Genomic DNA, 55,440 nt, shown 5'->3' with positions numbered 1-55,440 from the left:
TGTGGGGGCTGACGGTCTCGTACTGAGGCCTACCGCTCGGCCGAGGGCTGGTGGCTCACCACGCGCTCGGCATGCCGGCCCACGAGTTCCGAGTAGTGATCGTGCTGGGCCACGTAGTACCCGAGGCCCGCCGAGGCCGAGCGCAGCTCCACGATGATCCCTCGAAGCTCCGCTTGGGGCATGTAGGCTGTGAGCACGTCCCAGCCTGGCAGCTCCACGTTGGGCTCGAAGCTGAGGATCTGTCCGCGCCTGCCGGTGACGAGCCGCTGGGCGCGTGGCATGGCGTCGCGCGGCACGTAGATCTCCACCCGGAGGATCGGTTCCAGCAAGACCGGCTCCAGCTTGGGCAGCGCCTCCGCCATGGCCAGGCGCGCGGCGGTGCGGAAGGCCTGATCCGAGCTGTCCACCGAGTGGTAGGTGCCTCCCGTGAGGGTGACGGCCACGTCCACCACTGGGAAGCCCAGCGGGCCTCGCCGCAGCCCCTCCAGGACTCCCTCCTCGACGGCGGGGATGTACTGTCGCGGCACGGCTCCGCCCACCACGGCCGAGGTGAAGGTGAAGCCCTGGCCTCGCGGCAGTGGACGCACCTCCACCACCACGTCGCCAAACTGCCCGTGTCCACCCGACTGGCGCTTGTGGCGCGCGTGGTGGCTCCCCCGGTGGCGGATCGTCTCCCGGTAGGGCACCGGCGTTGGGCGCACCACCACGGGCACTCTCAGGCGGCTGTTCAGGTGCTCCACGGCGATGCGCAAGTGCAGCTCGCCCTGGCCTCCGAGCAGCAGCCGCTGCGTGTCCGGATCCTGATCCACCGAGAGAGCAGGGTCCTCCTCCACGAGCCGGGCCAGCGCGCCGGGCAGCTTCACGTCATCGGTGCGCTTCTCCGCGGTGATCGCTACCTGGTGTACCGGGGGCGGTGCCACCGGCCAGTCCTGGGGATGCCGCACGCCGTCGGCCTCCACGAGATCTCCCGTGCGAACCGACTCCAGGCGGCCCAGGAGCACCACCTCGCCCTCGGTTGCCGTGCCGACCGGCTGCTGCCGTAAGCCGTGGACCCGAAGCACCCCGCCCACGCGGCCGCCTCCCATCGGGTGGCCATCCACCACCGAGCCTCTCCAGATGCGCACCAGGGAGTGCTTGCCCACGTGCGGCGGATGGAACGTCTTGAAGGCCTGTGCCAGCGGCGGTCCTTCGGCGGTGATGCCCAGGCGGATGCGCGTCTCCTCGACGCCCGGTACCTCGTGGCGCAGTCCCTTCAGGAGCCTCAGCAGCCCCAGCCCTCGTTCGGCCGAGCCGATGAAGACGGGTACCAGCCGATCATCGCGCAGGGCCCGCGCCAGCTGCTCGTAGAGCGTCGCCGCGGGAGGGACGATGTCTTCCAGGAGTTGCTCCAGCAGCGTGTCGTCCTGGTCCGCCAGCCGTTCGAGCATCTGCCTCCGGGCGGCCTCCTCCAGCGGGCGGTGGGAGTCCGGCAGCGGAATGAGCGCCGCCTCCCGTTCGCCGCTCATGCCCCACGCGCGCTCGCTCACGAGATCCACGACCCCCACCATCCGCTCCCCCTCGCGCAGCGGGATCTCCCGCAGCACCAGGGGCCGGGCGGAGACGACCTGCAGGGATTCGAGCTGGGCCCGCACCGACGCGCCGCTCTTGTCGAGCGCGTTGAGGAAGAGCAGGTGGGGGATGCGGCGCCGATCGAGGAAGTGGAACAGCGGCGACAGGGACGCAGCACGCTCCGGTCCGGTGTCACACACCACCAGGGCCGCGTCGCAGACCATCAACGCGTGCCGCGCTTCCTGCGAGAACTCGAGCGTCCCCGGGCAGTCGATGAACGTCCAGCGCTCCCCCAGGAACTCCGCCGTGGCGGTCGCCAGCTCCATCGTCATGGCGTGCTCCGCCCCGGAGCCGTTGCCCCCCGAGGCGTGCAAGGGGCCTCCTCCCGTGACGCGCAGCAGGGACTCGAGCAGCGTCGTCTTGCCCACGCCCTGGGGGCCCACGACGGCGACGACTCGAGGCGAGGCAGGGTGTTTCATCACCTTTCCACTCCGGCTGGTGGGCAGAGGTGCCCTCGGTGAAAGGTGGAGCGCACCCAGGGCACTGGGAAGCAGGCAGGCACAGCCTGTCGAGGGCCCTCTCCCACGCTCCCTCCCCGGCGAGGGCTCTCGAAGCGGCGGCGCACGCTAGGGGGCCACGGTGCTGCCCTGGTTCTCCGCCATCTTGAGCAGTTCCTGCTGGGACAGCTCCTCCATCGTGCGCTGCATCTCCATTCCCACCGACATCAAGTCCTCCGTGGAGGCCACGCTCGAGACGCGCGGGAAGAGCGTGTTCTCCTCCTCCTTCACGTGCTCCTGCACCGAGCTCTGGAGCTTCTGGACGTTCTGCTCGATGCGCGGATCGTGGCGCTTGAGCTGGAGGATCTCCGCGATGAGCTGCTTGACCTGGGCATGCTCCTGCAGCGAGTGGTCCACCATGTCCTGGATGCCCATGCGGCGGGCGAAGGGATAGAAGTGCCGCTCCTCGATCTGCGCGTGGATGGTCAGCTTCTCCGAGATTTTACCCAGGAGCAGGATCTTCTCCTCCTCGCCACACTGGCGAATGCGTTCGAACAGCACATCCACTTCCTGGTGCTGCTGCTTCAGCAAGGCGAGCGCGTCCATGAGACCCGGCTCCTTTCCAACGTGAGGGTTCGCTCCAACGGTCGGCACGGGTGGGAGACGGCACAAGCGGCACACCCATACGATGGGTCGCGCGCCATCCGACCAGCCGAGGCGGGATGGCTCGGGGGCTTGATGACCAAGGGGAGGAGCGTGCGAGACTCGCCGCAATGGCCAGGAACTTGGGAATGGGCGTCCTCCGGGTAATCGCCGTCGTTGGCGGGGTGTGCATCCTCCTCATCGTCGTGCTGACGGCGGGCTCGACGTTGATGCCGGGCACGAAGGTCCGGAAGCTGTTCGGGGCGTCTCCGGATGCGCTCGCGGGCATTGAGGACTCGAAGAAGACGAGGACGCTGGCGCAGTTCCAGGCCCGGGAAGCGCTCGCCGCGGATGCGGGGACCGACGCGGGAACCCCCGCGCCCGTGGAGGCGAAGGCGTCCCCCGAGGAACAGGGGCGATGACGTTCCAGCAGCTCCTCACCGACGCGGCGCTCGCCTTCGTGGTGCTGGGCGTCGCGTTCTGGCCCTTGGAGCGAGCGTTCGCCGCGCGTGTCGGCCAGCGCCTGCTGCGCCCGGAGTGGGGCGTGGACTTCTCCTTCTTCCTCGGCCAGTACTTCGTGTGGGGGCCGCTCTCGGTCATCGCCATCATGGCCGCTCGGCCCTTCCTGCACCCGGAGGCCCTGGCGGGCTTGCGAGCGGTGGTGGCCCAGCAGCCCACGTGGCTGCAAGTCATCGAGGCGACGGTGCTGTGCGATCTCTGCGTGTACTGGTGGCACCGCCTCTGCCATCAGGTGGGCTGGCTCTGGCGCTTCCACGCCGTCCACCACTCGGTGGAGCACCTGGACTGGGTGGCCGCGCACCGCGAGCACCCGCTGGATGGCCTCACCACCCAGTTCGTGTGCAACCTCCCCGCGTTCGTGCTGGGCATCCCCCTGGGGCCACTGGCCATGGTGGCGGCGTTCCGGGGCATGTGGGCCATCTTCATCCACTCCAACGTGCGCATTCCCCTGGGGCCGCTGGGCTTCCTCCTCGGCGCGCCCGAGCTGCACCACTGGCACCACGCGCGCGTCGAGCAGACCCGGCACAACTTCGCCAACCTCGCTCCTTATATGGACTGGATCTTCGGCACCTACCACCGGCCGACGGGCGAGGAGCGGTGGGCGCTGGGGCTCCCCGAGTCGTTCCCTCGCGGCTACCTGGGGCAGCTCCTGCTACCCCTGCGCGCCCTCGTGATCCCCAGCAGAAAGGCCCACGGGAGTCCGCAGCCGGCTGGGGGCTTGCGGGCGCAGGCGGCGGATGGCGCGCAGCAGTAGCTCCTCGTCGAGCGGGTTGGCGAGGAACCCTCGCGCCCCGAGCTTCTGGGCTCGCTCGAAGCCCTCGTCCTCCGAGGCACCGTGGACGATCAGCGCCCCGGCCAGGCGGGCCTCTCCCATCAGCAGCCCCTCCATGGCCTGCATGGGGGCGAGCACGATGTCGGAGGCGCCGGTGTGGAGCACCTCCAGTGGGGTGGCCACCTTCGTCGTGTAGCCGTGGCGCGCGAGCAGCCGGGTGATCAGCACGGAGGTGACGGGCGGCCACCCATAGAGCAGCAGCGGCGCTTCCGGGGCAGGGGCGGGCTCGGGACTGGAGGCCTCTTCCTCCGTGTCGCTGATGCCGTACAGCGAGGCGAGCGCACGGGTCAGGGATGGATCCGCGGCGAGGTGGGGCTCGACCCGAGGCTTCCCGGAGACCGCGCGCACCGCGTCCAGCGCCTCGATCGAGGCCGGGGCGGGCAGGGCGACGTGGAGGATCTCCCGGTCCTTCTGTTCGATTCGGAGCGGGATGACCCGGTACTGGCGGGCGATCCGGCGCGGGACGAGCCGGGCGAGCTTGCGGTCCAGCGGCTCGCGTTCGAGATCGACGAAGGCGACGCCGAGCTGGGTCGAGAGGGCCTGGAGCACCTCCGCCTCGGTGCAGATGCCCTCCCGGACGAGCGCTCGGCCCAGGGGAACCCGGGCTTCGTGGTGGTGTACCAGTCCCAGCCGGAGCTGGGCGCGGTCGAGCGCTCCCATCTCCAGGAGGATCTCTCCAAGCATGCGCCGGGTGCCGAGCTCCATGGTTGAGTCCTAGATGGCCAGGGACTCTCCTCCTTGCGACGAGCGCCCCAGCCAGCCCTTGCCTGGTGGGTCGGTCAGCGGGCGTCAGGGCGAGGCGGGCTGATACTCGTGGACCCACACCGTCTCGATGCCCCAGGTGAAGAGCATCAGGTGGCGGGAGCGGCGGACGAAGCCCTCGGCCTCGATGGGCCGGGTCACCGTGACGATGCGCGTGCCGGGCCCGCAGGTGCGAAGGCGCTCGATCAGCCGGGCCTTCGTCTCGGGGCTCAGCGCCAGCCAGTTGGTGAAGACGTGGGTCGCGTCCCCGAGTTCCGTCTGGAGCATGTCGCCCACGGTCAGGGTGATGCCCACGGCTCGCAGTGGCGCCTCCACGCGCGTCACGTGATCCGCGATCAACTCCACGCCGCGAGTCTCGGCCCCCAGCCACCGGGCCGCGATGAGCACCCGGCCGCGTCCCGCGCCGAGATCCACCAGCCGGCTCCCAGGGCCCACTCCCGCCCGCTTGAAGACATAGAGGGCCGTCATCAGCGGCGTCTCGCCGTAGATGAGCTCGCGGAAGCGCTGGCCGGTGGTCTTCAGCGCCCGGATCACCTCGAAGCTGCGCCGGGCGCGGTAGGGCGTGTGCCGGACTTCCGCCCACCAGATGGCCAGATAGGGGCGCAGCAGTCGGGGGCGCCACAGCAGCAGCAGCAGATCGGTGAGGCGGATGACGATGCTGAAGACCAGCACCTGGAGCTGCAGGGCCAGGCGCTGGAAGAACGGGAGGTCGAACTCCTCCAGCTCGTCGTCGCGCTTCGCCTCCGGCGGGGGCGGCGGGCTCAGGCCTTGATGTCCGGCATGTTGATGGGACCCTGGCCACCAGGCCCCAGCGGGATCGCGCACGGATTGCACAGCCAGAACTTCACCTGCATCCCATTCTGGCCCTTACCCTCGTACGTGCTGCCCGGGAGCTGCGGGCTCTCGGGCTTCTTGCAGGACAGGCAGACCGTCTTGACCGGCAGGGGCGCGATGGTGGGCATGGTGGAGCGTCAGCTTAGCCGATGGCGAACTGGTAGCCACCGTTCGGGTTCTGGCTGATGGCGTACTGGAGCTGCTGCGGCGTGAGCGTCTTCACGTTCTGGTCGGCCGGGTCGCGGATGATGAAGTTGCCGTTCGCGTCCATGCCCGCCACCGTCACGTAGTGGCCGCTGGTCTTGCCGTCGTTCTGGTGCCCAGCGGTGGCGTAGTAGTCCAGGTTGGCCACCACCATCTTGCCCGACTTGAGCTGCTCGGCGATCCAGTTCACGTCGGCGCCCGGGCCCTTCATCTCACCCTGCTTGCCCATGGCCTGCGCCATGGCGAGGATGCCGTTGACGTTGGTGCCGTCGCCCGTGGTGCCGCCCGCGCGGCCCAGGTGGTTGATGAGCTGCGCGTCCGTCATGCCCTGGCCGTAGCCGAACGAGCGGGCGATCATCGCCATCGAGGTGGGGCCGCAGTTGGCGCTGCCGTTGGTGTAGCTGCCATCGTTGCCCGCGGGGCTGTACTGGCTGATGAAGGGCACCTCGCCCGCGGCCGACGTGCCGTTGTTGTTCACGCCCGTGGTCGGCGCCGTGCCGTTGACCGGGGTGTTCGAGCTGGGGTTGGAGCCCGGGTTGATGTTCGGCCGGGTGCTGGAGGGCGAAGTGCCAGGATCGAAGCTGTCACCGTTGGGCGTGGTGGCGCCCGGCAGCTTCAGCGTGTCCCCCGCCATGATCAGGTTGGGGTCGGTGATCTTCGGGTTGAGCTGCTGGATCTGCTTGATGATGTCCTGCACGTTGCCCTGCATGCCCTGGCCCTTGAGCTGGCTGGCGATGCCCCACAACGTGTCACCCGACTTGATCGAGTAGTCGCCCGCCGCCGTGGTGGTCGGCGCGGTGCTCGGCTGCGAGGACGGGGTGGAGGGCGTGCTGCCCGGCGTGCTGCTCGGCGTGGAAGAGGAGGGCGTCGTGCCCGGAGCGCCCGCGGCGTTGCCCAGGTAGCGCTTGAACTCCTCGGCGTTGGCCATGATGGTGGCCGAGTAGTTGCCGCCCGTGGTGGCCGCGTCCGGCGACTGGCCGTTGCGCTGCGCCCGCTGCACCCCGCCCACGCCCGCGTTGTACGCGGCCACGCCCGCGCGCAGGTCCCCGCCCAGCGCGTCGATGTTCTGCCGCAGCAGCCGCGCCGCGTAGTCCGTGGACTTCGCCACGTCGCGCCCATTGTTGCTCGTGGCCAGGAAGTCCTTGTGGTACCGGTCGTCGATCTGCCACGGGCCCTGGCCGTGCCCGTCGTAGCCGGTGATGTCCACCCGGCCGCCGGACTCCTGCTTCAGGATGCCGAAGAGCACCTCGGGGGGCAGGTTGTACTTCTGCGCCGCCTGCATGATCGCGTCGGTGAACTGGTTGTACGGCGCCGGGACGTTGGGCTGGCTCGACGTCTCCTGGGTACGGGCGACGGCCGCATTGTTCTGAACGCGCATGGGGGAGGCTCCAGCCCGCGAAGGGCTCACATTCTTTTCGAAATGGATTCTCGGAGCGGGCTTCCCAAAGTTGCCGCGAAAGTCCCACCTGTCCCCACTTTCGCCCCCAATGTGGAGGTCGAGCACAGCGGATTCTCGTGGATTTACCGAGGGTTGCAGCGTTGGGTTAGAGTCAGCGCCGGGAGGGTGGACACAGCATGAGCCGGGCGCAGCGCAGTGCGGAGGAGCTCCTCCGGGCGATCAGGGTCGGTCTGGTGGGGCAGGAGGATCTGGCGCGGGGGTTGTTGCTGGCGCTGCTGGCCAACGGCCACGTGTTGCTGGAAGGGGTGCCGGGGCTGGCGAAGACGCGCGCGGTGCGCCTGCTGGCCAGCGCCTGTCACGCGAGCTTCAAGCGCATCCAGTTCACTCCGGACTTGCTGCCCGCGGACATCGTCGGCACGCGCATCTACCGCCGGGACACCAGCGAGTTCGAGGTCCGCAAGGGGCCGGTGTTCGCGCAGATCGTCCTCGCCGATGAGATCAACCGCGCGGCGCCCAAGGTGCAGTCGGCGCTCCTGGAGGCGATGCAGGAGCGGCAGGTGACGCTGGGTGACGAGACGCACCCGCTGCCGCAGCCGTTCCTGGTGTTCGCCACCCAGAACCCCATCGAGCAGCAGGGCACCTACCCGCTGCCCGAGGCCCAGGTGGACCGCTTCCTGATGAAGCTCGTCATCCGGCACCCCTCGGTCGAGGAGGAGCGGCGCATCGTCCGCATGGTGATGGACGAGACGGACGTGCCGTCGATCCGGCCGGTGATCGAGGCGCGCGAGCTCCTCGAGCTCCAGGCGGAGGTGCGCCGCGTGTACGTGGACGACAAGCTCATCTCGTACGCCACGAACCTGGTGCAGGCGACGCGAGACCCCGCGCGCCATGAGCTGGCGCGCCACAAGACGCATATCTCGCTGGGGGCCTCGCCGCGTGCGTCCATCGCGCTGGTGCAGGTGGCGCGTGCCCTGGCGGTGCTCGAAGGCCGCGGCGCGGTGCTGCCCGAGGACGTGAAGCTCGTGGCGCCGGACGTGCTGCGGCACCGGGTGCTGCTCACCTACCACGCCGAGGCGGAAGGGGTGACCGCCGATCAGATCGTGAAGGACATCCTCGCCATCGTCCCGGTGAAGTGAGGCCCGCGGTGAGTGAGAGCGGACTGCTGGCCCAGGTGCGGGCCCTGGAGATCGTCGCCCGGCGCAACGTGTCCTCCCTGTACACCGGCAACTACCTCACCACGGTGCGCGGGTCGGGCATGGAGTTCAACGAAGCGCGCCACTACGTCCACGGCGATCCCGAGCGCCACATCGACTGGAACATGACGGCGCGGCTCGACGAGCCCTTCGTGCGCACCTACCTGGAGGAGCGCGAGCGCGAGGTCATCGTCGCCGTCGATGTGAGCGCCTCGATGCACACCGGCTGGCAGGAGCGCAGCAAGCTGGAGACGGCGATCGAGCTGGCCGCCACGATCGGGTTGTCCGCCATCGACGCTGGGGACCGCCTGGGCTTCCTCACCTTCCACGAGAGGGTGGTGGACTTCGCCCGTCCGCTCGGGGGCCGGCGCCAGCTCTACACGTTCCTGCGGGCGCTGGCGGACCAGCACGAGGTGACACCGCCTCGCACGCAGGCGTCCGATCCGCGCGCCGCCATCCACGCCATCCAGGCGCTCAAGGGGCGGCGCTTCGTGGTGTTCCTCGTCTCCGACTTCATCGACCACGACGTGCCGGATGACCTGCGCTTCGTCGGCCAGCGGCATGATGTCTCGCTGGCGCACGTGTACGATCCCTTCGAGTACGCGGGCACTGGGCCGGTGCGGCTGCTGGCGGCGGCGCCGGAGGGGTCTGCCCAGGCCCGCTCCACCGGGCTGGACAGCTCGGGCTCGCTGGAGCAGATGCAGCAGTTCCTCTCCGCGACGGCCGCTCGCTACGGGCTGACGGCGTTCTCCGTGTCGACCACTGCCCCCGTCGGCCGCGCCTTGTCGGACTTCTTCCACCGGAAGCAGCAATGGATCCGATAGTCCCCCTGCCAGAGCCGCTGATCGAGCCGCTGCCGATCTTCTCGCTGGGGCCGCCCATCGCCTGGTGGCAGCTCATCCTCGCGGCCCTGCTGGCGTGGGCGATCTCCCGCTGGCTGCGCAAGCAGCGTCCCGTTCCCGTGCAGGCCGCGCCGGTGCCGGCGTCTGCTCCCGCTGTCCGGCCCCTGATGCAGGCCACGGACTTCGCCTCGAAGCTCCTTTCGCTCGAGGGGCTCTTCCTCGACAACGGCAAGTATCGGGACGGGTGTCACGAGCTGTCCTCGGCGGTCCGTACCCACCTGGAGAAGCAGGTCGGCCAGGAGATCGAGGCGCTCACCGCCGTGGAGATGGACAAGGCCTTCCAGGATCCGCGCATCGGCCGGTTCGCCACGGAGCTGAGGGACGCGCAGTACGGCAGGGAGGAGCCCACCCGAGAGCTGTTCCGCAGGTTGTGCCGGGAGGCCCGGAGTCTCTTCGGCGCCGGGCAACGGCACGCGCTCCGCGGGAGGCTCCCGTGATCGCCTGGAAGCTGCCCTGGCTCCTGGTCCTGTTGGCCGCCGTGCCGGTATGGCTCGTGTGGCGAAGGCGGCAGTTGATGCGCGAGGCGGTGGTCTTCCCGCCGCTCCAGCTCCGAGAGGTGTCCTCGCGCACGATCGCGGGAGGGCGGGTGTTGCTCGCGCTCGAGGGGGCCATCCTCGGCATGGTGGTCGTGGCCCTCGCCGAGCCCATGGAGACCCACGAGGTGGAGCTCTTCGAGGAGGAGGGGATTGATCTCGCGCTGGTGCTGGACATCTCCGCCACCATGCAGGCGGCGGACTTTCCGCCCAACCGCCTGGAGGTGCTCAAGGAGCTTTCATCCGAGCTGGTCCGCCGCAGCGCCGGGGCGCGCGTCGGCGTCTATGCCTTCGCGGGCGTGAGCATGACGCAGGCGCCGCTCACCACCGACACCGTGGCGGTGATCGATCTCATCGACGCGCTCTCGTTCGAGTCCATCAATCACTATCGCGCCGGAGGCACCGCCGCCGGGGATGCCCTGCTGCTGGCCACCGACGAGCTGCTTCGGCTCCGTGTCCAGGGTCGGGATCAGGTGATCGTGTTGGTGACGGACGGAGAGAGCAACCAGGGTATCGAGCCGCAGCTGGCCGCCCGTCACCTCAAAGAGCAGGGCGTGCGCCTCTATGTGATCGGCATCGGCCAGGAGGTCCCGGTCAAGGTCTGGGCGAACGGCGTGCCCCTCAGCGGTGACAGGGGCAAGCAGCTCGAATCCAAGCTGGACGATGCCCAGCTTCGGCAGATCGCCGCTCAGGCCGAGGGCTCCTACTACCGCGCCGACAGCTCGGAGGTGCTCACCCGCATCTTCGAGCAGATCTCCCGCCTGGAGCACAAGCCCCTCCAGGCCCAGGACGTCGTCGTCGAGCGCTCACGCCGCGCGGAGGTCGCGTTCGTGCTCGCGGCGCTCCTGGCCCTGTGGTTCACGCTGGATGGCGTGTTGCTGCGGAGGCCCCTGCGATGATCGGCTTCGAGCATGCATGGGCCTTCGTCCTCGCGCTCCCCTGGACGCTGCTGGTGGTCGCGGTGTTCGGTCAGCAGCGGGAGGCGCTGGAGTGGCTCCGGGCGCGGATGGCCGAGAAGGCATTTGCCCGCATCACCGTGTACGCGCGCATCCGCCCGCGCTGGCACTTCCTGTGGCTGTGGGCGATGGGCGCTCTGCTCATCGCCGCCGCGACCGGGCCGTACACCGAGAGCCTGGGGCCGGTGAAGCGCGAGTCGCGGGACATCGTCCTGATCGTCGATGTCTCCTTGAGCATGCTCGCGCCGGATGTCCCCCCGGACCCGGTGACGGGAAAGAAGCACGACAACCGGTTGGAGGCGGCCAAGGCCTTCGGCGCGGAACTCATGGACGCGCTCCCGGACTCCCGCTTCGCGCTGCTGAGCTTCGCCGGCAATGCCTCCGTTCATTCTCCCATTACCGTGGATCGCCATGCCGTGCGGACGCAGCTCAAGGCCCTGCGCTCCTACCGCTCGACCCAGTTGACCGGCAGCGAGTTCGGACAGGCGCTCGGCACAGTGGTCCACCTCTGGCGGCACCGGGAGCACCCGCTGCAGGTGGTCCTCCTCAGCGACGGGGATGTGTCCTCCGAGCCCGAGCCTTTCGACGCTCAGCTCGACGCGCTCGAGAACCTCCAGATCCCCGTGCATACGGTGGTGTTCGGTGGCGACGAGGACATCTCCATGGAGGTCTATGACCCCGAGGATATCGCCGCGGAGACGGCGAAGCCGCGGGTCATGGCCTCCTTCAGCACCCGTCGCAACGAGGAGACTCTGAGCCGTATCTCCCAGCGTACCGACGGTGAGGCGCTGAGGTCCGACGAGTCCTGGGTGAAGGATCTGCTCCCGGCGGTGGAGTCGGTTCCCGCGCGTGCCGTGTCCTTGACCCATCCCTCGCGGAGGGACTGGAGCTGGCTGCTGGTGTCGCTGTTCGCGGGGCTGTTCATCGCCGAGTCCCGCGTGTTCCGGCGGAAGCTGCCCGTGGTGGCGGCGCTCCTGCTGTCGGTGCAGTGGATGGGCTGCTCGTCCGACGAGCTGTCCGCGCACCGGCTCAACGAAGAAGGCCGGGAGCGCTTCAAGGAGGAGGACTGGAAGGCGGCGGGCGCCGCGTTCGAGCAGAGCTCCGCGTTCCAGGTCCGGCCCTGGGTGCCCACCCACAACCTGGCCATGGCGCACGAGCGGCGGGGCCTCTACGCCGAGTCCCACCGCCTCATGGAGCAGGCCATCGTCATGGACCCCGACTTCGTGGAGGGGTTCTTCGGAGATGGCGCGGTGCTCTACCAATGGGGCCAGGCCGAGTTCCACCTGGAGAACTGCCGCGCGGAGCGCACGCGGGAGCTGTGGACGCGCTCGCGTGAGCGCTTTGCCCAGGCCGAGGCGCGGAGCGGCTCATGGGGAGACGTGGGAGCGCGCGCGGCGACCAATCGGAGCTTCCTCGAGCAGCGGCTGGAGTGGTTGAGCCAGGAGGAGGAGCGGTGCGCGAACACGCCGGATGCTGGCGCCGATGGCGGGGTTCCTGACGCGGGTGAGGATGGCGGCGTGGACGGTGGCGCTCCGGATGCGGGGGAGGACGGGGGAGCCGACGCGGGGAGTGATGGAGGCTCGGACGGTGGCGCCGACGGCGGAGGGGACGCGGGGAGTGATGGAGGCTCGGATGGGGGCCGTGACGCGGGCTCCGATGCGGGCGATGAGGAAGGCTCAGGGGAAGAGGAGCCGGGCGACGGGGGAGAGGGCGACGAGCCGGATGGGGGAGACCCGGAGGACGGTCCTGACGGGGGCGTTCCCTCTGGCGGACTGACGGAGGAGGAGCGCGCGCGCGTCGCGGCGGAGCTCGAGCGGGCGCGCAAGGCGAGCGACGAGAAGCTCGACTCCTGGCACCAGGTTCGAGGGAGTCAGCTCCGACTGGGAGAACGCAAGGACGGAGGCGGGGGGAACCCGGTCAAGTGGTGAGCGGAGGGGCCTCAGTGAGGCCCGCTGTCATCGGGCGGTGAGCCGAGGGTGCGCACCACCACGGCGCGGCACGCGGAGCAGATGACTCCAGCGCGCTCCCAATGCACCTGCTCCTCCCACTCGCGAGGGTCCTCTGGCCCGGCTTCCATCTGCCGGAGGAGCGAGGCGAGATCATCCGCCTTTCCGCTCCCCCTGGTGTCGAGCACGTCCTGCTCTCCCTGAAGGACGAGGGTGAAGCGGTAGTACGCCTCGCTCGGGGTGAGGTGGCGCCCGCAGGCGGCACATGTCTTGGGGGATGGACCGGCCACGAAGGGGGACAGTAGCCAATCCGCGCGTCGCGCGTCGCGCGCTCGTGGGACGACGGATGCGGAGGTGCTCCCCTGGAGACAAAGGGGGGAAGAACCTCCCGCCCCGCGGGATTTTTCCGCTGTGGAGCCGCGAAACGTGAGGACAGCGGCCACCTTCGCGTAGGGACTCTCCGTTGCCGCCCACGCGTCGAGTCGTAAGAGTCAGTGCGCCTGGACGAAAGGGGTTGTCCCATGGTCGGCACGCAGACGGACGGCAGTGGAAACCACGTAGTCCCGCGGGAAGGTGACTCCAGTGTTTCCGAGGGGGAGCGCTCCCCGGTGCTGGGAGGCATGTCGGAGGCGGAGCTCGACGCGGTCATCAGCCAGCTGCGCACCGACAAGAACCTCGTGGTTCCTCCAGCCCCCGTGGCGAGTACGCCGTGGGGGGCGATGACGGAGCGGCTGGTGCGCGGCACCACCGCCCCGCTAGGCCCGACCGAGCTCGCGGCGGCGCGAGAGGAGGCCGCGCGGCATGCGTGGTTCGTCGCGCTGGATGAGCAGGTCGTGGGGCCGCTCGGGTTCGCGGCGTTGCGCACGCATTGGGATGAGGGCGAGCTGGGGCCGGACTCGCTCTGTTGGCGGAAAGGCTTCGAGGACTGGCAGCCGATGTGCCGGGTGCCGGGGCTCAGTGAGCTGCTCGCGCCGAAGCCGCCCGACGCCGCGGTGTCGGCGACCGATCTGGTGCCCGGTGAGCACCTCGAGGATCTGGGCTTCGAGTTGAAGGGCGCGGAGGCCCTGCGCGAGCTGGGGGAGGCCACGCCTCCGCCGATCGGTCCCGAGCTGTCTTCGAGCCTGGCGCCCTTCCTGGACCCGGAGCCCGTGACGGTGCCCGCGGCTCTCTCGGCGCTGGAGTTGATGGCCCACCCCGTGATTCCGCCCGCGCCGGTGGAGGTGCGGATCCGCGGCGCCGTGTGGCTCGCGCTGGGAGGCGGCCTGGTGGGCGGTGTGCTCGTGGCTCTGTTCTTGTGGGGGCTGGGCCCTCGGAATGGCTGGGGGCCTTCGGTCCACTCGGGCCCGACGTTGGCGACCGCGCCTGTGTCGGCGACGGCCCGCGAGGAGGTGCTGCCGGCGGTGGAGGCTCCCAAGCCTGTCGCCGGGCTGCCCGTTTCGGGGCTGGGCACCGGCGCTGCTTTCGGCGGTGTCTCGGCTCCCCCGGTGACTTTCTGGAACCCGGACCTGGCGACCGCCGCGGGTGGCATCGCAGGGCCCGTGGGGACCAGCGCCTCGCTGCCGCTCCTGCCCAGCCCCGTGTCGGCGCCGCTGGAGACCGTGCCTGCTCCACGGCCCGCCGCCGTGACGTCGCGTCCCGAGGTGAAGACACCGCCCCTGCGGAAGCTGGCGAAGGTGGAGGTGGCGCTGGAGCCCGAGGCTCCGGCGGAGGTCGTCCGCGAGGCGCCTCCCGTGGAGGAGGAGAGCGTGGACGAGGAGCTGGGCCTGGACGAGGACTTCGAGCGTGAGCTCAGCGGGCCCCCGAGCCGCTCCAAGGGCGCGTCCGGGCGTACGGTCTGGATTCCTCCGGAGCCGACGCCCGCCGGTCCGGTCGCCTCGCTCGCTCAGTCCGATGTCTTCGCCGTGGTACTCGCGAACAAGGGGGACATCGCCTCGTGCGCCAGCGCGGGCAAGTCCCCGCAGGTGGAGGAGGGACAGCGCGTGGTGGTGCGGTGGACCATCGCCCCCAGCGGCAAGGTGACGGAGGTGGTGACCGAGAGCGCCGGGTTCAAGGGCACGCCCCTCGCGAGCTGCCTCGAGGGGAAGATTCGCGCGTGGACCTTCCCCAAGCACCGCGAGCAGGGCGGACCGGTTCGCTTCCCCTTCGTGTTCTGACGGTTGCGTTCGAGGGGGGCGCACGCTTGGATGCGGCGCCGTGATGTACCCAGCCCGTGTCCCTCTCCATCGTCTGGTTCTCCTCAGCCTTCTCCTGGGCGCAGCCGTGGCCCGCGCCCAGGAGCCTGTCCCTGAGGAGCCCTCGCCGCCCAAGGAGGAACTGCCCACCTCCTCGCTCACCGCGCTCTATCCCCTCTGGGAGAACACGGGCCATGTGTTGGGCCACCGGCGCCTGTTCCTGGGGAGCAGCAACGCGGAGCTGGGCCTGTTCGATCGGGTGCAGGTGGGAGTACACCCGCTGTTCTTCCTCTTCCGCACGCTCAACGTCCACGGGAAGGTGCGGCTGCATTCGAGCGAGCGGCTCTCGGTGGCGGCCCACGCGGAGCTGCTCGTCTTCCTGCCGGGAGCGAGCGAGGCCTTCGTCTCGAGCAACTACGTCTCCAACATCGACACCCGGGACGTGCTGCTCACGGTGGTGCCGGTGGGCGCGACGGCCTCGTACGCCGTCACCCCCTGGTTCTACCTGCACGGCACCGCCACGGTGGCGGGCATCTTCGATGATGGCCCCTACCGCAACCGCCTCGTGCCCGGAGTCACCATGGTGGCGGAGGTGCTCGCGCTCCAGCACCACTCCGTCTCCGCGCACCTGGGCGAGGTGGGGCTGTGGAGCCACGACTTCAGCGCCTTGGGCGTGTCCTATCGCTACAGGCGGAGCTGGTTCGAGGCGAAGCTGGGCTACTTCTATCGCTTCTTCAGGGACGGTCGGCAGGGCAGCCCGCTGATCGCCGTGGGGGCATACCTGTGAGGCGCCTGCTGCCCGTACTGGCCCTGTGGGTGCTCGCCGCGCCTGCCTGCGACTGGGAGCACTACGCGCTGATGAACAGCATCCCCGCGCGGGGAGACCCGTCGCGCAATCCCACGGTCCACGTGTACCTGGGGCTCGATGGGCTCTCGCACGGCGCGGTGGCACGGGCGCGAGAGCAGGGCGCCTTCGCCGACTGGAACCTGGCGCGGCTCATTCCGATGTTCCCCGCCACCAGCGACGCGAGCTGGTCGCGCATCTTCCACGCCGAGCGCTTCGCCGGGCTGGAGTACGGCCACTTCGATCCGATCAAGGACAAGGTCTACAACAAGTCCGTGGGCGGGCTGCTCGTACACCTCGTGCCGCCGCTGGAGGAGCTGCCCTTCACGGTGCCCACGTACGCGCAGGCGCCCGCCTACTACAAGGCGTTCGACTACCACGCGAGCGCCTACCTCGATGCGCTCTGGAGCTATGACCGCCCCGTCTATGGCTACTACCGCGGGCTGGACAACCTCTTCGTGGCGCTCGCCGGGCACAGCCAGACCCAGACCACCTTCAGCGCCTACCTGCTCGAGACGGACGTCGTCGGCCACCTGCGCTCGGAGGACGACGTGGTCGATTCGCTCGTCTCGCTGAACGCGCGCATCAACGCGTTCCGGCGCGAGCACCCCGAGCGCACCTTCGTGTTCACCCTCTTCGGGGACCACGGCATGGACGGCGTCCACAAGCCGCCCGAGAACGTGGTGGACTTCCGGGATCAGCTCGAGGCGGCGGGTGTGAAGGCGGTGGAGTCCTTCGAGGACGCGGACAAGGAGGAGGGGCCCGCGGCGGTGCCCATTCTCCACACCCGTGTCACCTATATCGCCATCCACGCGCGTCCCCGGTGGGTGACGGAGGTGGCGCGGCGGGCCTCCACGTGCCCCGCGGCGGACCTCGTCTTCGCGCGCGGCGAGGCGCCGGGGCCGGGCTACCCCGAGGGCCTCGTCTGGGTGAGCGCCTGGCGCGAGGGCAACCGCGTGGCGAGCTTCGGCTACGAGCTGGCCACGGACTCCTACTGGCTGCCCGCGGACGTGGACTGGGCCGCGCTCGATCTGCCCGTCTCCTTTGCTCCGGGAGCCAGCCATGGCGTGTTCAGCGACGAGGCCCTCTTCGCCCTCAGCGCCGAGCGCACCTACCCGGACTTCTTCTTCCGGGCGCGCACCGCCTTCGAGCCCATCAGCGTGCAGTTCCCTCCGGAGGTGGTGGTGTCGTTCCGTCACCCGTTCATGTCGGTGGGCTACGAGGCGCCCATCGGCAGCGCGAACGAGGTGGGCACGGCGGGCAGCCACGGCGCGATGGATCGCCTGGGCAGCGTGGGCGCCCTGGTCTCCGAGGAGCGCGCGCTGCCGTCCACGGTGCGCTCGGACAACCTGCTGGACCTCTTCCCGCGCCTCGTCGAGCACCTGGACAAGCGCGAGGTGAAGCGCATGGCCGGCGCGGATGGCGCGGAGCTCGACTACGCGTTGCTGCCCTGACGCTACGGCAGCGAGTCCAGCCCGGCGAAGAGCCGGTCCACATCCTCGGCGGTGTTGTAGTGCAGCAGCGAGGCGCGCACCGCCCCCTCGGGCATGAGCGACAGCGCCTGGGCGGCCAGGGTGGCGTAGTAGTGGCCCGCCGCCACGCCCACGCCCTGGTGGGCCAGGTGCTCGGCCACCGCGCGCGGCGGAGTCCCCGGCACGGTGAAGCAGAAGGTGGCCACCCGGCCCTGGGGCTCCAGCGGACCGTACAGCCGCACGCGCGGGTGGGCCCGGAGCCGCTCCAGGGTGGACTCCAGCAGCGGGCGCTCCAGGGACTCGATGCGGCGGAAGGCCTGCTCCAGCCCCGCGCGCCCGGATTGCCCGTCCCCCAGCACCTCGCGCACGTAGCGCAGCGTGCCCAGCCAGCCGGCGAGGCACTCGTGGTTGGCGGTGCCGGGCTCGAACTTCTGCGGGCTGTCGTCAGGTACGAACCACAGCTTGTCCGCCGGCAGCCGGGGCAGCAGCTCCCGGCGCACGTACAGGCAGCCCATGTGGGGACCGAAGACCTTATAAGGAGAGAACACGGCGAAGTCCGCGCCCCAGCCCTTCACGTCCGGCAGGTGGTGGGGGCTGGAATGCACCGCATCGACGATGATCCACGCCCCCACGCCGCGCGCCAGCTCCGCCGCGGCCGCCACGTCCGGCGTGGAGCCCACCGTGTTGGAGGCCGCCGTCACCGCCACCAGCCGCGTGCGCGAGGAGAGCAGGGGACGCAGGTCCGCCGGCTCCAGCCGCCCCTCGGGCCAGCGCGCTCGCCACAGCTTCACCGCCACGCCTTGCGCCTCCAGCGCGCGCCAGGGGCCGGCGTTGGATTCGTGCTCCAGCTCGGAGATGACGACCTCGTCCCCCGGCTGGAACAGGCGCGAGAAGGCGCGCCCCAGCTGGAACGTGAGGGCCGTCGCGCTGGTGCCCAGCATGACCTCCTCGGGCTGGCAGTGGAGGAAGTCAGCGGTGGCGGCGCGCGCCTGGGCCTTGATCTCCGTGGCCGCCCGCGAGGCCGGGTAGGGCTGGCCCACGTTGCAACTGCCCTGCGAGAGGAACTGGGTGATGGCCTCGATGGCGTGCGTGGGCACCTGCGCCCCGGCGGCGTTGTCGAGGTAGCTGAAGCCCGCGCGCAAGGCGGGGAAGTGCGCGGCGAAGGGGGAGCTCATGGCCCCCGGAGCATACCTAGAACGGCTCGTAGCAATCGTAGTTGTGCTGGGTGTGGATGCGGCCCTCACGGAAGGTGAGGAACACGCCGAACGCGGCGCGCAGCGTCGTGCCCGCCGTCAGCGGCCCGCGCCCGATCTTCAGTGTGCCGCTCCAGTCGAGCTCCAGGGCCACCGAATCCCCATCGGCCAGCGCGTGGCGCACGGTGAAGCGCTGCTCGCCCACCGCCTTCTGGCCTCGCTCCGAGGCCTCCAGCATTCCCCGCAGGTCGCTCGACACCCCCGAGGGGAAGAGCCGGTTGGGGTACTCCCGATAGGCCACCTCGGGGTGGAAGAACCGAGCCAGGGCTTCGCCGGTCGCTCCCTGCTCCAACTCCCGAAGGTAGGCCAGCGCGGTGTCCAGATGCGTCGAGGGCATGGGTGTCTCCTGTGTGGATGCACAACAATGGTTGCACAACCGTAGTTGTGCATGCAAGACCTTGGAGCATGCCCCGTCGCAAAGCCGCCGAGCCTGTGTCACTGGAGACCCTGGACCTTGGACACCTCGCCCTCTTCGTGGGGATGCGGGTCAACGAGCTGGTGCTCGAAGAGCTCCACGCCGCGGGCTTCGAGGGCCTGCGCTACGCACACGGCTTCGTCTTCCAGCACCTGCTCGGAGGCGCGAGGTCGATCAGCGAACTGGCGGCGCTGCTCGAGGTGACGCAGCAGGCCGCCTCGAAGACGGTGGCCGAACTCGAGAAGCGGGGCTTCGTGGAGCAGACGGCCTCGGACGACGCGCGCGTGCGCCGGGTGCAACTCTCGGAGCGAGGCCTGGCCGCCGTCGAGAAGAGTCGCGCGGCGCGCGCCGAGCTGCAGCAGCGCTTCGAGCAGCGCCATGGGCGGCGCGCCGTGGACGAGGCGCGGAAGCTGCTCTCGCTCGTGTTGGCCTCACTCGGAGGCACTGAGGCAGTTCGGACCCGCCGGGTCCGCGCGCCGCGCTGAAGAGGTGGGGAAGGGGATTGCAAATACAGACATGCTCCAACCCCTCATGCATAGAGTTTCCGGTAATTCCAGTTTCTGCCTTGTGATGGCTCTCATGGCTCAATAAAATGGGCTCGCTGTGATGGCTCTGTCCGGGATCCACCAGTCTCCCAGTAAAACCAGGGGTTTGCGGCTCCCAGTGGAGCCAAGGAGCGCGAAGTGAAAACAGAGGGAAGCAAGATGAGGAATCGCTGGCAGACCGCGGTGCTGGTGGCCAGTGTGCTGGGGGCGTGTGGGCCTGTCAGCGAGGACACGCTGGAGGCGGAAGTCGTGGGCACCGCGCAGCAGGAGGCGCTCACGGGCGTGACGCTGGGCCTGAACGCTGGCCCCATCTACGCGAACGTGCAGCAGCCGCTGAGCACCTACTCCGAGCAGATCTTCTGCGAGGCCTCCAACCTGGGCGCCAAGTGGATCCGCATCGAAGCGGACCGCTCCGACGTGGACGTGGAGAGCTACCAGCGCATCGTCCAGAAGGCGAAGTCCAAGAACATCAAGGTGCTCGTGGTGGTGCCGGCGCGCTACTGCGGCGCGGACACCGTGCAGGCGGAGATCGACACGTTCACGACCAGCTTCGTGAGCCACCTGAACGATCTGACCACCAACGTCTTCGTGGGCGCCGCCGCGGTGGATGGCTTCGAGATCGGCGACGAGGTGAACGTGCAGGACCAGGGCTGTGTGAGTGGGGTGAATCGCTACCCCGTGAGCCCCAACGCCTTCGCGTGGCTGCTGCGTCGCACGTGGGAGTGGAAGACCACCAACGCGCGCACGGAGCTCATCGTCAGCGGCGGTCTGCGCAACACGTACATCTCCAGTTCCGGCTCGGACACCGCGGCGACGTTCTACACGCCGTTCTTCAACTCGCTGGCGCTGAAGAACTACCCGGGCAACCGGCCGTTCGACTACTTCGGCATCCACCCGTACAACAACGCCAACATGGACTACACCTGTATCAACTCGGGGAGCTCCGTGTGCTTCGCCGGGTGGAAGTCCAACGTGACCAACGGGCTGAAGAACATCGCCACCCGGGTCAATACCGCCACGGGCACCACCGGCTCGAAGCTGTTCGCCACCGAGTTCGGCTTCCAGCTGGCCATCTGCACCAACAACAACTGCGTGCGCGACACCAACCAGATGACCGCGGCCATGCAGGCGGCGGGTGATGCGTTCGTGAACAGCGCCGTGACGCCCATTGCCCTCTGGAACAACTACCGCGACGACGCGAACGAGCACTTCGGCCTGCGCGATCAGTGGGACACGGCAGCCGGCCTGTACCCGGTCCGCACGACGCTGTGGAACAAGTTCCGCAACCTGGCCGGTGGCACCGGCAGCACCGTCCCCGAGGCGTGCTGGGTGCCGGGCGAGTACTTCAACGCGGGCTTCGAGTCGGGCGACACCCTGCGCACCACCCAGGCGGGTGACTGGGCCTATGGCTACTACAAGGGCGAGTGCGCCCCGGGCGAGCGCATGATGGGCCTGTCGCGGTCCACCGCCAACAACTGGTCGCGCGTGGGGCTCTGCTACAAGGATCCGCTGGACTCCAGCCGCTACCTCCACACGAGCTGCAACGCGGTGGCGGTCGATGTGTCGCCCTCGTCCTCCACGGACTGGGCCTACGGCAACTTCAAGGCCGAGTGCGGCGCGGGCAAGTACGTCGCCGCCTTCGCGCAGCTGCCGGAGACGCACGACCTGAGCTACGTGCTGTGCTGCCCGGCCACCGTGTCCGGCAACTCCTGCTCGTCGGTCGTCTTCGCTGGCGCGGACAACCGGGAGACGCTGGCGTCGGGTGACTGGGACTCTGGCGGCTTCAAGGGTGAGTGCGGCGTGGGTCGCTACGTGGCGGGCGTGAGCCGCACGGCCGCCGGCGATCCGCACGCGCTGCTCTGCTGCGCTCAGTAAGGACGTTCGCTGGAGCGGGGAGGGAGGCGCGCTGACGCCTCCCTCTCTGGGTTGCGGGGAAGGCGCCAGGAGGACGCTGCGGTAGGGCCTCCTGGCGCGTACACTGCCTCGGATGGCTCAGGAAGTGGACGTCGTCATCGTCGGCGCGGGCATCTCGGGGCTGGCGAGCGCGATCTATCTGAAGCAGGCGGGTATCGAGTCCTTCGTGCTCCTGGAGAAGGGGGGCGAGGTGGGCGGTACCTGGCGCGAGAACACCTATCCGGGCGCGGCGTGTGACGTGCCCTCGCACCTCTACTCGTTCTCGTTCGAGCCGAACCCCCACTGGAGTCACGCGTTCTCGCCGCAGGCCGAGATCCTCGAGTACCTGAAGCACTGCGCGCGCAAGTACGGGCTGTTGCCGCATCTGCGCTTCCACGCCCAGGTGAACGAGGCGGAGTTCGACGAGGCCCAGGGGAAGTGGACGGTGCGCACGCGGGACGGGCAGCGGTTCCGGGCCCGGGCGCTGGTGCTGGGCAATGGCGCGCTGCACCTGCCCGCGTTCCCCGAGATCGCCGGGCGTGAGCGCTTCCAGGGCACGGCGTTCCACTCCGCGCAGTGGCGGCACGACTACGATCTCACGGACAAGACCGTGGCGGTGATTGGCACGGGCGCGAGCGCGATCCAGTTCGTGCCCCAGGTGGCCGCCCGGGCGCGCAAGCTCTACCTCTTCCAGCGCAACCCGCCGTGGATCCTCCCCCGGCTCGACAAGGCCTTCAGCGAGGCGCGGCGCAGGCTCTTCTCGCGCGTGCCGGGGCTCGCCCGGCTCTATCGCTCCGCCCTCTACTGGAACCTCGAGTGGCACGCGGTGGCCTTCCTGCGGAAGACCTGGTTCACGCGGCTCATCGAGTGGGTCTCCCGGCGGCACCTGGAGGCGAGCGTTCCCGATGTGGCGCTGCGCGCCCGGCTCACGCCGCGCTATCGCCTGGGGTGCAAGCGCGTGCTCGTGTCGGATGACTACTACCCCGCGCTGAATCGCCCCAACGTGGAACTGGTCACCGAGGGCATCGAGTCGATCGGCCCTCGCGGGGTGCGCACGCGGGATGGTGTCGAGCACGAGGTGGACGCCATCGTGTACGGCACCGGCTTCGATGTGGCGCACTACCTGTCGCCGATCCGCATCGTGGGCCGGGAGGGCCGCGAGCTGAACGAGAGCTGGAACGGCACGCCCAGCACCTATCTGGGCATCACCGTGAGCGGGTTTCCCAACCTCTTCCTGCTGATGGGGCCGAACACCGGGCTCGGCCACAACTCGATGATCTTCATGATCGAGGCGCAGGCGCGCTATGCGGTCCAGTGCATCCAGGCGCTGCGGTCGCAGGATCTGCGCTGGCTCGATGTGCGGCCTGGCGTGCAGGCCGCGTTCACCGAGTCGCTGCGGGAGAAGATGCGCGAGACGGTGTGGCAGACGGGTGGGTGCAGGAGCTGGTACCAGACCCCCGAGGGCCACAACGTCACGCTCTGGCCCGGCTTCACCTTCGACTACTGGCTGCGCACCCGGCAGGTCCACTTGGGCGACTACACGGTCCGCCTCTGAGCGCGGGCCGTGTCAGGTGTTCGCGGTGTACGCGCGCTGCTACGCTCCGGGGACATGCTCCCGTCCGCCGGTGTGCTGGTTCTCGTGATGACCCTGGGCGCTCTCGCGGCGCCGCAAGAGGCCCAGCGGTTCGATCCGCCCGCGGGGCCCGGGGCCATGGCGCCGAACCTCGTGGCCTCCGGAGCGGAGGAGCTCCTGCTTATCTGGCTCGAGCCGGAGGAGTCTCCGGCCGGCAAGCCCCCTTCGCATCGGCTGCGCTTCGCGCGCTGGAAGGCGGGCGCCTGGGAGGAGGCGGTCACCATCACCCGGGGCGAGGCGCTCGTGGCGAACTGGGCGGATTTCCCCTCGGTGGCCCGGGGCGCGAATGGTGTGCTGGTGGCCCACTGGGCCGAGCGCTCCGGGAAGAGTCCCTACGCGTATGACGTCATCCTGGGCCGCTCCACCGATGGAGGGAAGAGCTGGCGGCGGCATGGGCCCGCGCATGACGACAAGACTCCCACCGAGCACGGCTTCGTCTCGCTGCTGGAAGAGCGCGCGGGCGTGCGCGCCTTCTGGCTCGATGGTCGGGACACGGCGGGCGCGGAAGGGCATGAGGGCCACGGCGCGGGAGCGATGACCCTCCGGACCGCCGTGCTCGGCAAGAGCCTGGGGGCAGGGGAGCGGCTCGACGGGCGGGTGTGCGACTGCTGTGGCACCTCCGCGGCGATGACCTCCGAGGGGCCGGTGGTGGTCTACCGGAACAGAGATGTGGAGGAGGTGCGGGACATCTACGTCATCCGCCGCGCGGGCAAGGGCTGGAGCCCGCCGCGTCCGGTGCATGCCGACGGTTGGAAGGTTCCCGGGTGCCCGGTCAACGGGCCCTCGGTGGTGGCGCGCGGGCGCAAGGTCGCGGTCGCCTGGTACACGTACGCCGAAGATCGGCCCCGCGTGCGCCTCGCTTTCTCGGAGGATGCGGGCGCCAGCTTCGGGGCTCCGCTCGAGGTGGATGGAGCGCGCGGAGGGCGTGTCCCGATCGGCCGCGTGGATGTGGCGCTCGACGAGGATGGAGCGGCGCTCGTGAGCTGGTTGGCCGCGGAGCGTGAGCAGGCCTCCCTCTTCGTCCGACGCGCCACGGCGGACGGGCGTATGGGCGACGCGCTGCACGTGGTGAAGACCCAGTCCGACCGACAGAGCGGCTTTCCGCGCATGGAGCGCTTGGGCGACTCGCTCTTCGTGGCGTGGACCGAGGTGGGTTCACCCAGCCACGTGCGTGTCGTGAGGCTTCCGGTGGCGGAGGTCCCTCCCGCCTCCTCGCCGGCCGAGACCGCGTCAGGGCCGGCCGGGTTCGTGGAGCCGCTCGCTCCCGGGCAGCCCGCGCCGGAGTTCGCCGCCGTGGACCTGGAGGGGACGAAGGTCTCGCTGGCGGGCGAGCGGGGGCGCGCCGTGCTGGTGAACCTCTGGGCCACGTGGTGCGAGCCTTGCCGCTTCGAGCTGCCGGAGCTCGCGGCGCTGCACCGGCGCCATGCGGAGGCGGGCCTGCGCGTCATCGGCGTGAGCGTGGATGCGCAGCGGACGCCCGCAGAGATCCGCGACTTCGTCCGCAAGCGCGAGCTGCCGTACGCGTTCTGGCACGACCCGAAGAACCAGTCCTCCCAGGCGTTCCGGGTGGAGATGCTCCCAGCGAGCTTCCTCTTCGACAGGAGCGGCACCCTCGTGTGGCGCCGGCTGGGCACGGTGGACGCCAAGGATCCCGAGCTGGAGGCCGCGATCCAGCGCGCCCTCGCGAAGCCCTGAGGACGAAGGCCTCAGGGTTTGGGGGTGGCGCTGACCTGGACAGGAACCGCGAGCTTCTGCCGGTCGACCTTCTTCAGTCGCTTCACCACCTCGCCCAGGGACGACGGAGGCGACTGGTTGAGGGTCTCGTGGACCTCCGGAGGCGCGAGCTCGAAGGCCTTGCCCTGTTTGCTCAGGTACACGCCGGCCTGGTTGAAGGCCTTGCCCGCGCGAGGCCCGACCACGGGCAGGTACCGGGTCAGGGTCAGCACGTCCTCGAACCCATCCTCGTTCACGTCCTGGAACTGGACGTTCTCGAAGCGGAGGACCGGCCACGCCTTGTCCGCCTTGGTGGAGGCCAGGGTGTGGGCGATCTGCCCGCCCTGGATCAGGTGGAGCTGGAGCGGGGGCGACACCTTGTAGTCCATGGCCGGCGCGAAGAGGCAGGTGCCGGCGCCCTTGAGGGCGACCTGGAAGGTCTTCTTGGGGACCAACTCGCGGCCCGTGAGCAGCTCCTTCACCTTGGCGAGGTCCCGGCTGGTGGGCTTGCGCTGCTTCGCGGGTTTGGCCTGGGCCGTTGCCCCCAGCAGGCAGAGACCGAGGAGCACTGGAACGAAAGCCTTCATGGGGAACCCCTCCTCAGGGCGGCCGATCATGCCATCAAGCAGGCCTCGGCCGACAGTATGGCGGCGTGTGCCCAGAGTGAATCCATCAATGACGTCGCGTGGACAACCCGGCGAGGGGACGAGCCTCCTGTCGGGGATCTGCTGGAGCGTGACTTCAGGGCCACTGTAGAGGTGGATCATCAACGCATTGGAGCGCCCTTGTCTGGCTGCTCTCCAGGCAGCCGGGGAGCAAGCGCGGCGCGCTCCGAGCGTGAGACGCGGGGCGTCCCCACCATTCCACACCAGTGATTCACACGAGAGGAGAGGGGATTGCGAGCCATGGATGCCATCGCGCTCTTGAAGGCGGACCACAAGACGGTGGAGACGCTCTTCCGAAAGTTCGAACAGGCGGGCCCCAACGCGAAGAAGCTCAAGCGCCGGTTGGTGGACCAGATCGTGCGTGAGCTGGCCGTACACGCGGCCATCGAGGAGCAGGTCTTCTACCCGGCGGTGCGCGCCAAGGATGCGAAGCTGGGGGATCAGGTGCTCGAGGCGCTCGAGGAGCACCACGTGGCCAAGTGGCTGCTGAAGGAGCTGGAGAACCTGCCTCCGGAGGCCGAGCGCTTCAACGCCAAGGTGAAGGTGCTGATGGAGAACATCCGCACCCACGTCGCGGAGGAGGAGGGCGAGCTCTTCCCTCGCGTGCGCAAGGCCTTCAGCCCGAGCGAGCTCAAGGAGATGGCGCAGGCGCTGACAATGGCCCGGAAGGTCGCGCCCACGCGGCCGCACCCGCGCGCCCCGGATACACCGCCGGGCAACGTGGCCGCGGGCGCCCTCTCCGCTGTGCTCGACATGGGCAAGGACGCGGTCCGCAGCGTGCGCCGCGGACTGGAGGGCCTGGCGCCCGAGCCGGCCTCGCTCGCCGGCAAGGCCGTTCGCAAGATGCGCCGTCAGAAGCTCAAGCGCCCCACGCCCAAGCCGGGCAATGGGGCCGTGCATGGCATGGGCGTCGAGGCCTCTCAGCTCATGTGAGCCGATGCGCCCCAAGTGGGTGGGGCGCCCGAGCCGTGCAGGGACGCCTCGCGAATGCGAGGCGTCTCTGGCTCAGCGCTTCTTGGACGTCTTTCGCGCGGAGGCCTTCTTGGCCACCCGCTTCACGACCGTCTTCGCCGCCGTGGCCATGCGCTCCACCGTCTTGCCACCGCGCGTGGGCGCCTTGGTGGAGGCACCCCGGCTTGGGGCCTCCTTCTTCGCGGTCGCCTTGGCCTGGCGCTTCGCGCGCAGGCGCACCAGCGTCTCGGAGTGATCCTGGCCGTAGTGCAGGCCCTCTTGTGACTCCGTGTGCGGGGCTGCCTCTCCCTTCTTGGCGGTGGCGGCCTTGAGCGCGTCCGATGGGGTGGCACGCTCCCTGGGCTCACGTTTAGGGACCTGGAAGTGATCGTAGCTGTATCCGCGCGGCATGAGTCCTCCCGTGGCTCAAAGCTAAGGAGCGTCCTCATGGGTGGGAATGGCCCCCCTGTTCACCTGCTGGGTCCCACCGCCATGGCTACCCTCCACAGAACGCGTGGCGCGGAGGGTTCCGGATGGAACGGCGTGGGCTCCAGCTCTGGGTGCTCTTGTTGTGCTGGCTGCCAGGCTCGGCCGCGCTTGCCTGCCCGGGGAGCTAGAAAGGGCGCGAGCTGCGCGTGCGAAGGTGCATGCACCCACAACAAGCATGATTTGAGTCGACGGGCCAAAGGCCTCCGGGAACTCCCGGAGAGCCCAGGGCGCCACGTCGAGGATTGCTCTCGGTGACGTCCACGTGCAGCCGACTTCGGATCGCAGCTCGCTGAGGATGAAACAGGGCGACGGCGTTTTCTTCTTCCCCGTGCGGCCCCTTCCTATTTTCGCAGCTCCCAGTCCTCTTCGGCGGCAGTTCGCAGCGAGTAGGGGATGAAGGGCTTGCCCACGACGGTCCGCACCCAGGCCTCCCGCATCTGGCGTGCGCAGCGATTGGGCGGCATGCGCCCGACGGCGGTGCCGAGCCCGGGACACAACACGGTGCGAATGGGCGCTGCCTTCGTGCGGTTGTGCGCCAGCACCGCCAGCAGGGCTGCCCTCATGGCGAGGTAGGCGTTCACCGTCTCGCTGACATCCGTGGGCACGCGCATGGTGGGCGCGCTGATGCACCACGGAATATCCCGGTGTCCCGTGGGGACGATCACCGCCTGCCCCACCGGTAGCTCGCCCCCATGCTGCTCGGCGAGCAGCGCTCGCAGCCGCTCCTGCACCTGGGGACCGAGCTGATAGGTGTAGACCGCGTCGATGCCGCCATCCATGAAGCCAAAGCTGTTGGCGGGGCTCACCACCGCGTCAGCGCGCACGTCGATGGGATCGCTCGCGCTGATCGTCCCGGGGCGCTCGGAGAAGATGTCACCGTGAGAGATGGTGACCCCCGGGAAGTTGGCGAACTCCCGCCGCCAGGCCTCGACCATCGCCTGGCTGAGGTCTCGGAGGTGAAGCTGGAGGGGAGCGGACATACGCCCTACACCGAGATGAGGCCCTTGCGGATGCCCTCGGTGACGGCCTCCACGCGGTTGGTCACCTCGAGCTTGCGGTAGATGTGCTCCAGGTGCGTGCGGATGGTGGCCTTGCTCAGGTTCAGCAGCCGCGCCGCCTCGCTGTTCGATACGCCCTTGGCGATGAGCTGGAGGATCTCCCGCTCGCGATCCGACAGCGGCTTGAGCTGTGGCTCATCCGCCGCCTCCGCGGTCGGGGCTTCGGGGGCTGCGGGCTCCGCGGCGACGGGCTCGACAGGGGCAGGGGACGGGCGCGGCTCGGTGGGCAGCGGAGCGCTGTCCGGATCCACCCGGAAGTGCCGCAACAGCCGGCGCGCCAGGTTCGGCTGAATCACCGTGCCGCCCGCGCGCACCTCCTTGATGGCCTCGATGATCTTGTCCACCGGCGCGCCCTTGAGCAGGTAACCGGAGGCTCCCGCCTTCACCGCCTCGAGGACTTTGTCCTCCTCGTCGAAGATCGTGAAGATGAGGATCTCCACCTTCGGGTAGCTGGCCTTCACCGCCCGCGTCACGTCGATGCCGCTCATGCGCGGCAGCCCCAGGTCCAGCAGGAGCACGTCCGGCATCACCTTGGGCACCTCCTCGAGCGCGGCCTCGCCCGACAGCGCGGTGCCGATGATCTCGATCTCCTGGTGCCCCTCCAGCAGCCGCAGCTGGTTCTTCAGGATCTTGGTCTGGTCCTCGACCACGAAGACGCGGATGGGTGCTGCGGGAGGCGTCGTCGGCTGGGCGTCCACGGGAACTCCGGTCAGGTACAGGGAATGGAGAAGGAGACGAGAGCACCCGCGCCGGGCGTCGAGTCCACGATGATTTCGCCGCCGAGCTTCATGGCGCGCTCGCGCATGTTCAGCAGGCCGTAGTGTCCACGCGGCGTCTTCTTCGGGTCGAAGCCCTTGCCGTCGTCACGCACCAGCAGGTGTACCCGCTGCTCGCTGAAGTCGAGCTTCACCTGCACCACCTTGGCCTGTGCATGCTTGGCCGCGTTGGACAGGCCCTCCTGGAGGATGCGGAACAGCGCCAGCTGCGCGTCCGGCGACAGCTTGCGCGGCAGCCCCGAGCGCTCGAAGCGGATGTCCAGCTGCGTGCGGTCCCGGAACGTCTTCACGTAGTCCTCCAGGCCCTGCGTCAGCTCGAAGTCCTCACGCATCATCCGCAGGTTGCGCCGCAGCTCCTCGATCGACTCCTCCGCGGTGGCCTTCAGCTCGCCGATCTCGTCGCGCAGCGGGCCGTCCTTCGCCAGCCCGAGGATGTACTCGGACTGGATGATCATCGAGGAGAGCGAGGCGCCCAGCCCGTCGTGGATCTCCCGCGCCATGCGGTTGCGCTCCTCCACGACGGCCAGCTCCTTCAGGTCTCCCTGCAGCTCCACCACCTCGCGGTGCGCGGTGGCCTCTCGCTCGTTCAGGTACACCACCACGTAGACGATGATGAAGTTGAGCGCCGAGTACCACAGCAGTGTCAGCAGCTCGATGGCCGTCACCGACCGGTTGAGCAGCAGGTCCAGCCGCGTGGTGATGGGCAGCGCCAAGAGCGGCGGGAGGATCGCCAGCGGCCGGGGGTAGAGGATGGCGAACAGGGTGGTGAACAGCAGCTGCGTGGCCAGCAGCGGGCTCTGTAGACCGCCGCCCACCTGCGGCTTGGCGATCAGCACCACCATGATGCACAGGTCGAGGCAGAGCGTGAGGTACGTCACCCAACGGCCGGCCTTCGGGTGATCGATGACCAGGAAGTTGGCGACGCTGTAGAGCAGCATCGCGAAGTAGCCCGCGAACGCCAGCGGGCCGTTGAGGCCGAAGTAGCCCGACCAGGTGGGCACCGCGAGGATCAGCAGGCCCAGGGTCAGGAACATCATTCGCGCGTAGAAGAGCGCGCGGGCCCGGGCCACGAAGCGGTCCTGCTCCCAGGAGGCGGCCGCCTGCTCGGCGGAGACGCGGTCGGTGAGCTTGCGGCGTTCCAGCACCGTGCGCACCCGGGCGCGCAGGTCGTTGGCCGGTTTCTCCTCGTCGCGGGCGAGGTCGGTTTCGGTCACGGCCGGCAGCTTAAGGGAGCCGCCGCGTTCCCGGAAATCCCCGCGCTCGTTTGCATGCCCCCCGAGGACCCAAGGGGGCATGCTCCAGGGCGTCTCGCGCCTGTTTCCGAGGCCTGCTTCCGGGACCTACTTCCGGAGCCTGCTTCCGGAGCCTACTTCGTCGGAGCGGGGGCCTGGGTGCCGGCGGAGGCGCAGGCCTTCTTGGCCTCGGGCTGCTTCTGGTAGACGAAGTCCAGCCGGTCCTTGGACTCGCCGGTGGCCTCGTTGAACAGCGGCGAGCCGCCCGCGTACATGGTGCCGTCGGCGTTGCCGTACGGGTCCAGCTTCTTGCCCTTCAGCCACGTGTCCAGGCAGCGCTCCTGGGCGGCACGGACCTCGTCGGTCTGCGGGGGGGCGACGGCTCCCTCGCCCGCTCCCGGCTTGCCGGGCTGGACCTCTCCGCCAGCGCCGGGCTGGGCCGTGTCAGCGGGAGTGCCGCCCGACGGGGTCCCCGTGAGGGCTCCCGTGGAGGTGCCGGTCGAGGCGTCCTGCGAGGGGGTGGAAGCATCCTCTCCTTCCTTGGTCTCGCCGGCGCTGCGGCAGCCGGAGGCCAGGAGGAGGGAGAACGAAAGGACAAGCGCGCCAGTCAGCTTTTTCATATGTGGGCTGGGGGGTGAAGCGGGGAAGTGTGCTACCCAAGGGTGGGACGTAGCGGCGCCGGAGGATATTCGTTCCGCCTCCCTGGGGAAGTTTGAAGAAGAGGAGTGTTGCGTGGGCCGCCTTTACGAGGCGCGAGTGTTGGTGGTGGGAGCGGGGGGCCTGGGCTGTCCCGCGTCGCTCGCGCTGGCGCACGCCGGCGTGGGGCACGTGACGATGGTGGACCCGGACCGCGTGGACGTGACGAACCTCCACCGCCAGCTCTGGCACCGCACCTCGGACGTGGGTCGGCTCAAGGCCGAGTCCGCCGCCGAGGGCCTGGCGCGTGCCTTCCCCGACCTGAGCACCGAGGGTCTGGCCGAGCGGGTGGATGCCAGCAACGCCGAGGCCCTCTTCCGCGCGCATGACATCGTCATCGACGCCACCGATGGCACGGCCACCAAGTTCTTCCTGTCCGATGTGGCGGTGCTCACCGGCGTGCCGCTGGTCTACGGGGGCGTGTTGCGCATGCAAGGCCAGGCGATGCGCGTCGATCCGGACGGGCCCTGCCTGCGCTGCCTGTACGAGGCGCCTCCTCCGCCGGACTCCGTGCCGACGTGCGCCCAGGCGGGCGTGCTGGGCTCGATGGCGGGGGTGGTGGGCGCGTTCCAGGCCCTGCTCGCGTTGGAGCGGCTCGCGGGCGCTCCGGGCCTGGCGCGGGGCGAGGCCATGCTACATGTCTTCGATGGGGCTTCGCTCTCGGGGCGGACGGTGCGCGTACACCGCGCGCCCGATTGTCCGAGCTGTGCTCCCGGGCGGACGCCCTCCCTCGTTTCGCCCGAGGAGGCCGAGCGATGCACGACACGGTGACGGCCACGATCGACATCACCCGCGAGGTGTGCCCCATGACGTACGTGCGCACCAAGCTCAAGCTGGAGTCGCTCGCGGCGGGCGCGGTGCTGGAGGTGCTCCTCAAGGGCGAGGAGCCGCTGAAGAACGTTCCCCGCAGCGCGCGCGAGGAAGGCCACGAGGTCCTCACCCTGGAGGCACGGCCGGACGGCACCCACCGGCTGTTGCTCCGCAAGCACGGGAGTTGAGCATGGCGAAGGTTCGCATTCCCACGCCCCTGCGCGGCTTCACCCGCAACCAGGACGAGGTGGCCGCCCCGGGCGCCACCGTGGGCGAGGTGCTGCGCGAGCTGGAGAAGCGTTTCCCCGGCATCGGCCCGCGCGTGCTCGATGACAAGGGTGCCGTGCGCCGCTACGTGAACGTGTTCCTCAACGAGGAGGACATCCGCTTCCTGGAGGAGCTGGAGACGCCCGTGAAGGACGCGGATCGCATCACCCTCATCCCCGCCATTGCCGGAGGCTAGCGCCGTGGCCCTACGGGAAGACCAGATCCTTCGCTACTCGCGCCAGATCCTCTTGAAGGAGGTGGGCGGGCGCGGACAGGAGGCGCTGCTGGAGGGTGGGGCGCGGCTCGAGGGCGCGGGGCCCGCCGTGCTCACGGCCGCCGCGTACCTGGCCGCCGGAGGCACGCCCGTGGAGGCCACGGACGCGCAGCTGGGGCCCGCCGCGCCGGGCTTCCTCGTCTCGGCCGAGGAGGTGGGGCAGTCCGCGGCGCAGGTGCTGGCGCGGGTGCTCCCGGAGGTGAACCCGGATGCCGTGAGTCCCCGTGCCGGGGGCCGGCTCGCGCAACTGCCCGCGGCGTGGAAGGGCGAGGCGCCCTGGGTGGCGCTCGGGGGCGACCATGTCCGGGGCGCGGTGGTGTTCCGCGGCAGCCAGGGCTGCGTGTGGTGCTTCGGGGAGACGGTGCGCACGTTGGGGGCTCCACCCACGGGCATCCTCGGCGTGGCGCTCGGGACGTTGGGGGCACTGGTGTTCCAGCGGCTCCAACTCGGGATGGGGCCGGAGCTGGGCGCCCGGTGGCTCGAGGGGCCGGGCAGGGTGACCGACATGGAGCTCCAGCGGTGCTCGAAGTGCCGCTGAACCGACTTCCCGAGGATCTGTCGGGCGTTGTCAGGCACCTGGAGGCGATGTACCCCCAGGAGGGCTGCGGGGTGATTCTCCGGGCCGGGCCGAGTGGGCCCTGGCGCGTGCGCCCCCTGCGCAACGCCTATGATCGTTACCACGCAGCCGATCCGGTGCGCTTCCCCCATACATCGCGCACCGCCTACCACTTCGAGCTCCAGGAGTGGCTCGCCGTCAACGAGGAGGCCGATGCCCTGGGTGAGCAGGTGGCGTGTGTGTTCCACTCCCACGTGAATGGATTCGCGGGCTTCTCCGCCGAGGACAGGGCCCAGGCCGCGCCTGCCGGCCTGCCCGTACTCCCGGGTGTGTCCTACCTGGTGGTTGCTGTCCTGGAGGGCCGAGCCACCGAAGCCCAGCTTTTCTGGTGGCAAGATGGCGATTTTCGCGACCATCTGGTTCCGCTGGGGACGGAATGACGCGAAAAACCCAGTAGGGGCAGGCACTTGGCCGGTTGGCTCCCCCACCTGCGGAAAGGTGGGCGTCGATTGTCAACTGACTGGTTTTTCGTCTATAAGGCGCGCGTCTTCTGATCTGCCGCGCACTCATGGAGCGGAAAAACGCTTCGAGCGCAGGGAGTTAGCGTCCTTATGCCCAGCACCACTGGTTTCACGCTCTGGCTGACCGGCATGCACGGTACCGGCAAGACCACCATGGCCGCCTACATCGCCGCACGGCTGCGCCAGGTGGGTCGCAATGTGGAGATCCTCGACGAGGGCGAGATCGGAGACGATCTCTGGCAGGGCCTCGGTGACACCAAAGAGGAGCGCTCCACCATCGTCCGCCGGTTGGGCTATGTGGCCCAGGTCCTCACCCGCAACAACGTAGCGGTGCTCGTGCCGAGCGTGAGCCCCTACAAGAGCGGGCGCGAGGAGAACCGTCGCCAGATCGGCCGCTATGTCGAGGTCTACGTCGACTGCCCCACCGAGACGCTCATCGCGCGCGACTCCACGGGCAAGTACAAGAAGGCCCTGAGCGGCGAGATCCCCAACTTCATCGGCATCACCGAGCCGTACGAGCCGCCCAACTCGCCCGAGGTGACGATCCACTCCGACACCGAGGCGGTGGAGGACGGCGCGATGAAGATCTTCCAGTCGCTGCTGGACCTCGGCTACGTGACGAGCGACGAGCTGAAGATCATCACCGGCAAGAAGATGAAGGCCAACCCCGTGGCCAAGCAGGCGCGGCGCGGTGAGCCCAAGGCCGACAAGGGCGGCGGCGGCAAGGGGACGGGTGCCAAGGCCCGCCCGGCGACGCGCGCGGCCCGCGTGGCGAAGCCGGCGGCTCCGGCGGCCAAGAAGACCCCCAAGCGCAAGTAGTCCGCGCTGTTGCTCCAGAAGCCTTTCGAGGGCCCCGGTTGCGCGTGCAATCAGGGGCCCTTTGCTTTAGGAAAAACGCCATGCTGAGCCCCGAGCAGATCCAGGCCCTGTGTGAGTCCTCCCGCCCCAAGCTGGAGGCGATGCGCGCGGCGATCCGGGCTGAGGGCACGGCGCTGGTGGCGTTCTCCGGCGGGGTGGACTCCACCTTCGTGCTGAAGATCGCGGTGGAGGAGCTGGGCGAGCGGGCGCTGGCGGTGACGGCGCTGTCGGCCTCGGTGGCGCCCGAGGAGGAGCAGGAGGCGCGGCAGCTCGCCGCCCGTCTGGGCGCGCGGCACGAGGTGGTGACGAGCAACGAGCTGGCCAACCCGCAGTACGCGGCCAACCCGACCAACCGCTGCTACTTCTGCAAGACGGAGCTGTACGACTTGTGCGAGGCCCGCCGCCAGGAGTTGGGCTACGCGGTGGTGCTGGACGGCTTCAACGCGGATGACTTCAAGGATCACCGGCCCGGGCACAAGGCGGCCAAGGAGCACCAGGTGCGCTCGCCGCTGGCGCAGGCGGGGCTGACGAAGGACGAGATCCGCGCCTGGAGCCACCACCTGGGGCTGCCCACGTGGGACAAGCCGCAGATGGCGTGCCTGGCCTCGCGCATTCCGTACGGCACCTCGGTGACGCGGGAGCGGCTGTTCCAGATCGCTCAGGCGGAGTCGGAGCTGCGCCGGCTGGGCTTCCGGCAGTTCCGGGTGCGCTACCACCAGGAGGTGGCGCGCATCGAGCTGGCGGCGGAGGAGTACGAGCGCTTCATGTCGGTCGAGGTTCGGCTGCGCATCAACACCGCGCTCAAGCAGCTGGGCTTCCAGTTCGTGGCGGTGGACCTCGAGCCGTTCCGCTCTGGCCGCATGAACGAGGCCGCGGGGGTGACGAAGCCCGCGCCCGCCGCCCAGGGCTTCCCCCTGCCCGTGGTGAGCTGAGGAAGCACCGCGTTCCGTGCGCACGCTGCTCCTGCTCTTGTTGCTCCTCGCGCCCGCCGGGGCCCGCGCGCAGTACTACGAGGAGCACCGCGCCGTGAGCCTCCTGGTTGGCCCGAGCCTGGGCTACACCAACGCGCTCCGGGACAATCGGGCCCAGACCGGCCCGGGCATCTACCTCGATCTCGGCGGCAGCCTCACGGTGGGCCATGATCGCGACGAGGTCTTCCTCATCGCTCGCGGCGGAGTCACCACCAAGGGTGGGGAAGGGGTGCTGCTGGGCGGCTTCCGCAGCGTCTACGGCGAAGAGGAGCTGCAGACCTTCTTCGACCTGGGCGCCACCGTGCGGCTGTTTTCTGGGACGTGGGTGGGCCCTCGCATAGGGTTCGGCCTGCGCCACGCACTGTCGGATCGCCTCTCCTTATATGGAGGGCTCGGGCTCTCACTCGGGTTTGGATCAGGCCTGCGCATGGATGCCGAGGGATTCACCGGCCTGCAGTGGAGCTTCCCGATCAATTCCCGGTGACTTTTCTTGCGATCCATCAACTCTGTGCGATGGTGTGCGCATCTGTAGGAGGTATCGCACTTGGACAACAACCCCCGCCTCACCTCAGTGGTTTTCCGGCTGTCCCGCGAGAAGCTCGATGCGCTCAAGGATCTGTCGCGCTCGACGCGCATCCGTCAGAGCGAGTACCTGCGCGAGGCCATCTCGGATCTGCTGGTGAAGTACGAGGAGCGGCTCGTCGATTGACGGGCCTCACTCCCCGGGCCCGTCCCCGAAGGGCGGCCCCGGAGCAAGCCCCGGAGGCGAAGCCCGCTCGGTGGTGGTGAAGGGATCCACCGCGGGCGGGTAGTACACCTCCCAGAGCACCAGCCCGGCGGCTTCGGCCTTGAGCCCGGCGATGCTCTCGGCCCGCTCGAGCGCCCCGCGCCACTGCTCCTCGGACAGCCGCCCCGCGGCAGCGAGCAGCGCGGAGCCCACGAGGTAGCGCACCTGGTAGCGCGCGAACGCATCCCCGCGCAGCCTGGCCTCGAACAACCCCCCTCCCAGCTCCCGCACCGTGGCGGACTCCAGCGTGCGCGACTTGCGCGGGCTGGAGTTCTCGTGGAACGCGCTGAAGTCCCGCGTCCCCTCGGCCATTCGCAGCAGCTCCGCGAAGCGCTCGGGAGCAATGGGCCGTCCCGCCAGCACGGGGTCCACGGCCGCATCCAGGACATAGGGCCGCCAGGCCTCCGCCACCGTGCCGCCCAGCTGCACCCGGTACCGGTACGTCTTTCCCGCCGCGCTCCATTGGGCGTGGAAGGAGGGGTGGGGTCGGCGGGCGACACACAGGCCCAGCTCCGGCGAGAGCAGGGGAGACAAGCGAGCGGCGAGCGCCTCGGCGGAGTCCCCGGGCGCCAGCCGCAGGCTCACCACCTGCATCCGGGCATGCACCCCCCGGTCCGTGCGCCCGGCGGGCATCACTCCCATCGCGGGCACATCGGCCCTCCTCAAGGCCCCTTCCAGGACGTCCTGGACGGTGGGCCCCTCGAGCTGGCGCTGGAACCCTCGGAAGGTTCCACCTCGGTACCAAATCCACAGGGCGGCGGGAGTTCGCTTCACGAAGGGGAGGGAGGGCGTTGCGGTGAGAGGGAGGGCCAAGGATACTTCGGCGGGAATGCTGGCCCGACAAGAGCTTGAGGTAGTGGGGGGTGAGTCGCCGTGGCTGTTTCGCCAGGGAGATCTCGTCCTGGGACCCATCACGGGGCACCAGCTCGTGGAGAAGCTGTACACGGGCGAGCTGACCGCGGACACGCTGGTCGCGCCTCCCGGGGCGCGAGACTTCGTGCGCGTCGGTGACGTGGCGGCCTTCAAGGTCCACGTGGCGCGCTCGGTGGCCAAGGCGCGCGTGGACGCGGACCTGCGCGTCGAGCGCCAGCGCACGCAGCGCAAGCGGATGATCGTCGGTGGCGTGGCGGCGGCGTTGACGCTGGGGCTCGGCATCGGCGCCTGGCAACTGGCGCGCTACGCGGCGGTCCACGGGCCCGGCGGCGAGCTGGATGAGTTCGCCGACATCTCGGTGGAGCTGCCCACCATCGCGATGGCCCAGGCCCGCATCTCCGACGAGGAGCTCATCGACTACCCCACCTCTCCGGGGAAGACGCCGGACAAGCCCGCCACCAAGCCGGCCACCGCGACGCCGGGGACGACGGCGCCCACCACGCCCGCCTCGGCGGTGGCCGCTCGCACGCCGGACAAGAAGCCCAAGGCCGGAGTCTCCACGGACCCGGACGGCCTGGACATGGGCGTCGAGTTCGACCAGTCGGCCATCAACAAGGTGGTGGCCAGCAACCAGCGCACGCTCTTCCCCTGCCTCAAGGCGGAGGCCGAGCGCCGGCCCGGCTTCGCCGCCAAGGTCCCCATCGAGTTCGTCATCGGCAACGACGGGCGGGTCTCCAAGCTCTGGGTGGACCACCCGCAGCTCAAGAACGGGGAACTGCACAAGTGCCTCTTCGAGGAGCTGAAGAAGTGGCCCTTCAAGCCCTACAAAGGCTCGCTTGCCTCGGTGGGCCTGTCGTTCACGGTAGGCAAGAAGGGCTAGCGCTGGATTGTTGCCCGGCTCGGGCGGCTGAGCGATACCGCCGTCCATGCCTACCGCCGTGGAAGCCGATCTCCAGAACAAGGCACAGTCCGTACCCCCGGGTACTTTCCGACACACCGTCCTGCTGTCGGCCAAGCGCTTCAAGTCCACCTGGGCCGAGCTAGGCAAGCTGCTCGTCCAGGTGCGCGACGAGGCCAAGTACGAGGAGTGGGGCTACCCCTCCTTCGAGGCCTACTGCCTCAAGGAGCTGCACATCAAGAAGCAGACGGCGCTCAAGCTCACGCGCTCGTTCAGCTTCCTGGCCAAGCACGAGCCCCCCGAGTCGGTGAAGGAGGAGGAGTTCGTCCAGCGGGCCCCCGCCTTCGAGGTGGTGGAGGTGCTGGCGGACGCGGAGGAGCGCGGGCAGCTCTCTCCGTCCGAGTACCGTTCACTGCGAGACAGCATCTGGAACCCGGAGAAGCCCACCACGGAGCTCAAGCGCGAGTTCGCCGAGCGCTTCCCCCGTCCCCCGCCGGAGCCCCCCGCGGACAACGTCCAGCTGCGGCGGTTGGCCCAGATGGCTCGCAAGCTCGCCAGCGAGCTCTCGGGCTCCCGCAAGGTGCCCTCCGCCATCGCCGAGCGGGCCGCTGCCCTGGCAGACGACGTGGAGGAACTCGCGTCGGGCGTGACGAACGCCTGAGCGACTGTTATCGAACGCTGGCGCCACCTCCGGGGTGGGGATCCCGCGGTTGTCTTCATCGTCGGGCTTCCTGCGCGCCGGTTGGGGGCCTATATTTTGTAGCGGCTGGCTGTTCGAGACGTGGGCAGCCTGTCGAGCGGGTGTGTGTGGCGGTGATGTAGGCTCCGGGTGACCGGGGGCCGGCGAACTCGGAGGCAGCAGTGAAGAAGGAGCACCACGTCAATCTGTCCTGTTCGTTCTGCGGCAAGTCGCAGCGCGAGGTCCGCAAGCTCATCGCGGGCCCCACGGTCTACATCTGCGACGAATGCATCAAGCTGTGTAACGACATCATCGCGGACGAGAACGAGCGCGAGGAGGGCAAGCCGCAGGTCAGCTTGCCGACGCCGACGGAGATCAAGGCGTTCCTCGACGACTACGTCATTGGTCAGGACATGGCGAAGAAGGTCCTGGCCGTCGCGGTGTACAACCACTACAAGCGCATCTACCAGAAGAAGCCGGCGGCACGGCCTCGGCCCGGGGTGAAAGCCCAGGGCTCGGAAGATGTGGAGCTGAGCAAGAGCAACATCCTGCTCATCGGCCCCACGGGCAGCGGCAAGACGCTGCTGGCCCAGTCCCTGGCGCGCTTCCTCAACGTCCCCTTCACCATCGCGGATGCCACCAGCCTCACCGAGGCCGGCTACGTGGGCGAGGACGTGGAGAACATCATCCAGAACCTGCTCCACAACGCCGACTACGACGTGGAGAAGGCGGCGCGCGGCATCGTCTACATCGACGAGATCGACAAGATCGCGCGCAAGGGCGACACGCCGAGCGCCACCCGCGACGTGGGCGGCGAGGGCGTGCAGCAGGCCCTGCTGAAGATCATCGAGGGCACGCGCGCCAACGTCACGCCGCGGGGTGGCAAGAAGTACAACCAGCAGGAGTACGTGCAGGTTGATACGACGAACATCCTGTTCATCTGCGGCGGCGCCTTCCACGGCATCGACGGCATCATCAAGCGCCGCGTGGGCGAGAAGGGCCTGGGCTTCGGGGCGAAGATCACCCACCGCGAGGAGCGCAGCGTCGGTGAGCTGCTCTCCATGGTGGAGCCCGAGGATCTGATGAAGTTCGGGATGATCCCCGAGTTCATCGGCCGTCTGCCGATGGTGGCCACGCTCAACGATCTCAAGGAAGAGGATCTGGTCATCATCCTCACCCAGCCGAAGAACGCGCTGGTGAAGCAGTACCAGAAGATGTTCGAGATCGAGAAGGTGAAGCTGACCTTCTCGAAGGAGGCCTTGAGGGCCATCGCCCGCGAGGCGATGCGTCGCAACTCCGGAGCGCGCGGCCTGCGCGCCATCATGGAGGACGCGATGCTGGACATCATGTACGACGTGCCGTTCCGCGAGGGCGTGAAGGAGTGCAAGATCACGGAGACCGTGATCACCAAGCGCGAGCCCCCGCAGATCGTCATGGAGAAGATGGAGAAGAAGACCGCCTAGCACTCCACTCGGAGGCGCGGCACCCCGGGCCCCTTTCCTTTCGGAGAGGGGCCTTCGTGTTTCCGGGGGTCAGCTCTGGGTGACGCGGACCGTGGTCCGCATCTCGCGGCCCGTGGCCGGATCGCGCGCGCGCATGGTGAGGATGCCTTCCACGTTCACGTCGAAGGTGATCTCCACCTGCACCTTGCCCGCCCTGTCCGGGCGGATGCCCGAGAAGGTGAACTCACCGAGCATGTCGTTCTGGGCCACCATCTCGTGGTCGCCCTGGAAGATGCGCATCGCCAGCTCGGTCTGGTTGTCGATGCTCGTCGTCGCCACGAGCTGCTTGGCGTTGGGGATGGGCGCGTTGCGCGGGAACACCGTGTGGAACGCGCCGCCCGCCTTCTCCAGGCCGATGGCCATGGGAATCACGTCCAGCAGCTGGATGCGCAGGTTGGTGTCGTCCTGCAGCGAGTGCGCGTAGAGCGCCGCGCCGATCGCCACCGCCTCGTCCGGGTGGACGCCCTTGCTCGGGGGCTTGCCGAAGAACTTCGTGAGCCGGTCCTGGACGATGGGCATGCGCGTCTGCCCACCCACCAGCATCACCTGGTCGATCTCCTTGGTGGACAGCCCCGCGTCCACCAGCACCCGCGCGACGATCTGCAGCGTCTTGTCCACGAGCTGGTTGGTGAGCTGCTCCAGCATCTTGCGCGTGAACCTCATCTCGATGTTCAGGGGCTGGCCCTGCGAGGTCATCGTGATGAAGGGGATGTTGAAGGGCACCTCCTCGCGCGCGGAGAGATCGATCTTCGTGCGCTCGGCGAGGTCCTTGATGCGCTGCATGGCCACCGGGTCCGTGGCCAGATCGATGCCCGTCTTCGAGGCGAAGTCCCGGAGCACGTGGTGGATGATGGCGTTGTCGAAGTCGATGCCGCCCAGGAAGATGTCGCCGCCGGTGGCCTTCACCTCGAAGACGCGGTCGCGGATCTCGATGATCGACACGTCGAAGGTGCCGCCGCCCAGGTCGTAGATGACGACCTTCTCCTTGAGCCCCTTGCCCACGCCGTAGGCGAGCGCCGCGGCGGTGGGCTCGTTGATGATGCGCACCACCTCGAGATCGATCAGCTTGCCGGCGTCCTTCACCGACTGGCGCTGCCGATCATTGAAGTATGCCGGCACGGTGACGACCGCGCGCTTGATGGGCATCTTCATGAAGTTGGAGGCGACGTCGCGGATCTTGTTCAGCAGCTTGGCGCTGACCTCCTGGAGGCTGAACTCCTTCTTGCCGACGTCCAGGACGACGTCCTGCTTCTTGCCGGGGCGCATCTGGTACGCCACGACCTTCTTCATCGCGTCGACGATGTCGCTCTTATAGGTGCGGCCCACCAGGCGCTTGGCGCCGTAGATGGTGTTGCGCGGGTTGAGCTGCCACTGGCGCTTGGCCTCGAAGCCGATGAGCTCGTTGCCCTTGTCGTCGATGGCGAAGATGGAGGGGATCGTGTAGTCGCCGCCCTTGTAGGGGATGAGCTTCACGTTCCCGCTGTCCTCGACAAACGCCGCGCACGAGTTCGTCGTGCCGAGGTCGATGCCGATGATGGGCTCCTTCTTTTGCATCGTGCGTGGACTCCGAAAGTAGGGACGGCAGACGCTATTTCACCAGGAACGCGCCCGCGAGTAAGCATCCAGGTAGAGCGACAGTCCCAGGAGGTTGGCGCCCGGCAGGTCCAGGGCGCCGTCCCAGGTGATACCAGCCGAAAGATCCATGGCCACTACCTCTCCCGTGGCCGATTGCTGGGTGGCTGGGTCTTCCCCGACTCCCGGGGGGGCTGCTGGCAGGCGCAGGGGGCTCTGCCCCGAGACGAGCGGCAGGAGCACCACGTGGCGGCTCCGAGGGCCGGTGAAGGTGATGCGCGCCAGTTCCGCCCCGGCCTGGGAGAGCGCCGTCCAGCGCTCGGCGGCGGGGGTGAAGGCGCGCTGGGTCCGGTCGTAGGAGGCGACGGGCAGGGGCAGGAAGGGAGGTACCTGCACCCGGGTGGGCAGCGGCGAGCCTCGGAGCAGACGGCCGGTGGTGTCTCCCCGTGCCTGGGCCACCTGGGTGGCGAACACCCAGACGCCAGGGGTGCCGAGCTCTACTCCGCCGTAGGGGGCGCCGCTGCGCAGCAGGAGGGGCTCCAGCGGCCGGGTGCCGTCTGGCGCTGGGGCGCCACCGGTGCGCGAGGCGAAGCCCAGGGGGACGATGCCGGCCTCGGCGGAGAGCTCCACGGCGCTGGCGATGGCGGTGTCCAGGCCCGAGGGCAGGCGGGGAAGCACGACCTCCGTGCGGCGGAGCTGCTCGCGGCGCGGGCGGAAGGAGAAGCCGGGCAGGGTGAAGTAGTCCGGCAGGTCCTCGGAGCCCTGGGCGCAGCGCGAGGCATCCGAGCAGAGGCCATCCGCGTCCAGGTCCGAGGTATCGGGCACGCGCGGGCGCAGGGGAATGGTGGCGAAGGCCTGGAGCGCGTAGTCCATGGCCCCGGTGTAGGCCAGCAGGTCCGTGGAGCCGAGGCTCGCGGCGAGGGTCAGTTCTGTTCGTCCGGCGAAGGCCACCGCGGCGCGCCGCCCGGGCTGGCCGAGGCCCAGTGAGCGCCCCTTGAGCTCCATGGGAGAACCCAGGCCCGAGGCCACGTAGGCCACGGCGCTGCCGGGCGCGGGCACGGGCTGGGGCAGGCCGGGGACGGTGAAGAAGAACGTCTCGCCCAGCAGCGTGGTGAGATCCAGCTCCGGGACATCTCCGGCGGAGAGCACGGAGAAGCCGAGCCACACCGGGCCACTCGAGTGGACCTCGGAGAACTGGATGCCGGCGTTGAAGCCCGCGGCGCCGTGGACCGGATTCTCCCCGAGGGGCAGGAGTACGTCCCGCGCGCCCGTGGCGGCGACCGACACCCGGTCGTAGCGGGGGTAGTCATCGGAGCGCAGCTCGGGCGAGGCGGCGGAGAAGCTCGCGGTGGTGCCGGCGAAGCTGGGGAAGAGGGCCGCGCCGCTGGCGTCCGTCGTCACCGTGACCGGAGCGGGGCAGGGCGCGCTGGCGGGAGGAGCGTCACAGCCGAGCACCTCCACGCCGCTCAACGGGCGGCCCGTGGTCGCGTCCACGACGACGACCCTCCGGCCCTCGGTGACGGCGGGCAGCAGGGTGAGCGCGGCCTCGACCGGTGTCACGCCGGGATTGGAGACACCCGCGCGGATGCGCACCGTGCCGGGCGCGGCCGCCGTCACCACGCCGGACGGAGTCACCGTGGCCGCGTCACTCGGAGCGCCCGAGGCATCCACGACCGAGAAGCTGCCCATGGCGAGCGGGAAGCTCTCCCCGGAGAAGGTGAAGGCCACGAGGGACAGCCGAACCTCGCCGCCCACGGCCAGCACCGCCGCGCGCGGGGTAATGGCGAGGGCGGAGATCTCCGAGGCGTCAGGCGCGGAGCGGCACGCGCCATCCGTACACGCCTGACTGGCGGGGCAGTCGGCGTGGCCTCGGCACCCGCCCGGGACGCACCGCTGCGCGACGCAGAGCAGCCCCGCCGGACACGGGCCCCCCGTGGGGCACGCGGTGGAGGGCTGGCAGTACCCCTGCTGGCAGTAGGCAGGAGCGGTGCAGTCCGTGTCGATGAGGCAGCGCGGCAGCTCCTGGCAGATCGCCCGCGCGCAGTCGAAGCCCGGCGGACAGGCGGAGGCGTCGAAGGCTCGACAGTCCGTGTTCTCGGGGCACTCGGCGCGGGACTGGCACACGCGGTACTCCCGGCAGCGGCCCGCGGTGGCGCTGGTGCAGTACTGGCCCTCGGGACAGTCGGCGCGCGTGGCGCAGTCAGCGCGCTCGCACAGGCCCGCCTCGCAGAGGAGCCCCTGGCCTCCACAGGAGGCGTCGTTGATGCACCGGCGCACGCATGTGCCGTCCTGGCAGACGAAGAGCACATTGGCGACTTGAGGATCGACGCCCGGGGCGCAGCTCGCGGCGGTGGTACACACCGGGAGACAGGCGCCCTGCGTCACCTCGCAGCGTTGGCCGGACGGACAGTCCGCATTCCCCGTGCAGCGGGCCTGCGCCTCACAGCGGCCCTGGCGGCACACCTGGTTGGCGGCGCAGGCGGTATCCGCGTCGCACAGGCACCGACCGGCCGAGCACGTGAAGCCCTGGGCACAGTCGGTGCTCGCGACGCACTCGGCGCGCTCCTGGCAGGCTCCGGCCGTACACGCGTGGCCGGCGGGACACTCGGTGTCATCCAGGCACACCGGCCCGCACCCACCGAAGCGACACCGGCCTTCCGGACATTCCGTGTCCGTGACGCAGGGGGCCGAGGAGGAAGGCGGGCACCCGGAGAGCGCGGCCACGAACAGAAGTGCAAGCAGGGCCCTGGACATCCGTCGCACCGGGGGGAAAGTTCCTGTGTTCTTCCGAGCAATGGCGGTGGCTCGGTGGCATGGATAGATAGGCCAGACTCAAGCACACAGGAGAGTGGACGTGGAAGCCAGGCGCTACCTGCAGGACATCGGCTCACAGGTGTCCGCCGACTTCATCAAGAATCGGTCCATCCTGTCGTTCGAAGAGTACGTCTCGCTCTTCTTCAACGATCCCCGGGTCCAGGCGCGCAACGCGGCGCAGTATCTGCACGACGTGATGGACCACTACGGCACCGAGCAGGTGCCGCACCCCTCGGGCACCATCCGGCGCTTCAAGGTCTTCGACGCGACCTCCAGCGATCGGGACGGCCGCGTGGCCGGCCAGGAGGAGGTGCAGAACGACATCTACCGGCTGCTGGGCAACTTCGTGCGCGCCGGGCGCATCAACAAGCTGATCCTCCTGCACGGGCCCAACGGCAGCGCCAAATCCACCCTCGTCAACGCGCTCAAGGCGGGCATGGAGGACTACTCGCGCCAGCCGCAGGGCGCGCTGTACCGGCTGGGCTGGGTGTTCCCTTCGGAGAAGCTCATCAAGGGCTCCATCGGCTTTGGCGAGCGCGTGGAGAGCACGGGCGGAGATGTCAGCAGCTACGCGCACCTGGACGCGGAGGCCATCGATGTCCGGATGCCCTGCGAGCTGAACGATCACCCGCTCTTCGTCATCCCTCCGCCCGAGCGCCGCAAGGTGCTGGAGTCGGCGCTGAAGAAGAAGGGGCTCGGCACCGGCGACGGGGAGTCGGGGGACTTCATCCTCTCGGACTACATCCGCGACGGGGAGATGTGCCACAAGTGCCGGCGCATCTACACGGCGCTGCTCAACTCGTACGCGGGCGACTACCTCAAGGTGCTGCGCCACGTGCAGATCGAGCGCTTCTACATCTCCCGGCGCTACCAGGTGGGCACGGTGACGGTGGAGCCGCAGATGAGCGTGGACGCCATCGCCCAGCAGATCACCGCGGACCGCACGCAGCTCAACCTGCCGGCGGCGCTGCACGGGGTGGTGCTCTACGAGCCGCACGGCCCGCTGGTACACGCCAACCGGGGCCTGATCGAATACGCGGATCTGCTCAAGCGCCCGCTGGAGGCCTTCAAGTACCTGCTGGGCTTCAGCGAGACCGCCGAGGTGCCGCTGGAGCCCTTCGTGCTGCAGTTGGACGAGGTGCTGATCGCCTCGGCGAACGAGAAGCACCTGGGGGCCTTCAAGGAGCTGCCGGACTTCGCCTCCTTCAAGGGCCGCATCGAGCTGGTGCGGGTGCCCTACCTGCGCCGCTACAAGCTGGAGCAGCAGGTCTACGACGCGCAGATCACCTCCACGTCGGTGGGCAAGCACGTGGCGCCGCACGCCACGGAGGTGGCGGCGATGTGGGCGGTGCTCACGCGGCTGAAGAAGCCCATCCCGGAGCGCTACGCCACCGAGGTGAAGGAGCTGGTGGACCACATCACCCCGCAGGAGAAGCTGCACCTCTACGAGGAGAGCCGGGCGCCGGCGCGGCTGAGCCTGTCCAACACGAAGGAGCTGAAGAAGCTCCGGGCGGATCTGTACGACGAGTCGGACGCGTACCCCAACTACGAGGGGCGAGCGGGGGCGAGCGCGCGGGAGATCAAGACGGCGCTGTTCAACGCGGCGCAGAACCCGGACTTCAAGTGCCTCAACCCGCTGGCGGTGCTCCAGGAGCTGGAGGCGATCTGCCAGGACAAGAGCGTCTACGAGTTCCTGCAGCAGGAGGTGGTGGACGGCTACCACGACCACGAGGAGTTCGTGCGCGCGGCGGAGGGCGAGTACCTGGAGCGGGTGGACTCCGAGGTGCGCGACTCGATGGGGCTGGTGTCCGAGGGCCAGTACCGCGAGCTGGTGGAGCGCTACATCCAGAACGTGAGCCACTGGGTGCGCGGGGAGAAGATGCGCAACCGGGTGACGGGAGAGAATGAGCGCCCGGACGAGCAGCGCATGGCGGAGCTCGAGGCGATCGTCATGCCGAAGGGCGAGGACGCGGGTGAGTACCGGCGGGGGCTGATCGCGGCGGTCGGCGCGCACCGGCTGGACAACCCGGATGTGGGGATGGACTACTCGGTCATCTTCCCGGACATGTTCAAGCGCCTGAGGGACCACTACTTCGAGGACCGCAAGCGGGTGCTGCGCAAGAACAAGGAGAACGTGCTCAAGTACCTCTCGGAGGAGAAGGGCACGCTCTCGTCGCGAGAGCAGGCGCAGGTGGAGAGCACGCTGAAGACGATGGCGGAGCGCTACGGGTACTGCGAGCACTGCGCGAAGGACGCGATCCTGTTCCTGATGAAGAAGCGCTACGGCTGAGAGCAGGCGGGCAGGGGAGGGCAGGCTGGCCGCCGTGCTTTTCCGTCACGGCGGCGCGCGGGAAGATCCATTCCTCAAGGATGTCATCAGTCCCGTACCCCCTTCCCGGAGCGTTGATGAACCGGTTTCTCCTCGGGGCCCCCGCCCTGTTCGCCTTCCTGTCCTGCGCCAGCGCCGCGCCGTCGTCGACGCCCGCCTCCGTCGCCGAGGCTCCGCGCGTGGCGGTACCGGTGGAGAAGGCGGTCGCGGTGCGCTCGGAGCGACCCACGCGCAAGCAGCTGGTCCGGCGAATCGTGCCGCACAACGTGCGCCTGGTGGTGACCGAGGGCGGCAAGTCGCGCCGGACGGCCTCTGGCGTGGTGATCGGCACCGATCGCACGGCGGACGGGGTGGCCAGCTACGTCATCACCAACGCGCACGCGGTGGATGTGGAGGACCTGAAGGCGCCGCGGATGATCATCACCCAGGAGCGCCAGGCCGAGCTGTCCGAGTACCCGGTGGAGGTGGTGGCCACGGGCAAGGTGCCGGAGATGGATCTGGCGCTGCTGCGCGTGCCGGGGGTGGAGCTGGAGCCGGCGGAGCTGGCGGACGACACGGAGCTGGAGCTGGGCGAGGACGTGGTGGTGGCGGCGTGCCCGTTCGGCAAGTCGCTGTCGCTGTCGGGCGGCATGCTCTCGCAGGTGGAGTGGGACCGGGAGAGCAAGCGCCCGAAGATGGTGAAGACGGACGCGCCCATCGGCTACGGGGCCTCGGGCGGCGGCATCTTCAGCCTGGAGACGGGCAAGCTCCTGGCCATCGTCGAGGGCTACCGGACGGCGAAGGTGGGCTTCGCGGTGGCGGAGAAGGACTACAGCTTCGACGTGCCGATGCCGGGTGAGACGTTCGCCGCGCCCACCTCGAAGGTGCGTGGATTCCTGGAGTCCAAGGGCTACGGCCGGCTGCTGAACCGGGCCTCCGAGGGTGGGGTAGGGCAGACGGCGCAGCGATAGGTGGTAACGCGCTGGGGGCCTGGCGCGTAGAAGCGTCAGAAAGGACCGTCATGCCCTCACGCTCTACACGCCTTGCAGTGCTTGCTGTCGCCGCCGCGCTGGTGGGAACCGCCGCCGTGGCCGTCGAACCCGCGAAGAAGGAGGCGAAGCTCGCCACCGCCACCTTCGCGGGAGGGTGCTTCTGGAGCATGGAGATCCCGTTCGACAAGCTGTCGGGCGTGGTGTCCACCACCTCGGGGTTCATCGGCGGAACGAAGGCCAACCCCACCTATGAAGAGGTCTCCGAGGGGGGCACGGGCCACGCCGAGGCGGTTCAGGTCGCCTATGACCCGAGCAAGGTGAGCTACGCCCAGTTGCTCGAAGCCTTCTGGCACAACGTGGATCCGCTCACGCCCAACGCGCAGTTCTGCGACAGGGGCGCCGAGTACCGAACGGCGATCTTCTTCCACGATGCGGAGCAGCAGCGGCTCGCCGAGGAGTCCAAGCGCCAGCTCGAGGCGTCGGGACGCTTCAACAGGCCCATCGTGACGCAGATCGTCTCCGCCTCCGCGTTCTACCCGGCGGAGGAGTACCACCAGGACTACTACCAGAAGAACCCGGCGCACTATCGCGCCTACCGCGTCGGGTGCGGTCGTGACGCGCGCCTCGCGGAGATCTGGGGCAAGGACGCGCCGAAGAAGTAGGCCTCAGGGCTCTTCCACCAGCTCGATCCACTGCGCCACCGGGCCCTTGTCTCCGCGCTCGTAGGCCGCGCGGACCTTCTGGCCGGGGGTGAGATCCGCCAGGCTCCCGATGCCTCCCGGAAGGAAGATCGTGGTGCTCGCGTCCACGCGCAGCTCCACGCGCCCCTTGCCCTCCGACAGCATCAGTGTGCCCCGGCGCGCGTCCACGGAGGCGATCGCGCCCTGCACCTCTTGCAGGCTCCGCACCTCCGCCGGTGGCTCCTGCGCCAGCGCCGGTCCCGCACTCAAAACCACTCCCCACAGCCCCAGGTATGCTCGGCCCATCCTGTCCTCTTGTGGGGAAACTGGGGACTGGCGCGTATCCCACCAAGGTCCCACGGGGAGGAGCGTCCACTCGCCGACACCCGATCCGGGAAGTTGGATTCCGTGCCCCTCCGCGCTACATCCGCGCTCCCTCCTGGAGGTCGCACCGTGACCCAGCCGCGCAGCTCGTGGGATCAGTACTTCATGGACATCGCTCGCCAGGTCGCCACCCGCGCCACCTGTGATCGCAAGCATGTCGGCGCCCTCCTGGTCCGCGACCGCACCATCCTCTCCACCGGCTACAACGGCTCCATCCGCGGCCTGCCGCACTGTGACGACGTGGGCCACATGATGGAGAACGGCCACTGCGTCGCCACCGTTCACGCCGAGGCCAACGCCATCATCCAGGCGGCCAAGAACGGCGTGGGCATCGACGGCGCCACCATCTACACCACCGCCAGCCCTTGCTGGCCCTGCTTCAAGCTCATCGCCAACAGCGGCTGCTCTCGCATCGTCTATGGCGAGTTCTACCGGGACCCCCGCATCTTCGAGTACGCCGCCAAGCTCGGCCTGGAGCTCACCGGTCTCGGAGAAGCCGCCCAGCCTCCCGAGCCCCGCTGATCCACGGGAGCGCTCCGTTCACCCGTGGACACCCCCAGCCCGGGGCAGGGCGGTCGGGTTCACGCAACGTCTCCCTGAGGACACTCAGCACCCCCTCCAAGCAAGCGGACTCACTCAGGAATCCATCGACTTCGGCAAGAATTACCGTCCTGGGGTTGCCGTTTGGCATGCGGCTCCCTAAATCCTGGCACCGGTAGGCGGGGCGCGGCGGATGGTGGCAATTCCTGAGGAGTTTTCGGTGGTTACATCCACGGCTGTGTCCAGTGTGCCCGCGGTACAGGAAGGCTCGGATCCCGTGGTGGGGGCCGCGCGCTACGGCGCCGTCCCCACCCTCATGGACAGCCTCCTGCACGACGTGCGCAATCCCTTGAATGCGCTCTCCATCAACCTCGAGGTGCTCGCCGAGAAGCTCAAGGGCGAAGCCGGGCAGGTGCCCCCCTCGCAGGAGAAGAACATCAAGGCCATGCGCGATCAGATCCAGCGCGTGGATGGCATCCTTCGCCAGTTCTCCGACTTCATCGTCTTCCGCGGGGGCGCCAGCGGCGAGGCCTCGCTGTCCGACACCTCCCGGCGCTCCCTGGACGTGCTGGCCCATGAGAGCCGGCGCCGCCGCATCAAGGTCCAGACGGCGCTCGAGGCCGATGTCCGCGTGCGGCTGGCCGACACGCAGGAGCTGAGCTTCTTCCTGGTGCAGACGCTGCTGCGCGCCTTCGGGCGCTCGGAGGCGGGCTCCGAGGTGCTCGTGACCGTTCGCTCCGAGGGCACCTACGCGGTGTTCGAGGTGACGGACTCGGCCGGCAACGCGCCGGAGCAGGCGCCCGATGTGGTGGCTGCCCTGGGGCTGCGCGCCGCGCAGCTGGGTGTCGAGTTCCAGATCCGAGCGGGCATCTGCCGCTTCATCTTCACGCGCGTCTGATCAGCTCTTCGATCCGCGCTTTTCACTGACTTCTTTGCGAAAGCAGTAGGAGGTTTCCATCTTGGGCAGCGCACGAATTCTGGCCGTGGATGACGAACGCGCGACGTGCGAGGCGCTGGCAGAAATGCTCAGCTCCTGGGGGCACAAGGTCGAGGTTGCGTTCGACGGACACGATGCCTTGCGGAGAGCGGGTGAATTCCGGCCCGATGTCGTTCTGTCGGATCTGGCGATGCCGGAGACGGACGGGCTGTGGCTGCTGCGCCAGTTGCGCGAGGAGCTGCCGGACTGCCCGGTCGTCTTCCTGACCGGCCGAGGCACCATCGACGCAGCCGTGGCCGCCATCAAGGAAGGCGCCTACGACTTCATCGAGAAGCCGCTCAACATCGCGCGGCTGAAGGTCTGCATCGAGCGCGCCCTGGAGAAGAAGGAGACGCTGCGCGAGGTGCAGACGCTGCGCAGGCGCCTCAAGCAGCTGGGGCAGTCGGACCTGATCGCCCAGTCGGGCGCCATGCGCAAGGTGGGCGAGCTCATCGAGAAGGTGGCGCCCTCCAAGGCGAGCGTGGCCATCTCCGGCGAGTCCGGCACCGGCAAGGAGGTGGTGGCGCGTGCCATCCACAACCTCAGCCTGCGCCGCGAGAAGCCCTTCATCGCGATCAACTGCGCCTCCATCCCCGCCACGCTGATCGAGTCCGAGTTCTTCGGCCACGAGCGCGGCGCCTTCACCGGCGCCGATCAGCGCCGGCCCGGCGTCTTCGAGCTGGCCCATGGCGGCACGCTCTTCCTGGACGAGCTCGGTGAGATTCCCATCGAGCTGCAGGCCAAGCTGCTCCGCGTGCTGGAAGAGGGCCGGCTGCGCCGCCTGGGTGGCAAGGTCGAGATCGAAGTGGACGTGCGCGTGCTGTGCGCCACGAACCGCGACCTGAAGCAGGAGATCAAGAACCAGCGCTTCCGCGAGGATCTCTACTTCCGCCTCAACGTCTTCCAGATCCACCTGCCGCCGCTGCGGGAGCGCCGCGAGGACATCCCCATCCTGGTGCAGCACTTCGTGGAGAAGTTCCGCGGGGACTCCGCCAAGCGCGTCACCGGCGTCCACCCCGAGGCGATGGAAGTGCTCAAGGGCCACGAGTGGCCGGGCAACATCCGCGAGCTGCGCAACGCCGTGGAGCGCGCCGTCATCCTCTGCGACGGCGAGCTGATTACCCGCGAGCACCTGCCCCCCGACATGGCGGGCAAGAGCCCCGAGCGCCACACCTTCCGCCTACCCTACGGCCTGTCGCTCGACGCCGTGGAGCGCGAGTACATCCTCGGCAGCCTCCAGCGGAACGGGAACAACAAGGCCCGCACCGCGGAGATCCTCGGGGTGTCGGAAAAGACCCTCTACAACAAGCTCAACCGATACGCCGCCGAGGCCCGCCAGCAGGGGGGACAGAACCCCGCCGGCAACCTGATCAAGGCCGCCGGGGACGGCAGCGTCGGAGCCACCGAGGTGGACCTGGGCAGCGGACCTTTCAGGTAGGGGATTCCAGCCGGATTTCGCGCCCTTGGCGGATTCGGCGAGGGACTCTCCAAGCAAGCTGGCACACCGCGTCAAGCGGGCGTGCCAGCGCTGCAAAACCCCCGACACTTCTTGACTTTTACCCTCTCGGCGGGGGATCCTCCGGGCCTCTCATACACGGGGTTTCCGGTTCGGGATACGACCCGCCTGGGACTCCGCCGCCTTCACCGCGGCTGTCCAGGAATGGACGATTCGGAGGCCGACGGGGGGCGTCAAGGAAGGCCACGACGCAATGAGCGATGCGCGAGTTCTCCACTTCTTCGGCGGCAAGGGCGGTGTAGGTAAGAGCACCCTGGCCGCGGCGTACGCGTTGAAGCTTGCCGATGACGCGCCGAAGGAGAAGGTGCTGCTCATCTCGTTGGACCCGGCGCGCTCGCTGTCGGATCTGGTGAAGAAGAAGCTGCTGGCGAAGCCCACCAAGCTCCAGGCGGGCAAGGGCGAGGGTGGCCTCTACGCGGCGGAGCTCGAGACCGACGCGCTGCTCAAGCCGTTCGCCGCCAGGTACGTCCCCGCGCTGGAGAAGGCGGCCGGCAAGGGCACCCACCTGACGGAAGAGGACCTGGGCAAGGTCTTCGCCCAGGCGGTGCCGGGGCTGGAGGAGCTGGTCGGCCTGTTCCACGTGCAGGAGATGCTGGAGTCGCAGGAGTTCGACCGCATCGTCGTGGACACCTCGCCCACCAGCCACACGCTGCGGCTGTTCGACCTGCCCCAGGGCCTGCGCAAGTTCCTGGGCATCGTGAAGGCGGGCGCGGAGAAGCCGGCCGCGGGTGGTAAGGGCAAGAAGGAAGCGGCGCCCGCCGAGGGCAGCTTCCTGGACGAGGTGGGCGGCAAGGCCGAGCGGCTGCTGACGCTGCTCAAGGATCCGGCGCGCACCGCGTTCCACCTGGTGGCGCTGGCCGAGCCGGTGCCCGAGGCGCAGACGCGCATGTACTTCGCGCAGCTGCGCGAGCGCTCCATTCCGGTGACGGAGATCGTCGTCAACCAGGTGGAGGAGAAGGACGGCTGCCCCGCGTGTCAGGGCCGCCGGGGTCTCCAGGCGCCGCACGTGCGCAAGTTCCAGGGGTTGGACAAGGCGGTGCCGGTGCAACTGGTGGCCAAGCGCGAGCTGGCCCCGCGCGGGCTGGACGGCCTGAAGAAGTTCGCCAAGGAGGCGATCGGCGGCAAGGAGACCAAGACGCTGGAGTTCTCCGCCGCCGAGGGGCCTCCGGCGCTGGTCCGCGCGCCCTCCATGCCTCCCATCGCCGCGCCGCCGCTGCCGCCCACGCGCCTCATCTTCTTCGTGGGGCAGGGCGGGGTGGGCAAGAGCTCCTGCGCGGCGGCCGCCGCGGTGACGCTGACGGAGAAGGAGGGGCCCGTGCTCCTCATCTCCACGGATCCGGCGCACTCGCTGTCGGACGTGCTGCAGAGCCGGCTGACCGACACCGAGACGCAGGTGAAGGGCACCAAGGGCCTGTACGCGCGCGAGCTGGACGTGAACGGCTGGTTCAACGCCCTGCGCAAGCGCCTGAAGGAGAAGGCGGAGAAGGGCTTCGAGGGCGCGCCCAAGACGGGCGATGTGCCGGCGGACCTGGCCGCGCTGCGCAACCTGCTGGAGTGCGCGCCTCCGGGCATCGACGAGCTGGCGGCGCTGGCGTGCCTCACCGACGCGCTGGTGCAGGAGCGCTTCAAGCGCATCGTCGTGGACCCGGCGCCGATGATCACCTCGATGCGGGTGGTGGAGCTGGCCGACACGGCCAAGGCGTGGCTCTCCGCGCTGCACGGCGTGCTGTCCAAGTACAAGACCAAGGGCCTGGGCGAGCTGGCCGATGACGTGGCCGCTCAGCTCAAGCACGTGAAGCGCTTCGAGGAGGCGCTGGCCTCGCCCAACGAGTCGCGCTTCGTCGTCGTGACGCGCGGCGAGGATCTGGCCGCCTCGCGCACCGAGCGGCTGGTGGAGTACCTGAAGGAGAAGAAGCTCCAGGTGGAGCGGGTGCTCGTCAACCGCGTGGGGCCGAAGTCCACCTGCCCCAAGTGCGAGAACCGCCGCAAGCTGGAGCTGGCCGCGGCCAAGGTCATCGAGAAGAAGATCGGCCTGCCCGTCACCATGGCTCCGGCGCTGGGCCGTCACCCGGCCGGGCTGCGCGAGCTGAAGGCGTTCCGCACCGCGTGGTACGCCCTGTCCGCCCCGGTGAAGATCAAGGCGGCGTAGGGCTCAGGGCAGCATCCGGAACAGGTCCGCCAGCTTGGGAGGGAAGGGTGCTCCGTGCTGGCGGGTCTCGTGGAGGATCATCTCCGTGAACTTCGCGGAGCGCTCTCGCGTACCGAAGAGCAGCCCCTTTCCCAGGGGAATGACCAGCTCGTAGTCGGTCGCCGGGAAGAGGTGCTCTCCCGTGGAGCAGTTGTCGAAGTGGCGCATGGGCGTGGCGAGCAGGAACGGGTGCTTGAGCGCCCGGTGCTCCGAGGCCAGGCGCTGCTGGATGGCGTAGCGATCGCCTCCCTTTTGCGTCTCCTCGCGGATGGCCAGCTCGAGCAGGTTGGGCACCCGCCCGAGCTTCGTGAGTAGCAGCGCGGTCTCCGAATCGCTCGGGCTCATCACGCTTCCTCCTCTCGCGGGTGTCCCCTGCGGGGTTTGCGTTGACGGGCGGTCAGGCGGGCCAACAGCCCTAGCCCTCCCAGCAGCCAGGAGGCATCGCCAGAGCCCGCCGCGCAGTCACAGCCTCCTCCCGAGTCCGGAGGCGCGGGGGGGTCGTCGGGACGGGTGTCCACGGTGAAGTGGACCGTGGCGGCGGGGCTGGTTCCGCCGGTGTCGGTGGCGGTGGCTGAGAGCTTGTGGGCTCCATCGGCCAGGGGCTGCTCGGGCGTGAAGGACCAGGCGCCGGTCTCGCTGGCGGTGGTGAGGCTCGCCACGGCTCCGTTCAAGGTGAGGCTGATGGAACTGCCGGGCTGAGCGGTGCCGGAGAGGACGGGCTGGGACTCGGAGAGCGTGGCGCCGTCTGCGGGCGAGGTGATGACAGGGGCCGAGGGCACCGACAGATCGATGCTCCAGGAGTAGCTGGCTGGAGTGGGGTCGATGTTTCCGGCCTCATCGCGTGCGCGCACCTGGAAGGTGTGCGAACCCTCCACGAGGTTGGCGTAGCTCTTCGGAGAGGAGCAGACGCTGAAGGATGCCTCTTCTTCCAGCCTGCACTCGAAGAAGGCTCCTGTCTCACTGGAGAAGGTGAAGGTGGCCGAGGACTCATTCGAAATCCCTGCCGGAGCCGAGGTCAGGGCAGTGTCTGGGGCTTCCAGATCGATGGCCCAGAAGTAGCTGACCGGAGTGGAGTTCACGTTGCCGGCCTCATCGCGCGCCCGCACGTGGAAGACGTGCTCGCCCTCGGAGAGGCTCGAGTAGGTGGCCGGCGACGAGCAGGGGCCGAAGGCCGCTCCATCCAGGCTGCATTCGAAGAGCGCGCCCGACTCACTGGCAAAGGTGAAAGTCGCCGAGGGCTGGTTGGAGGGATGCGCGGGCGTAGAGGTCAGGATGGTGACTGGGGCTGTCTGATCGATGCTCCAGGAGTAACTGGCCGGAGATGTATCCACGTTCCCAGCCGCATCCCGCGCACGCACGCGGAAGGTGTGTAGCCCCTCCGAGAGACCGACAAGAGTGATCGGTGGGGAACAGGCACTGAAGTCGGCTTCGTCCAGGCTGCACTCGAAGAGGACTCGGCCCTCGTTGCTGTCAAAGTCGAAGAAGGCCACGGTCTGGTCGGAGAGGTTTGGTGGACTTGTGGTGATGACGGTGTCTGGGGCCGTCAGGTCGATGAACCAGAAGTGGAGGGCGGGGGTGGGGTCCACGTTGCCGGCCGCGTCGCGCGCACGTACGCGGAAGACATGCTCTCCCTCGGGGAGGTTGACGAAGTTCACCGGAGGGGAGCAGGCGCTGAAGGTGCCCTCGTCCAGGCTGCACTCGTAGAGGATTGCCTCGTTACTGGAGAAGGTGAAGGTGGCGGTGGACTGGTTGGAAGGGAGGGGAGGAGCGGACTCGATGACGGTGTCAGGCGCCGTCAGATCGATGGCCCAGAAGTAGCTGACCGGAGTGGGATTCACGTTGCCGGCCGCATCGCGCGCACGCACGTGGAGGGCGTGCACGCCCTCGGAGAGGCTCGAGTA

The 55,440-nt window shown here is 69.0% G+C and carries 56 protein-coding genes (2 of these 56 only partly in view); 35 read left to right on the top strand and 21 right to left on the bottom strand.

The genetic code is table 11. The features are described 5' to 3' along the window. A protein-coding gene (locus SYV04_RS16320; protein ID WP_321546711.1) for a hypothetical protein crosses the window boundary here: on the top strand, positions 1–26 show its 3' end. 1,594 nt of this gene lie to the left of the window's left edge; the window shows 26 of its 1,620 coding nt (coding positions 1,595–1,620); the start codon falls outside the window, past its left edge; the stop codon is at positions 24–26. Between the two features lie 3 nt (positions 27–29). On the opposite strand, the gene SYV04_RS16315 is transcribed toward SYV04_RS16320, so the two are convergent. Together SYV04_RS16315 and SYV04_RS16310 are read right to left on the bottom strand one after the other, a co-directional pair. Continuing rightward, a complete protein-coding gene (locus SYV04_RS16315) occupies positions 30–2,027 on the bottom strand; it encodes an elongation factor G (RefSeq protein ID WP_321546710.1) in 1,998 nt (665 codons plus the stop codon). A gap of 147 nt (positions 2,028–2,174) precedes the next feature. Further along, positions 2,175–2,651, bottom strand: coding sequence for a hemerythrin domain-containing protein (locus SYV04_RS16310; protein ID WP_321546709.1), 477 nt, complete (start codon positions 2,649–2,651; stop codon positions 2,175–2,177). A 185-nt stretch (positions 2,652–2,836) separates the two neighbouring features. Between SYV04_RS16310 and SYV04_RS16305 the strand changes: the two genes are divergently transcribed. Further along, positions 2,837–3,109, top strand: coding sequence for a hypothetical protein (locus SYV04_RS16305; RefSeq protein ID WP_321546708.1), 273 nt, complete (start codon positions 2,837–2,839; stop codon positions 3,107–3,109). Continuing rightward, complete coding sequence (locus SYV04_RS16300; protein WP_321546707.1) at positions 3,106–3,960, top strand: sterol desaturase family protein; 855 nt, start codon at positions 3,106–3,108, stop codon at positions 3,958–3,960. The genes SYV04_RS16305 and SYV04_RS16300 overlap by 4 nt, the downstream gene beginning before the upstream one ends. Here the strand turns inward: SYV04_RS16300 and SYV04_RS16295 are convergent. From SYV04_RS16295 to SYV04_RS16280, 4 genes are all read right to left on the bottom strand, one after another. Continuing rightward, entirely contained in the window at positions 3,859–4,743 is an 885-nt protein-coding gene (locus SYV04_RS16295; protein ID WP_321546706.1) for a GspE/PulE/PilB domain-containing protein, read from the bottom strand. The genes SYV04_RS16300 and SYV04_RS16295 overlap by 102 nt on opposite strands. Positions 4,744–4,827: 84 nt before the next feature. Then, entirely contained in the window at positions 4,828–5,625 is a 798-nt protein-coding gene (locus SYV04_RS16290; RefSeq protein ID WP_321546705.1) for a class I SAM-dependent methyltransferase, read from the bottom strand. After that, a complete protein-coding gene (locus SYV04_RS16285) occupies positions 5,562–5,762 on the bottom strand; it encodes a hypothetical protein (RefSeq protein ID WP_321546704.1) in 201 nt (66 codons plus the stop codon). The genes SYV04_RS16290 and SYV04_RS16285 overlap by 64 nt, the downstream gene beginning before the upstream one ends. 14 nt (positions 5,763–5,776) lie before the next feature. Beyond that, positions 5,777–7,216: a C39 family peptidase gene (locus tag SYV04_RS16280; protein ID WP_321546703.1), complete on the bottom strand. Its 1,440-nt coding sequence runs from the start codon at positions 7,214–7,216 to the stop codon at positions 5,777–5,779. Between the two features lie 197 nt (positions 7,217–7,413). On the opposite strand from SYV04_RS16280, the gene SYV04_RS16275 reads away from it, so the two are divergent. The 5 genes from SYV04_RS16275 to SYV04_RS16255 are packed head-to-tail and all read left to right on the top strand — an operon-like array spanning position 7,414 to position 12,749. Further along, positions 7,414–8,373 carry an AAA family ATPase gene (locus tag SYV04_RS16275; RefSeq protein ID WP_321546702.1) on the top strand — a complete coding sequence of 320 codons (960 nt, stop codon included), beginning with the start codon at positions 7,414–7,416 and terminating at the stop codon, positions 8,371–8,373. Positions 8,374–8,381: 8 nt separating this feature from the next. Then, on the top strand, positions 8,382–9,254 hold the full coding sequence (locus SYV04_RS16270) for a DUF58 domain-containing protein (protein ID WP_321546701.1): 873 nt from the start codon (positions 8,382–8,384) through the stop codon (positions 9,252–9,254). Then, positions 9,242–9,769: a hypothetical protein gene (locus SYV04_RS16265; RefSeq protein ID WP_321546700.1), complete on the top strand. Its 528-nt coding sequence runs from the start codon at positions 9,242–9,244 to the stop codon at positions 9,767–9,769. Before SYV04_RS16270 ends, SYV04_RS16265 begins: the two co-directional genes overlap by 13 nt. Then, positions 9,766–10,764 carry a vWA domain-containing protein gene (locus SYV04_RS16260; protein WP_321546699.1) on the top strand — a complete coding sequence of 333 codons (999 nt, stop codon included), beginning with the start codon at positions 9,766–9,768 and terminating at the stop codon, positions 10,762–10,764. The genes SYV04_RS16265 and SYV04_RS16260 overlap by 4 nt, the downstream gene beginning before the upstream one ends. Further along, positions 10,761–12,749 (top strand): VWA domain-containing protein, encoded by a 1,989-nt coding sequence (locus SYV04_RS16255; protein WP_321546698.1) that lies wholly within the window; start codon positions 10,761–10,763, stop codon positions 12,747–12,749. Before SYV04_RS16260 ends, SYV04_RS16255 begins: the two co-directional genes overlap by 4 nt. Positions 12,750–12,760: 11 nt before the next feature. Here SYV04_RS16255 and SYV04_RS16250 read toward each other — a convergent pair whose 3' ends face one another. Beyond that, positions 12,761–13,057, bottom strand: a complete 297-nt coding sequence (locus SYV04_RS16250; RefSeq protein WP_321546697.1) for a hypothetical protein — start codon at positions 13,055–13,057, stop codon at positions 12,761–12,763. 330 nt (positions 13,058–13,387) lie between these two features. On the opposite strand from SYV04_RS16250, the gene SYV04_RS16245 reads away from it, so the two are divergent. The 3 genes from SYV04_RS16245 to SYV04_RS16235 all read left to right on the top strand — a co-directional run bounded on the left by SYV04_RS16245 (position 13,388) and on the right by SYV04_RS16235 (position 17,236). Then, the gene (locus SYV04_RS16245) at positions 13,388–14,920 is read left to right on the top strand and encodes an AgmX/PglI C-terminal domain-containing protein (RefSeq protein ID WP_321546696.1); all 1,533 of its coding nucleotides are present in this window, start codon (positions 13,388–13,390) and stop codon (positions 14,918–14,920) included. Positions 14,921–15,026: 106 nt separating this feature from the next. Continuing rightward, positions 15,027–15,725: a hypothetical protein gene (locus SYV04_RS16240; RefSeq protein WP_321546695.1), complete on the top strand. Its 699-nt coding sequence runs from the start codon at positions 15,027–15,029 to the stop codon at positions 15,723–15,725. Next, positions 15,722–17,236 carry a hypothetical protein gene (locus tag SYV04_RS16235; protein WP_321546694.1) on the top strand — a complete coding sequence of 505 codons (1,515 nt, stop codon included), beginning with the start codon at positions 15,722–15,724 and terminating at the stop codon, positions 17,234–17,236. Before SYV04_RS16240 ends, SYV04_RS16235 begins: the two co-directional genes overlap by 4 nt. A gap of 2 nt (positions 17,237–17,238) precedes the next feature. Here SYV04_RS16235 and SYV04_RS16230 read toward each other — a convergent pair whose 3' ends face one another. Next, on the bottom strand, positions 17,239–18,429 hold the full coding sequence (locus tag SYV04_RS16230; protein ID WP_321546693.1) for a cysteine desulfurase-like protein: 1,191 nt from the start codon (positions 18,427–18,429) through the stop codon (positions 17,239–17,241). 16 nt (positions 18,430–18,445) lie between these two features. Further along, on the bottom strand, positions 18,446–18,844 hold the full coding sequence (locus tag SYV04_RS16225) for a nuclear transport factor 2 family protein (protein WP_321546692.1): 399 nt from the start codon (positions 18,842–18,844) through the stop codon (positions 18,446–18,448). Between the two features lie 68 nt (positions 18,845–18,912). Between SYV04_RS16225 and SYV04_RS16220 the strand changes: the two genes are divergently transcribed. From SYV04_RS16220 to SYV04_RS16205, 4 genes are all read left to right on the top strand, one after another. Then, positions 18,913–19,407 (top strand): MarR family winged helix-turn-helix transcriptional regulator, encoded by a 495-nt coding sequence (locus SYV04_RS16220; RefSeq protein WP_321546691.1) that lies wholly within the window; start codon positions 18,913–18,915, stop codon positions 19,405–19,407. Between the two features lie 219 nt (positions 19,408–19,626). Next, positions 19,627–21,342, top strand: a complete 1,716-nt coding sequence (locus SYV04_RS16215) for a hypothetical protein (RefSeq protein ID WP_321546690.1) — start codon at positions 19,627–19,629, stop codon at positions 21,340–21,342. A gap of 112 nt (positions 21,343–21,454) precedes the next feature. Continuing rightward, positions 21,455–22,915, top strand: a complete 1,461-nt coding sequence (locus SYV04_RS16210; protein ID WP_321546689.1) for a flavin-containing monooxygenase — start codon at positions 21,455–21,457, stop codon at positions 22,913–22,915. A gap of 54 nt (positions 22,916–22,969) precedes the next feature. Next, complete coding sequence (locus SYV04_RS16205; RefSeq protein ID WP_321546688.1) at positions 22,970–24,688, top strand: redoxin domain-containing protein; 1,719 nt, start codon at positions 22,970–22,972, stop codon at positions 24,686–24,688. A gap of 11 nt (positions 24,689–24,699) precedes the next feature. Here SYV04_RS16205 and SYV04_RS16200 read toward each other — a convergent pair whose 3' ends face one another. Beyond that, positions 24,700–25,293 carry a hypothetical protein gene (locus SYV04_RS16200; RefSeq protein ID WP_321546687.1) on the bottom strand — a complete coding sequence of 198 codons (594 nt, stop codon included), beginning with the start codon at positions 25,291–25,293 and terminating at the stop codon, positions 24,700–24,702. Positions 25,294–25,611: 318 nt separating this feature from the next. Between SYV04_RS16200 and SYV04_RS16195 the strand changes: the two genes are divergently transcribed. Continuing rightward, positions 25,612–26,304, top strand: a complete 693-nt coding sequence (locus SYV04_RS16195; protein ID WP_321546686.1) for a hemerythrin domain-containing protein — start codon at positions 25,612–25,614, stop codon at positions 26,302–26,304. Positions 26,305–26,376: 72 nt separating this feature from the next. Here SYV04_RS16195 and SYV04_RS16190 read toward each other — a convergent pair whose 3' ends face one another. The 5 genes from SYV04_RS16190 to SYV04_RS16170 form a co-directional block, all read right to left on the bottom strand. Then, the gene (locus SYV04_RS16190) at positions 26,377–26,733 is read right to left on the bottom strand and encodes a hypothetical protein (RefSeq protein ID WP_321546685.1); all 357 of its coding nucleotides are present in this window, start codon (positions 26,731–26,733) and stop codon (positions 26,377–26,379) included. A 419-nt stretch (positions 26,734–27,152) separates the two neighbouring features. Beyond that, on the bottom strand, positions 27,153–27,791 hold the full coding sequence (locus tag SYV04_RS16185) for a macro domain-containing protein (RefSeq protein WP_321546684.1): 639 nt from the start codon (positions 27,789–27,791) through the stop codon (positions 27,153–27,155). Between the two features lie 5 nt (positions 27,792–27,796). Beyond that, complete coding sequence (locus SYV04_RS16180) at positions 27,797–28,567, bottom strand: response regulator transcription factor (protein ID WP_321546683.1); 771 nt, start codon at positions 28,565–28,567, stop codon at positions 27,797–27,799. Positions 28,568–28,578: 11 nt separating this feature from the next. Then, positions 28,579–29,859, bottom strand: coding sequence for a sensor histidine kinase (locus SYV04_RS16175; protein WP_321546682.1), 1,281 nt, complete (start codon positions 29,857–29,859; stop codon positions 28,579–28,581). A gap of 152 nt (positions 29,860–30,011) precedes the next feature. Continuing rightward, positions 30,012–30,497 carry a hypothetical protein gene (locus SYV04_RS16170; protein WP_321546681.1) on the bottom strand — a complete coding sequence of 162 codons (486 nt, stop codon included), beginning with the start codon at positions 30,495–30,497 and terminating at the stop codon, positions 30,012–30,014. Positions 30,498–30,609: 112 nt separating this feature from the next. Here SYV04_RS16170 and SYV04_RS16165 point away from each other — a divergent pair, with 112 nt between their 5' ends. From SYV04_RS16165 to SYV04_RS16125, 9 genes are all read left to right on the top strand, one after another. Beyond that, a complete protein-coding gene (locus SYV04_RS16165; RefSeq protein WP_321546680.1) occupies positions 30,610–31,344 on the top strand; it encodes a HesA/MoeB/ThiF family protein in 735 nt (244 codons plus the stop codon). Beyond that, positions 31,329–31,571 carry a sulfurtransferase TusA family protein gene (locus SYV04_RS16160; RefSeq protein WP_321546679.1) on the top strand — a complete coding sequence of 81 codons (243 nt, stop codon included), beginning with the start codon at positions 31,329–31,331 and terminating at the stop codon, positions 31,569–31,571. Before SYV04_RS16165 ends, SYV04_RS16160 begins: the two co-directional genes overlap by 16 nt. Positions 31,572–31,573: 2 nt before the next feature. After that, positions 31,574–31,846 carry a ubiquitin-like small modifier protein 1 gene (locus SYV04_RS16155; RefSeq protein ID WP_321546678.1) on the top strand — a complete coding sequence of 91 codons (273 nt, stop codon included), beginning with the start codon at positions 31,574–31,576 and terminating at the stop codon, positions 31,844–31,846. A gap of 4 nt (positions 31,847–31,850) precedes the next feature. Next, positions 31,851–32,462, top strand: coding sequence for a ThiF family adenylyltransferase (locus SYV04_RS16150; RefSeq protein WP_321546677.1), 612 nt, complete (start codon positions 31,851–31,853; stop codon positions 32,460–32,462). After that, positions 32,444–32,920, top strand: coding sequence for a M67 family metallopeptidase (locus SYV04_RS16145; protein ID WP_321546676.1), 477 nt, complete (start codon positions 32,444–32,446; stop codon positions 32,918–32,920). Before SYV04_RS16150 ends, SYV04_RS16145 begins: the two co-directional genes overlap by 19 nt. 171 nt (positions 32,921–33,091) lie before the next feature. Beyond that, positions 33,092–33,820: an adenylyl-sulfate kinase gene (cysC, locus tag SYV04_RS16140; protein ID WP_321546675.1), complete on the top strand. Its 729-nt coding sequence runs from the start codon at positions 33,092–33,094 to the stop codon at positions 33,818–33,820. 80 nt (positions 33,821–33,900) lie between these two features. Beyond that, entirely contained in the window at positions 33,901–34,791 is an 891-nt protein-coding gene (gene larE / locus SYV04_RS16135; protein WP_321546674.1) for an ATP-dependent sacrificial sulfur transferase LarE, read from the top strand. Between the two features lie 16 nt (positions 34,792–34,807). Next, positions 34,808–35,314, top strand: a complete 507-nt coding sequence (locus tag SYV04_RS16130; RefSeq protein WP_321546673.1) for a hypothetical protein — start codon at positions 34,808–34,810, stop codon at positions 35,312–35,314. Positions 35,315–35,374: 60 nt separating this feature from the next. Beyond that, positions 35,375–35,539 (top strand): ribbon-helix-helix domain-containing protein, encoded by a 165-nt coding sequence (locus SYV04_RS16125; RefSeq protein WP_321546672.1) that lies wholly within the window; start codon positions 35,375–35,377, stop codon positions 35,537–35,539. Positions 35,540–35,545: 6 nt separating this feature from the next. Here SYV04_RS16125 and SYV04_RS16120 read toward each other — a convergent pair whose 3' ends face one another. After that, on the bottom strand, positions 35,546–36,259 hold the full coding sequence (locus SYV04_RS16120; RefSeq protein ID WP_321547051.1) for a tRNA pseudouridine synthase A: 714 nt from the start codon (positions 36,257–36,259) through the stop codon (positions 35,546–35,548). A 187-nt stretch (positions 36,260–36,446) separates the two neighbouring features. On the opposite strand from SYV04_RS16120, the gene SYV04_RS16115 reads away from it, so the two are divergent. From SYV04_RS16115 to clpX, 3 genes are all read left to right on the top strand, one after another. Next, positions 36,447–37,370 (top strand): AgmX/PglI C-terminal domain-containing protein, encoded by a 924-nt coding sequence (locus tag SYV04_RS16115; protein WP_321546671.1) that lies wholly within the window; start codon positions 36,447–36,449, stop codon positions 37,368–37,370. A gap of 46 nt (positions 37,371–37,416) precedes the next feature. After that, on the top strand, positions 37,417–38,049 hold the full coding sequence (locus SYV04_RS16110; RefSeq protein ID WP_321546670.1) for a hypothetical protein: 633 nt from the start codon (positions 37,417–37,419) through the stop codon (positions 38,047–38,049). 200 nt (positions 38,050–38,249) lie between these two features. After that, positions 38,250–39,530 (top strand): ATP-dependent Clp protease ATP-binding subunit ClpX, encoded by a 1,281-nt coding sequence (clpX, locus tag SYV04_RS16105; RefSeq protein ID WP_321546669.1) that lies wholly within the window; start codon positions 38,250–38,252, stop codon positions 39,528–39,530. Between the two features lie 69 nt (positions 39,531–39,599). On the opposite strand, the gene SYV04_RS16100 is transcribed toward clpX, so the two are convergent. Continuing rightward, positions 39,600–41,123, bottom strand: coding sequence for an Hsp70 family protein (locus SYV04_RS16100; protein WP_321546668.1), 1,524 nt, complete (start codon positions 41,121–41,123; stop codon positions 39,600–39,602). A 39-nt stretch (positions 41,124–41,162) separates the two neighbouring features. Continuing rightward, a complete protein-coding gene (locus SYV04_RS16095) occupies positions 41,163–43,895 on the bottom strand; it encodes an Ig-like domain-containing protein (RefSeq protein ID WP_321546667.1) in 2,733 nt (910 codons plus the stop codon). A gap of 100 nt (positions 43,896–43,995) precedes the next feature. Here SYV04_RS16095 and SYV04_RS16090 point away from each other — a divergent pair, with 100 nt between their 5' ends. The 3 genes from SYV04_RS16090 (at position 43,996) to msrA (ending at position 47,917) form a co-directional block, all read left to right on the top strand. After that, a complete protein-coding gene (locus tag SYV04_RS16090; RefSeq protein WP_321546666.1) occupies positions 43,996–46,245 on the top strand; it encodes a PrkA family serine protein kinase in 2,250 nt (749 codons plus the stop codon). Positions 46,246–46,361: 116 nt separating this feature from the next. Continuing rightward, entirely contained in the window at positions 46,362–47,234 is an 873-nt protein-coding gene (locus SYV04_RS16085; RefSeq protein ID WP_321546665.1) for a S1 family peptidase, read from the top strand. A gap of 50 nt (positions 47,235–47,284) precedes the next feature. Next, a complete protein-coding gene (gene msrA, locus SYV04_RS16080) occupies positions 47,285–47,917 on the top strand; it encodes a peptide-methionine (S)-S-oxide reductase MsrA (protein WP_321546664.1) in 633 nt (210 codons plus the stop codon). A gap of 3 nt (positions 47,918–47,920) precedes the next feature. Here the strand turns inward: msrA and SYV04_RS16075 are convergent, their stop codons facing one another. Continuing rightward, on the bottom strand, positions 47,921–48,241 hold the full coding sequence (locus SYV04_RS16075; RefSeq protein WP_321546663.1) for a hypothetical protein: 321 nt from the start codon (positions 48,239–48,241) through the stop codon (positions 47,921–47,923). Positions 48,242–48,388: 147 nt separating this feature from the next. Between SYV04_RS16075 and SYV04_RS16070 the strand changes: the two genes are divergently transcribed. The 4 genes from SYV04_RS16070 (at position 48,389) to SYV04_RS16055 (ending at position 53,500) form a co-directional block, all read left to right on the top strand. Beyond that, positions 48,389–48,841 carry a deoxycytidylate deaminase gene (locus tag SYV04_RS16070; RefSeq protein ID WP_321546662.1) on the top strand — a complete coding sequence of 151 codons (453 nt, stop codon included), beginning with the start codon at positions 48,389–48,391 and terminating at the stop codon, positions 48,839–48,841. Between the two features lie 238 nt (positions 48,842–49,079). Continuing rightward, complete coding sequence (locus SYV04_RS16065) at positions 49,080–49,757, top strand: histidine kinase dimerization/phospho-acceptor domain-containing protein (RefSeq protein ID WP_321546661.1); 678 nt, start codon at positions 49,080–49,082, stop codon at positions 49,755–49,757. A gap of 61 nt (positions 49,758–49,818) precedes the next feature. After that, a complete protein-coding gene (nla6, locus tag SYV04_RS16060; protein WP_321546660.1) occupies positions 49,819–51,273 on the top strand; it encodes an enhancer binding protein Nla6 in 1,455 nt (484 codons plus the stop codon). A gap of 271 nt (positions 51,274–51,544) precedes the next feature. Beyond that, the gene (locus SYV04_RS16055) at positions 51,545–53,500 is read left to right on the top strand and encodes an ArsA family ATPase (protein WP_321546659.1); all 1,956 of its coding nucleotides are present in this window, start codon (positions 51,545–51,547) and stop codon (positions 53,498–53,500) included. Positions 53,501–53,503: 3 nt separating this feature from the next. Here the strand turns inward: SYV04_RS16055 and SYV04_RS16050 are convergent, their stop codons facing one another. After that, positions 53,504–53,884, bottom strand: coding sequence for a hypothetical protein (locus tag SYV04_RS16050; RefSeq protein WP_321546658.1), 381 nt, complete (start codon positions 53,882–53,884; stop codon positions 53,504–53,506). Next, positions 53,884–55,440: the final stretch of a Kelch repeat-containing protein gene (locus tag SYV04_RS16045; RefSeq protein ID WP_321546657.1), read on the bottom strand. It continues 2,850 nt past the right edge of the window; 1,557 of the gene's 4,407 nt are visible here — the last part of the coding sequence; its start codon lies off the right edge, out of view; it ends in the stop codon at positions 53,884–53,886. Before SYV04_RS16045 ends, SYV04_RS16050 begins: the two co-directional genes overlap by 1 nt.

The sequence above is a fragment of the Hyalangium ruber genome, from assembly GCF_034259325.1.
Lineage (GTDB): Bacteria > Myxococcota > Myxococcia > Myxococcales > Myxococcaceae > Hyalangium_A > Hyalangium_A rubrum.
Note: the sequence above shows the minus strand (reverse complement) of the source record. Positions and strands in the feature narration are given on the sequence as shown.

Bases quoted from the DNA above. Each gene is read 5' to 3' on its own strand.
- SYV04_RS16095 (WP_321546667.1), bottom strand. From the start codon at position 43,895: ATGTCCAGGGCCCTGCTTGCACTTCTGTTCGTGGCCGCGCTCTCCGGG.
- SYV04_RS16305 (WP_321546708.1), top strand. From the start codon at position 2,837: ATGGGCGTCCTCCGGGTAATCGCCGTCGTTGGCGGGGTGTGCATCCTC.
- SYV04_RS16170 (WP_321546681.1), bottom strand. From the start codon at position 30,497: ATGAAAAAGCTGACTGGCGCGCTTGTCCTTTCGTTCTCCCTCCTCCTG.
- SYV04_RS16215 (WP_321546690.1), top strand. From the start codon at position 19,627: ATGAGGAATCGCTGGCAGACCGCGGTGCTGGTGGCCAGTGTGCTGGGG.
- SYV04_RS16245 (WP_321546696.1), top strand. From the start codon at position 13,388: ATGTCGGAGGCGGAGCTCGACGCGGTCATCAGCCAGCTGCGCACCGAC.
- SYV04_RS16200 (WP_321546687.1), bottom strand. From the start codon at position 25,293: ATGAAGGCTTTCGTTCCAGTGCTCCTCGGTCTCTGCCTGCTGGGGGCA.
- SYV04_RS16295 (WP_321546706.1), bottom strand. From the start codon at position 4,743: ATGGAGCTCGGCACCCGGCGCATGCTTGGAGAGATCCTCCTGGAGATG.
- SYV04_RS16100 (WP_321546668.1), bottom strand. From the start codon at position 41,123: ATGCAAAAGAAGGAGCCCATCATCGGCATCGACCTCGGCACGACGAAC.
- SYV04_RS16275 (WP_321546702.1), top strand. From the start codon at position 7,414: ATGAGCCGGGCGCAGCGCAGTGCGGAGGAGCTCCTCCGGGCGATCAGG.
- SYV04_RS16050 (WP_321546658.1), bottom strand. From the start codon at position 53,884: ATGAGCCCGAGCGATTCGGAGACCGCGCTGCTACTCACGAAGCTCGGG.
- SYV04_RS16075 (WP_321546663.1), bottom strand. From the start codon at position 48,241: ATGGGCCGAGCATACCTGGGGCTGTGGGGAGTGGTTTTGAGTGCGGGA.
- SYV04_RS16220 (WP_321546691.1), top strand. From the start codon at position 18,913: ATGCCCCGTCGCAAAGCCGCCGAGCCTGTGTCACTGGAGACCCTGGAC.
- SYV04_RS16285 (WP_321546704.1), bottom strand. From the start codon at position 5,762: ATGCCCACCATCGCGCCCCTGCCGGTCAAGACGGTCTGCCTGTCCTGC.
- SYV04_RS16055 (WP_321546659.1), top strand. From the start codon at position 51,545: ATGAGCGATGCGCGAGTTCTCCACTTCTTCGGCGGCAAGGGCGGTGTA.
- SYV04_RS16300 (WP_321546707.1), top strand. From the start codon at position 3,106: ATGACGTTCCAGCAGCTCCTCACCGACGCGGCGCTCGCCTTCGTGGTG.
- SYV04_RS16205 (WP_321546688.1), top strand. From the start codon at position 22,970: ATGCTCCCGTCCGCCGGTGTGCTGGTTCTCGTGATGACCCTGGGCGCT.
- SYV04_RS16315 (WP_321546710.1), bottom strand. From the start codon at position 2,027: ATGAAACACCCTGCCTCGCCTCGAGTCGTCGCCGTCGTGGGCCCCCAG.
- larE (WP_321546674.1), top strand. From the start codon at position 33,901: ATGCTGAGCCCCGAGCAGATCCAGGCCCTGTGTGAGTCCTCCCGCCCC.
- SYV04_RS16085 (WP_321546665.1), top strand. From the start codon at position 46,362: ATGAACCGGTTTCTCCTCGGGGCCCCCGCCCTGTTCGCCTTCCTGTCC.
- cysC (WP_321546675.1), top strand. From the start codon at position 33,092: ATGCCCAGCACCACTGGTTTCACGCTCTGGCTGACCGGCATGCACGGT.
- SYV04_RS16155 (WP_321546678.1), top strand. From the start codon at position 31,574: ATGGCGAAGGTTCGCATTCCCACGCCCCTGCGCGGCTTCACCCGCAAC.
- SYV04_RS16255 (WP_321546698.1), top strand. From the start codon at position 10,761: ATGATCGGCTTCGAGCATGCATGGGCCTTCGTCCTCGCGCTCCCCTGG.
- SYV04_RS16120 (WP_321547051.1), bottom strand. From the start codon at position 36,259: ATGGGAGTGATGCCCGCCGGGCGCACGGACCGGGGGGTGCATGCCCGG.
- SYV04_RS16185 (WP_321546684.1), bottom strand. From the start codon at position 27,791: ATGTCCGCTCCCCTCCAGCTTCACCTCCGAGACCTCAGCCAGGCGATG.
- SYV04_RS16310 (WP_321546709.1), bottom strand. From the start codon at position 2,651: ATGGACGCGCTCGCCTTGCTGAAGCAGCAGCACCAGGAAGTGGATGTG.
- SYV04_RS16225 (WP_321546692.1), bottom strand. From the start codon at position 18,844: ATGCCCTCGACGCATCTGGACACCGCGCTGGCCTACCTTCGGGAGTTG.
- SYV04_RS16160 (WP_321546679.1), top strand. From the start codon at position 31,329: ATGCACGACACGGTGACGGCCACGATCGACATCACCCGCGAGGTGTGC.
- SYV04_RS16210 (WP_321546689.1), top strand. From the start codon at position 21,455: ATGGCTCAGGAAGTGGACGTCGTCATCGTCGGCGCGGGCATCTCGGGG.
- SYV04_RS16280 (WP_321546703.1), bottom strand. From the start codon at position 7,216: ATGCGCGTTCAGAACAATGCGGCCGTCGCCCGTACCCAGGAGACGTCG.
- msrA (WP_321546664.1), top strand. From the start codon at position 47,285: ATGCCCTCACGCTCTACACGCCTTGCAGTGCTTGCTGTCGCCGCCGCG.
- SYV04_RS16230 (WP_321546693.1), bottom strand. From the start codon at position 18,429: ATGAGCTCCCCCTTCGCCGCGCACTTCCCCGCCTTGCGCGCGGGCTTC.
- SYV04_RS16115 (WP_321546671.1), top strand. From the start codon at position 36,447: ATGCTGGCCCGACAAGAGCTTGAGGTAGTGGGGGGTGAGTCGCCGTGG.
- SYV04_RS16265 (WP_321546700.1), top strand. From the start codon at position 9,242: ATGGATCCGATAGTCCCCCTGCCAGAGCCGCTGATCGAGCCGCTGCCG.
- SYV04_RS16190 (WP_321546685.1), bottom strand. From the start codon at position 26,733: ATGCCGCGCGGATACAGCTACGATCACTTCCAGGTCCCTAAACGTGAG.
- SYV04_RS16110 (WP_321546670.1), top strand. From the start codon at position 37,417: ATGCCTACCGCCGTGGAAGCCGATCTCCAGAACAAGGCACAGTCCGTA.
- SYV04_RS16195 (WP_321546686.1), top strand. From the start codon at position 25,612: ATGGATGCCATCGCGCTCTTGAAGGCGGACCACAAGACGGTGGAGACG.